This window comes from Lentimicrobiaceae bacterium (assembly GCA_023227965.1).
GTDB lineage: Bacteria > Bacteroidota > Bacteroidia > Bacteroidales > JALOCA01 > JALOCA01.
This window is the reverse complement of record JALOCA010000017.1, coordinates 1-57,671: the sequence shown is the minus strand read 5'-3', so window position 1 is coordinate 57,671 and position 57,671 is coordinate 1. Positions and strand designations below refer to the sequence as shown.

Below are 57,671 nucleotides of genomic sequence, written 5' to 3'. Positions count from 1 at the left end.
AAAATGTTCTTTAAATTTTTTTGTATTCCAAATACAGACTGTCCATGCACTTAGTTGAATGGGTTCTAAATCCTGAGTCATAGGCAATAAGAAATTAGTATCAAAATTAACAGGTTTTCCTTTATAAAAAGCCTGTAATTTTTCCTCTCTGACAGATATCAAACAATCTAAATTATGATATTCATAGTATTCAATGGCTTTATCAATATCTTCTGCCAAAACTAAAGGCGAAACAGGGTTAACCATTACAAGATTCTCTGTTTCAACTTTACACAAAAAATCATAGTTAAATTGATCTTGAACAACATTATCTTGAAGTAATTCAGGTATTCTTTCAAAATAATTTACTCTTAATTCAGTGCAAAGCTTTTTCATTATTTCGCCTTCAGTATTAACATAGACTTCATCAATACATTTTGCTTTTATGCAAGCATCAATTGCATAAGCAACCATAGGTTTCCCGTTTAATAAACGTAAATTTTTTTTTGGTACTCGTTTACTTCCAAGTCTTACAGGTATCTCAGCAGTATATTTATTCATTATTCATGTTTTTTTTTGATTATATGGTTATAAACAAATCTACAATTGAAGTTTTTTGAGTTAATAGAAAAACACAATCTTTCTTTGCACATAATCTTGTTTGTCACATGCATAGTGTTTTATTAGATAACATAATTGACATTAGGTATTAAGAAAATTAATAGTGTACAACTATATCATTTATTCAAATAGATTGTCAATTTCTATTATTTTTTTGAAAATTGCAGAATCGAAAAAGATAACATGAAGAAATAGATTATAAAAAATAATGAAAACAAAAAGTTTAAATAAGTTTAAACAGGTAATTTATTAATGTAAGTTATAAACTCAACTATTCTTTTCCCTTGTACATCATGTGATTTTTCGTTCAATATGAATTGTCTTGCTTTATAAGCGATTTCATCTAAGTTTGACTTATCTTTACAAAGAATATTATTAATAGTTTTTGCAAGTATATCTACACCATCATCTTCATTCAAAGAAAAGCAGTAATTATAATATTCTTCTGGTATTCCAGAAAGTTTATATAATAAAGTTGGAGTTCCTGAAGCTAAATATTCCATTGTTTTCGATGGGAAAGAATACCTTGTATATTCACCTTCAGGTGTTCTCGGATTAACTAAAAGATCCGCTTTCCTTTGAAGAAAAATCACTTCTTTTCTGTCAATATTTCCCTTGAAAATAATTCTATTATCCATTTTTGCAATTTCTTTTATTGCAGATTCTGCGGGGCCGCTTCCACATATTATTAATCGATAATTATTATTCTGCAACATTTTAAAAGCTTCAACTAATTTCATCAAACCAAATCTTTCGGTAATTTTCCCAGAATATAAAATGTCTTTGAATTTCTTATTATCCAAATCTTGTTTAATATAATCATTTTTATTTTCATTAGATGTATCATAAGCACATTCTAAAATTATGGAATTGTTATTATTTGCATAGAATAATTTATCACGCATATATTTACTAACCAAAATATAACCATCTATATATTTTAAGCATTTATAAATCGTCTGCATATTTATTTTATGTAAAATTTTTTTTAGAAAAATAAATTTCCCAAAAATCTCTCTGTTTTGTGGCAAATCACCAACAATAGAAATTATTTTTACATTTGAAAATCTTTTCTTAATATAAGTTAAAGCCTTCAAAAATGACGAATTATAATTTAAATGTAAAAATACAATTTCTTCGTTTGGATTGGCTTTGAGTATTTTTTTAAGTTCTTTTCGTAAATTGATATAAAGACTCCATTGCTTATATATAAATAAATTGCAAATTCCTACATTTACTCCCATATTTTTTCCTTTATAATAAAAGGGTGAATGCTTTAAAAACATTTTTTTATACTGAGTTGGGTAATAGCCTAAAATAGGTACATTAACTAACTCTACATTGTCAATATTGTTAATAAGCCCATTTAAAAGTGTAGTTTCAAAGGCTAAAGTTGCATTTTGAACTTCTGTTTTAATGTTTGATAATATAGCTTCCTTCTGATCTTCCGGAAACAAATTAAAAAGCAAAATAATTTTCATAAATAGATATTAGTTATACTTTTTACAAGTATTTTGATAAAAACACATGCTTTGATTGAAAATTTACTTTAGTAACTGCAAAAACAACATTTACAAATTAGATGAAATTTTATAAATTCATTTACTAATCGCAAATAGTTGACACTGAATAAATATATATCCTCACTTATTCTAACATTAAAATAATTATTAGTTATAATTACAATACAATTTATTATTATTCATCCATACAAATAATTCATTAAACATTTTTTCGTAATCTTGAACCTTTATTAGATTACGATTGTCAATTAGACTTTTGTCAATAATAAGATTTTCCTGTTTATTAATAATAATATTCTTTCCCCAGATTTTCTTTATTAGATTAAGCAAATCATATTTTGATATTTTATATTTAGGAACGAGATGATATATACCTTTAATATCCAATAAAATTGCCTTTTCAATACACTTTGCTAATTCTAAAGTTGTTACACCTGTCCAATATACATTACAATAACCACTGACATTGACTTTCTGTGACATAAACCAATGAAAAAGTTCTTCATTTTTATGGTTAATATTTGGACCAATAAAAGAAGTTCTGATGGTTAAATCAGTGTCATTTATAAGCTCACCTAAAGCTTTTGTCCTTGCATAAAAGGTTTCTCCATCTTTAAAATCATCTTCATTGTAACTCCCTTTTTTACCTGAAAATACACAATCTGTACTAAGTTGTATAACTTTAGCGTTAATTTGCCTTGCAATTTTTGCCAGAAAATGAGGTAAAAAACTATTATAATAAATTGCTTTATCTGGATTAGACTCAGATTCTTCAATAAGCAATCGTAAACAATTAACAATAATATCAGGTTTTTGCTGTTGAATAGTCTCTTCCAATAACTCCTTGTTAAATATATCAATATAATTATCATTATTTGCAAGTGATATGTCACAAATTAATTTTATAATTTGGAATTTACATAAGGAATCCAAGTAATCACTAATGATATGACCTGACATACTTGTAGCGTCTATAATCAGTATTTTCTTTTTTAAAGATTCCATATTATTTTGTTTTTTTCCAGACTGTTCTATTTACATAATCAACATAACTAAACAAAATTCTTATTACTTTCAATGAAAAATTATCTACATCATAATCATTAACTAATTTAAATTTTCTGTTTTTATAACCATGTTGAGAGGTAACAACATTAATTGCTTGAAGAACCAAATCACTCTTTAATCCAGACATTATTAATGTTCCTTCATCCATTCCTTCAGGTCGTTCGTGTGCTTGTCTAATAGTAATAGCAGGAAAGTTTAAAATTGAAGATTCTTCGGTTATTGTTCCGCTATCAGAAATCACACAATATGCATTAATTTGCAATTTAACATAGTCAAAAAAACCCATAGGTTTCATAAATTCGATTCTTTTATCTAAACACTTATTTTTCGATTCTTCCAAGCGTTTCATTGTGCGAGGATGTGTAGAAACTATAATTCTTTTATCATATTTAGTGACTATATCGTTTAAGGAGTTAAGTAAATCTGAGAAATTTTCTTCTGAATCTACATTTTCTTCTCTATGAGTACTTAAAACAAAATAATCTCTTTCTTTTAAATTAAGCTTTGAAAGAATTTCAGATTTTTCAATTTTAGGCATATTGTAAATTAAAATTTCTTTCATTGGAGAACCTGTTTTAATAACAGTTTCAGGTTTAAGCCCTTCATTTAATAAATATTTTCTAGCATGTTCAGTAAGTGGCATATTAATATCGCTCAAGTGATCTACAATTTTTCTGTTAATTTCCTCAGGTACTCTTTGATCAAAACAACGATTTCCTGCTTCAAAATGGAAAATTGGAATTTTTTTTCTTTTAGCAGAAATAACAGCTAAGCAACTATTTGTATCGCCATATAACAATACAGCATCAGGCTTAATACTATCCATAACTTCATCTGATTTTGCAATTATATTACCTATAGTTTCAGCTGTTGTTTTACCAACTGCATCCAGAAAAATATCGGGTTTTCTTATTCCCATTTCATTGAAAAATAATTCATTTAATTCATAAGCGTAATTTTGCCCTGTATGAACTAAAGTATGTTCAGTATATTTTTCAAGTTGATTTATAACTCTGCTTAATTTAATTATTTCAGGACGTGTCCCGACTATAGTCATTACTTTCATTGTTTTTTTATTTTAATTCATTTTTAATATAATCAAGATTCATTAACAATTCTTTCAGTTCACTTATATTTAATCTTTTTGTATTATGAGAATGGTAATCATCAATTATTGAAACGTCTTCTACTCCTTCTAAAAAATATTTATTATAATTTAAATCACGAGTATCTGCAGGAATTTTATAATAATTCTCCAATTCAATAGCTTTTACCATTTCTTCTCTATTTACTAAAGTTTCATATAGTTTTTCACCATGCCTAGTGCCAATAATTTTCACTTCATTTTTGCTGTTAAATATATCTTGTAATGCAATTGCCAAATCGTAAATGGTTGAAGCAGGTGCTTTTTGAACAAATATGTCACCTTGTTCTCCATGTTCAAAAGTGTATAAAACTAAATTAACTGCATCACTCAAAGACATCATAAAACGAGTCATATTTGGGTCTGTAATTGTAATGTTTTTCCCATTTTTTATTTGATCCACAAATAAAGGGATAACACTTCCTCTTGAAGCCATTACATTTCCATATCTTGTAGCACAAATAATTAAGCCGGAACCATTTAGATTTCTACTTTTTGCTATAAGAACTTTTTCTGCTAATGCTTTTGACATGCCCATTGCATTAATTGGGTAAACTGCTTTATCTGTGCTAAGTAATATTAGTTTTTTTGCACCTTCTTGGATTGCCGCATCAATAACATTTTCTGTACCTATAACATTCGTTTTTAATGCTTCCATTGGAAAAAATTCGCATGAAGGCACTTGCTTTAAAGCAGCAGCATGAAAAATATAATCAACTCCTTTCATAACAGTAGATACACTTCTTTTATCTCTAACATCACCAATATAGTACTTAATTTTATCATTATGATGATATTGTTGTCGCATATCATCCTGTTTTTTTTCATCCCGACTAAAGATACGGATTTCTTTGATATCTGAATCCAGGAAGCGTCTTAATACTGCATTACCAAATGATCCGGTTCCCCCTGTGATCAATAAAATTTTATTATTAAATAGACCCATGATTAATTGAAAATTATATAATAAATAAGAAATATTTTTATTGTTTTGATATAAATTTAAATAGTTTTTTAATTGATAATAATATTAATTTGGGAATAAATCGTATTATCCTGGCAGGAATGCAAACTATTGAATAAATGCCTAATAATCGGACTAATATTATTATTATTGAAGTATTCATTCTAAACTTATCAATTTTAAGATAACGATTAACTATTAAGTCATAATCAATATTTTTAGTACGAATATTTCTTGAATTGGATTGAGTATTTATTAGTTGTTTTAATTCAATTTCAAATTGCTCTGGTGTAATCACAAGGCTTCTGATTTTTTCGCCAATTTTTTTACGAAAATCTTTATTATTTACTAATAGATTAATATGTAAAAGAAATTCTTCAATATCCGAAAATGATATTTTCAAAAACCCATTTGGATTTATATCAAAAAAAGAATTTAGAATATTCCCATTGCCATCTGAATCCATAAATGTTACAATAGGTTTCCCATTAATTGCTGCATATTGAGTCATCAGACCTCCTCCAATTGGATAGGTGCCTAAATATATATCGCAATGAGCCACTACCTCATTAATGTCTATTCTATTTCCAAGCAACAATAATCGCTTTTCATAGTGATTTTTTTTAATAAACTTTTTAAATGGTTCTTCATCACCCCAGCCTGCATAAAGAATTATCACTGAAGGATTTTGATCTAAAATTTTTTTAAGAATTATTAAATAAAAACCATTAGCCCCATAAATTTTGTTATAAGAACCTCCGGAAAATATCACTGTCTTATCCGGTGTAACCTCTTTGGGAAAGCCCAAGAACTCTGTTGGTAAAACAATCGGGTAGTATGGTTGAAGTAACAATTTTTCTTTAGCAATTCCCCTTTTCTCAATTGAGATTGTGTATCCAAAATTTCGAAATTCAATGGAAAAATCAGTACAACCTACTCCAAGCCAAAAAGCATGATCTGTTAAATTTATTTGATATTTTTCAATTTGTGGGCAAGCATAAAGAAATGATATAGCAACAGCGTCTGAAGGAGTTAGATGCAATAATGCCTTTTGGGGCTGAAATTCTTTTACTTTTTGATAAATGGATTGTATTTGCTTTGTCTTATCTTGTTTTTTATCAACAATAAAAAGTTCTGTTTTTGGAAAAGATTTTATATCATTGAGAAGAGCTTCAGAGATGTGTGTTGATTTACCCCCTAAAACATACAAACAATTTACATTCCATGAATTTAATGCTCTCAGATATTGATGCGCCAACAATTTGTTGCCTACACCAAAACTATCGTAGAATAAATATTTATTAGGTAATGGCGTAAAATTATTATTATTTGAAATAACGTTATTAGAGAGTATTTTTAACATATTCTCTAAATCAGAATCAGTATAAATAAAATTATAAGTATATGCAAATTCTGATGCTGCCTGAATACGGTTAATAGCTGTATTCCAATTTTTTTTATTTATACTCTTATAAGCTAATGATTTTATTCTATTATAAGAATTTTTTATTTTTTTTAATCTATTTTTATCACCCATTTTCAATAAAATAAATTTATATTTTAAACTTATAATGTATTTCAGAATAATATGTTATAAACTGATATAAAAAAGTACTGAACATCCGTTCGTTGTTAATAATAAGTTTATTAAATACAACTAAACAAAAAAATCAATCTTTTTAAACTAAAATATTTTTAGTATTTTGTTTTTTATTAATATACATTACATATAAAGGTATAATTGACAGAAAAGTATAAAAAGGATTATTTATAAATGGTCTCTGAGAAAAAACAAGAATGGGAATCAAAATATACAGTAACATTTCTTTACTGATTCCAAAGTATTCTTTCGTACGTAATAATAGCAAAATCAGGTAAAAAGATAAAGGAATAATACCAACGGTTACAAATAAAAATTTATAGGTTGCAGCATATACTACCTCTTTATTTCCCCATAATCCCCAGAGAAGATCTTTTGTTTTAAGTGAATTATAAAATGGCTCAAACAAATAATTATCTCTAATACTCAGCCCTAATCCTTCGTCAAATACTAATTTAAGTCGGCTAAAAAATAATTCATTTAAAATTTGACTATTAAATGTTAAAAAATAAATTACTCCAAAAATAATTATTATTAAAATGCGATTTTTGATATTTGTGAGAGATATCATGTAAATAATAGTTGAAAGGTAGAAAAATAACGAAAATGACAAAATGCCAGATAAAAAGATGGGTATGTTATACCATTTTTTTAAATTGTATTTTTGTGTATATAAAAGTACCATTGCTATTGTTCCAATTACACCCGGTTCATCATAAATACCATAAAAACGTGGAATTATACTACCCACTCCTTGCATATAAACAAAGAAGGTGTAACTTACATATTTTTGATCGTGTGAATTCCAGGGAGAAGGATCAATTATTTTGAAAGGAAATTCCAATCCTGCAAATACAACTAAAACATATTGAATCAAAGAAGGAATAATTGTAATAGAAAAAATAATTATATATTTATTAAAAATATTTTCCCCAAATTCTCTGTCAATGAAGAAAAATGGGAAGAAAGATATAAAAATATTTAAATAACCTATAGCATTTAAGTCAACTTTAGATCCCATTCTGAATGCACAAAAGCAACTAAAACACCATAATAAACACGAAAGGAGCAAATTATTACTTTTTGATAAATGAATTTGCCTAAGTGATAAAAAAAAAAGAAAGAGAATAGAAAATTTATAAAAATATTCCCAATCCCAAATAAATACAGGGGTAGATATTACAAAAATTAAAAATGCAAAAATCCATTCCTCCTTTTTTTTTTGAGGATTATAAAATATATTACTATCAGTCAATAAATTGGCTTTATTTGTTTTAGCTGTTAACATCAGAATTTATTAATAATTTCAATTATTTTTTCAAAATCTTGTATAATCATTACTTGACTTATCGGAAGGCTTAATTCTTCATTGTGAATTAATTCCGTGATAGGATACGAAAGTTGATTCCAATCGCTGTAACATTTCTGTTTATGAGGAGGGATAGGGTAATGAATCAAAGTTTGAATGTTGTTTTCCGCCAGGTAACTTTGTAATTTATTCCTTTTTTTGCAAAGGATAGGGAAAATATGAAATACATGTTCGTTCCAGTTTTTAATGTAGGGTAGGGTTATGTGCTGATTTGTGATGTTATCAATATAATACTTAGCTACTTCCCTTCGTACATTGTTGTCTGTATCAAGATGCCGAAGTTTCACATCAAGAACTGCAGCCTGAATTTCATCCAAACGACTGTTTAAACCACAATATTCAAAAACATATTTCTTATGGGAGCCATAGTTTGCCAAAGTTCTTACTACGTCTGCTAATTGATCATCATCAGTAGTTATTGCTCCTGCATCTCCAAATGCACCAAGATTTTTTCCTGGATAAAAACTATGACCTGCAGCATTGCCCAATGAGCCTGTTCTTCTGTCTCCAAACATACATCCATGAGCCTGCGCATTATCTTCAATCAATCTGAGATTGTATTTCTTGCATATTTCTCCAATTTTATTAGTGTAAGCACATTGTCCATACAAATGAACTATCATAATTGCTTTTGTCTTGCTTGTTATTGCCTGCTCAATCTTTGAGTCATCAATTTCATAAGTCTCAATTTTTGGCTCTACCAATATTGGAATCAAACGATTATCTGTAATTGCCAAAATTGAAGCGATATAGGTATTTGCAGGTACGATTACCTCGTCGCCTTCATTCATAAAACCCATTTCCATATAGGCACGGAGGATTAATCGCAGAGCATCCAATCCATTGGCTACGCCTACACAATGTCGGGTGTCTATATAATTGGCATAGTTTGATTCGAAACTACGGTTTGCTTCTCCCTGCAGATACCAACCGGAATCAATTATTTTTTGTACGGCATCATGTATTTCCTTAGAATATTTTGTTGTGATTTTTTGTAAATCAAGAAACTTTATCATAAACTAATATTTCTGTTTTGTAAAATTTTATTTTTAAAAAAACTAATCTGTTTATCTATTTCATCTATAACTTCAGATAAGAAAAAAGGATCGTAATGTCCTGAATATACCAATGTTTTTGAAAAATCGAATTGTTGCAGGATTTTGTTTAATGTTATTATCAGATTTTCTTTAGAAGCACCGGGCAATACAGTTGTTGTTCGAAAACCTTTAATTATTGTATCTCCAATAAATAAATTGTTGTCAATTGTAAAATAAATTGAACCCTTGCTGTGGCCTTCTGCTTTATAAAATTGAATATTACATCCATTCCAGGTTAAATGGTAACAAATATCTTCAAGAACTATATCTGCTTCTGGCATTGATGATCTTTCGTCCCATTGTTCTGTCATTCTTGTAAGATTGAATTTTGATGACTGCATTGCAACCCCACAACTGGACGAGCAAATGATTTTTGCACGGTAATGCTTTTGTATATTTTCAGTCCCAATAATATGGTCAACATGTTCATGAGTAAAAACAATGTAATCAGGGTATAAGCTTTTAATCTTTAAAAATTCAAATAACTCTTTACAGTCTTCTGTTCCAGGATCAACGATAATACACGATTTAGAATTTTCAATTGAAATTACATAACAATTTGATGAAACCGGACGATTTATGATTCTTTCGATTTGTATCATAAAAGTAAAACTATCTTTTTAATGAAAAACCACCATCAATTAAAAGAGAAGTGCCTGTAACCCAAGCGCTAGCATCTGAAAGCAAATAAATAATTCCGTAAGCTATTTCTTCGGGTTTGCCATATCTTTTCAGGGGGTAATCCAAAAGATCTTTCTTAATTTGTTCTTCATCTGACATAACTCCTGAAGCTATCATTTTTGTAAATACTCTTGACAGATTTACGCAATTACATCTTATTTCTTTTGGGGCAAGATCGAGAGCTGCATGTCGCATAAAAGCACTTAAACCACTTTTAGAAGTTCCATACATGCTTAGACCTATGGTAGAAACCTCATTCCCAGATACAGATGATATATAGACGATTGAAGCCGGCCTGTTAAACTTTTTCATTTTAACAAGCTTCTGAGTTAATAAAATTGGGGTTATTGTATTAATTCTCAATGTATCTGTCAATTCCTTTTCGTTAATGAAAGGAGTCATAACAAATTTTGCAGTTCCAGCACAGCTAACGGCTCCATCTAAAGCGGGAACAAAGCTAACTATTTTATCAATTTCTTCGGTTATAGAAATATCAGCAATAATTTGTTGATGTCCACTACCTTCTAATGAATTAAAAGTTTCATTCAACCGTTCATTATTTCTACCGGTAATTATCAACTTAGCTCCTGCTTTTGAGCACTCAATAGCCGCAGTTTGGCCAATGCCAGATGAGGCTCCTGTAACCAGAATAGTTTTATTAAGTAAGGAAAAGGGGTTGTATTCCATATAGAGGTGGATAAATTAATGCAAATAAATAAATATTTGGGAAAATGCCAATTATAAACTTGAAAAATTTAATATAATAATAAATTTTATTTTGAATAATTTAACAGTATAAAAATTTGAATTGAAAAAAGTTAGAAAAAAAATGTTAACAATAAGTCAGTGTGTTAATAATATTTAAGATGAAAATCATAAGAAAATATTGTATTAATTCTTTAAATTTAAATAAAATAATAATTTTAATAGTTTATTCTGTTTTTTTAAGATTTCAGATAATATCATCTGTGTCAATATATACATCTGAATCAGTTTCTCTAAAATATTTATTAATTTTTGCTTCTTTATTCCAATCGAAAATACGAACAATATCAGTTTTAATAAGCTTTGCAGGAACACCCCCAATTATAGAATTTTCCTGTACTATTTTTGTATAATCCTTGTTACTCAAACTTCCTTTTGCAATAGTAATTCTATCAGGAGTAATAGTACCTGGCATAATTAATGAATAAGCACCAATGAAATTAAAATTTCCAATAATTACTTCTTTTTCAATACGATGAATTTGACCAGAACTTAAATCTTTAAAAAAATGGTTGTTTGAGTCGGTTATTGAAGTTTTAGCACCAATCTGGCAGGAATTACCAATAATAATACTATTACTGCAACTTATAGTACTCAAGCTGCCTAAAGTCAAATTTCCCATTTTTAATTCTGCACCTTTAGCAACATAAATTGCAATAGCTTTTCCTATCCAAATTTCTCCATTAACATAAAAGCTACCCTTTAAGATAAATTGAGATGAACCATATAAATTAAACCAAAATATTTCAAATTTTTCACCTATTTTAAGAAGGCCGCGTTTTGCCGGAACAGTTAAAATTATTTTTGCGCCTTTAGCTGTACGAAATTTCAATTTACCATAAACAATAACCGGAAGTTTTATGGCAATTTTAAATTTGAAAAATTTAAAATTTAAATATAAAGTTTTTGTCCAATTTATATGAATAAATTCTAAAAGAAATTTTCTAATTACAAGAATTATTCTAAATTTTTTTTTAATATATTCTCTAAATGTTTTCAATATTATAAATAAATAAAATAAATTTATTTTGATTGCTTAATGAAATCTTTGATTATTGATAAAAAAGAGAAAAAAGCTTCAATTTTTAAAAAATATGATAGTCCTAAATAAGAAGTTACAAAAATAATTATTTGGATAAAAAGAACAATTATATAATTGATGCTTAAATATTTTCCCAAAAACCAAGTTGCAACACCAATAATGATAGAAAGTGCTAACATAGGAAACAAATCTTTCAATTGTTCTAAAAATGTATATTTTGTATACATAGACGCTAACCATACATTAATGTAATAAAGAAACCATGCTCCTAAAACAGTAGCATAAAGCAAACCTTTAATTCCAAAGAATGAACCAATTCCAATTAAAATGAAAATAAGTATAGATGTAATTAAATTCCATTTAAAAAATAAAGCACTTTTACCGGAAGCAGTTACAATACTTGCATTTACATTTAACAGACTATATGCAAAAGCTCCTATACACAATATTTGAAAGTATGGTACTGATTCTAACCATTTTGTGGTAAATAATAATTCAAATAATGAATTTGCAATTACTATTAGTAGAACATAAATTGGAAAGCATATATAAGCTAATGATTTTACGCTTTTTTGTTGTGCAAACTTTAATTTTTCTTTATCATCTTGAATTTTTGAGTAAACTGGGAAAGTTACTTGCTGAATAATACCTGATATACTATTTGTCGGTATTTCTTCTAATTTTCTTGCTTGTACATAAAACCCTAAATCACGCGATAAGAAAAGTTTTCCGATTATAAGAGCTTGAATATTATTACGTAGTGTATAAACAAGACTATTGGCAAAAATGAAACCACCAAAAGCAAATAATTCCTTCATAGATTGTTTGCTAAACACAAATAAAGGATACCATTTGCTAAATCCCCATAATAAAACACTTCTAAAGAAAGCATTTACCAAACCGTTAATTACCAAACTCCATACGCCATATCCTAAGTAAGCAGAAGCAATTCCGCATACTGCACCAATTATTGCAGATACCAAATAAACAATGGATAATAATCTGAAATTTAGCTGTTTGCGTAATTGATTATCTTGTATTATTGAAAAGGAATTGAGAAATAAAATAATACTCAATACTTTTAATAAATTACTCAGGGAAGGAATTTCATAAAATCGGGCAATAGCTGGGGCGCAATAGAAAAGAATTAAGTATAAAATAACAGAAATAGTAAGATTTAGATAAAAAATTGTTGAATAATCTTCCTGAGAGGGATTTTTCTTTTGAATTAGAGCTGCTCCAAAACCCGAATCAACAAAAATACCGGCTATTGCGATAAAAACTGTTAAAATCCCAATGCAACCAAAGTCTTCGGGGGATAGTATTCTTGCAAGAATCAAATTTGCAATGAAGGAAATACCCATTGAACCAAATCGTTGGATACTGCTCCATAACATTCCGGATATTGTTTGTTGTTTTATTGTTTTTTTGGACATTTAAAGTACTACTGTATTTTTTATAACTCTAATAATTCGGGACAAACGATATTGTTTGTTTTAATATATGCACTTGACCAAACAAAGCCGGCTCCTATGGCGCACAATAGAAGTGAAAGAGGTTTCTTACTGATATCTTCTCTGATATTTGTTACCATCAATAAGGGAATAGCTGCACAACTTGTGTTTCCAAACCATTGAATATTAGAGGGTATTTTTTTTTCTTCGAGTTTCAATTTTTTTCCTATTGTTGAATTTATTTTCATATTAGCCTGATGAAATAAATAAAAGTCAACTTCTGAATGAATATTAATATTGTAATGTTCGCAAAGTGATTTAATTGCCTTTGGACATTCTGAAATAGCAAAAGAAAATACTTCCATACCATTCATGATTCCATGTATTGGGGCACGTCTGATGCCATCTTCATTTTCTTTAATAATAAATGATTCGGGTGTAACAAAATGACGAAAACCGCTGTCGGGACTTATAACAAATTCATAACATGAGCCATCTGACAATAAATTGCTGTATATTTTCTCTGCTTTTTTATCGTATTCCCAGGCTGTAGCTGTTCCGGCATCTCCCAGCAAAGGATATCTTGATTTATCTTCGGGTGAAGAGGTAAGTGAATTTGTATCACCGACAAGGAGCAATGCCTTTTTTATTGTTCCTGAAGAAAGAATACTGGAAATTACCGTAAGACCCTGAATAAATCCGGCACATACTGCTGAAATATCGAAAGTAAAACAAGATGTTGGAAGTTTGAGCTTATCCTGAAGAATGCAGGAGGTTGCAGGAGATCTGTAATCTGGTGTATTAGATACAAATATTAGTGCATCAATTTCTGACTTATTCCAGTTAAGCTCTTTAATCAATTTTTCGGCTGCGGTAAAACAAAGATCGGATGTACAAACTCCATCACCTCCGATTCTTCTACTTTCTATCCCTGTTGTTTTAATGAATTTTTCAGCTTCATCATTTTTGAAAATGGGGAGATTTTCAGTTCGAATTGTTTTTGCCGGAACGCAGGCTGCAACACCTCTAAGTGCAACATTCTTTATTTCTAAAAAAGCCATATAATAGTTAAAATCAATAATTAAATAAATTGTATCGGGTTTTTGATCCTTGTCAGACAATCAATGCATATCTTTCCCTGAGCATTTATAAAACGGCATTTAATAGTTCCTACATGTGTTTCTGTATTAACATTCACGACTTTAAATGTCATTATATATTCTTCATTGATATAAATGGGGCGAATAAAAGTGAATTCTCTATAAATGTTTATACTTGCTTCGCCTGGGAATCTTTCACCAATGACTCGTGAAAAAGTTGAAGCAGCATGCATCCCTTGAACAGCTAAACGTTTAAAATAAGAATTTTTGGCATATTCTTCGTCTAAATGAACGGGATTTGGGTCGCCTATCAACTTTACGAAAGCTATTACCTCATCTTTGCTAAAAACAACTTTTTCAGTTGTAGAATCTCCAACTTTCAACATAATTCGCAAATCAGATTATTCCAATATCTTTGCTGGATTACCAATTACAGTCATATCTTTTTTAACGCTTCTCATCACTACACTTCCTGCACCGACAGTAGAATTATCACCGATTTTTATTTTTGGATAAATGGTAGAACCTGTGAAAATTGATACCTGATTTCCGACTTCATTCTTTCCACAAATAATATTACCAACATACAAATGAGAATAGTCTCCTACACTTGAATCATGTCCAATATTACAATGATCTTGAATAATAACATGATTTCCTATTTGAGTATTAACAGATAGCGTTGTAAAAGCTCCGATAAACGCACCTTCACCCAGAACTGATGTTCTGTTTATATTGGCTGTGAAATGTATTAAACTGATAAATTTTCCTCCTTTACCGGAAATTGTTTCAATACTTTTTACCCTATCAACAGGATTAACAAATGAACAAATAAAGAGGTCGTCTTTTTGTACTTGATAATCATCAACCGTTGAAATTACATTGGGATAATTTAATTCATTTTTCATGGAATCAATATTAGGGTCAAGAAATCCTTTTATATTCCATTTTGAATTGTAGTCTGGTGAAAGTAATGCGTATTCGTAAACGATTTTTGCAAAATTGCCAGCTCCGATTATTATTAAATTTTTCATATATAATATTTTAATGTCCACCATTAGTTGTAACCCCACCATCAATTGTAAAAATACTGCCGGTAACCCATTCTGCGGCATCCGATAAAAGATAAATGCAAGCATAAGCTATATCAGAGGGTTTTCCAATTCCGAGGGGATAAATTTTAAAATGTTCTTCAAGTTGTTCATCTGTAATAATACCACTACTCAAAGCTCGAGTTTTTATAAATCCTGGTTGAATGCTATTTACAGTTATTTTTTGAGGAGCTAATTCAAGAGCTAAAACTTTCATAAAAGAGTTGATAGCTCCTTTAGTAGCAGAGTATAAAGAGTTCCCAATTTTTACACTAAAAGAAGATATTGATGAAATAAAAACAATTGAGGCGTTTTTTTTGATTTTTTTGATTTTCAAGAGTTTTTGTACTAATTGAATTGATGAAATTATGTTAGTATTAAAAACTTCAGAAATTGCTGAATTTGTAACGTTTTTAACAGGCATTGTTTTCAAAATACCTGCATTTAATACAAGTCCATCCAAAGGTGGTAATTGTCCGATTAATGAATCAATATCTTCTGATTTTGTTAAATCACTAATTATCTGAGCATTATTTATACCTGACAATTGGCTAAAAGTTGCATTTAACCTTTCGGCATTTCGTCCGGTTATAATAATATCCGCACCCATTTTAGAGCTTTCAATAGCTATGCTTTCTCCTATACCAGAAGAAGCACCGGTAACAAGAATTATTTTACCGTTTAGCGAAAAAGGATTAAACATAATAAAAAAATTATAAATACATAAGTTCAGGGCAAATAATTTTGCCCATATTAATTCTCGCAGAACTAATTGAATATCCGACCCCAATTGTAGTCATTAACAAGTCCAATTTGTTTTCCTGTAGCTTTTTTCCTAAATTTGTTACCATTAACAGAGGAATAGTTGCCCCACTTGTATTACCAAACTCATTAATATTGTAGGGTACTTTTTCTGCGGGAAAATTTAATTTTTTCCGTAATTTCTCACATAGATATTTATTAGCTTGGTGAAGTAGCAAATAATCAATGCTTTCGTCGTCGTAAGGAAATTGTTTTTTAAGTTGGAATACGCTCTTTGGAACATTTGACATTGCATAGGAAAATACTTCAACCCCATCCATTTTTTCATGAAGTCGTGTACGTTTTATTCCATCGCCAAAATCTTCCATTATAAATGATTTTTCATTTACTGGATTTCTGCATCCTCCATCCGGAACAATTACCGAAGCTCTGCCTGAGCCGTCAGTCAAATAATGAAAATCCATAGTATCAGAATCTTCTTGAGAATATTCCAATGCTGTTACTGTGCCGGCATCACCAAGTAAGAGGTACATACTTCTGTCTTCATAACTTGCATATACTGATTGTGTGTTTCCCACCATCAATAAAGCCTTTTTAATGGTGCCACACTGTAATATACTTCCTATGGTGCCTAAACCAAGAAGGAAACCGGAACAGCCAAGTGTTATGTCAAAAGCTAAACAAGATGTTGGCAAACCCATTTTATCTTGTATTACACAGGCAGTAGCAGGCAATTTATAGTCGGTGGTATGTGAAACAAAAATTAGCAATCCAATTTCTGACTTGTCCCAACCGAGATCGGCAATCAATTTTTCAGCTGCTTTTTGACATAAATCAGATGTACAAATTGAACCATCGTGAACTGCACAATGGCGACGTTCAACTCCTGTAGTTTGAATATACTTTTCAATTTCTTCTTTTGGTAAAAGAGTATAGTCTTTGTTTTCTTCTACTCTTTCGGGAACACAAGCAGCCATTCCCTTAATTTTTACATTCTTAACACTTAAAAATGACATAACGTTTGATTTAAAATTAAAAAATAGAGGTCAATGATTATGACCTCTATTTTAATTTGTTACTTTTTTTGAATTAGATTATACAAATCTTCAATGGTACTTACCCCTCTTAGATCTGCACCTGTTACCCTTTTTTCAAATTCTTCATCTATCATAGCAATGACAGAAAGTGCAACTAAGGATCCCCATTCTTCAATTTCCTTGAAAACTGTTGAAGGAGTAAATTCTTCTGCCGGAGTGTCATCAAACTGTCTGGCAAATACTTGTACAAAATCATTTAGTTCCATAATCATTAAGTGTTAAAGTGAATAATTGTTGATTTTACTACTATATGTAGAGATGTTCAAAAGAGAAGTTACTATTTTGTCAGGACACATGCGTGCTACTATTTTCTGGAGTGTATCGTCAGTACCAACTTCGTAGAATTCCTTAACACAATCTGCCTCCATATTTTGGAGCATCAATGTCCACAAAACGGGGTGAGTGATATGTTCAATAAGGTTGTTTTTGATTTCTAAAGGTTCAGTATGAGGCTTTGCATCAACGCATTGATAAATTGGGCATTTGGGTTTACTGAAGTTTGTATTTTTTATTATTTCTCCTAATTCAATTCTTGCTTCTTCCATGTAAGGAGAATGAAATGATCCGCTTATAGCAAGAGGTATTGCCTTTTTTGCACCTTCATTTTTGAATGCTTTACAGGCTGTTCTAATCCCTTTTTTAGAACCGGTTATTACTACTTGTCCTGGTCCGTTATAATTAGCAAAGTAAATAGGTTCACCTGTTTCTTCAGAAATTTCTTTGATACGACGTGTAATGTATTCATCAGTAAAGCCAATTACTGCACCCATAGCAGTATCAAATTTTTCACAAACTTTTTGTGCGATTAAAGCACGATTCAAAACTAAATTAAGACCATCTTCAAAACTAAGAGTTCCATTTACTACAAGTGCAGCAAATTCACCTAAAGAATGTCCTGCGACAACATCCGGAATGATTTCTTTTTGTGTTAAAGCCAGAATAACTTCATATAAAAATACAGATGGCTGTGTGTTTTTTGTTTCCATTAAATCTAATTCATTGCCAAAAAACATTACATCAGAAATTCGCCTTCCAAGTAGTTCGTTAGCATATTCGAACATTTCTTTTGCCTTTAGAAAATGGTCGTATAAGTCTCTACCCATACCTTCTTTTTGGCAACCTTGTCCTGGAAAAATAAATGCTTTCATAATTAACTAAATATTAGTAAAACCTATTAACCTTTCAATTTTGGGTTTATTTTTTTCGAAATCTTGTTTTGTTAGGTTGAATGTGTAATATTCTCCATTTTCTTCGATTCTTGTACCCTTGATTTTCAATCCAATCATTAAATTAAATTTAATAACTTTCTTGTTATCAACATGGCATCCTTCTACCCCAAATTCTATTTCTTTTCCAAGAATATCGAAAGCGATAATTCTTACAATCAGGGCTGAAGCAATAGAACATTCAAAAGCTGCATTTTGCTCAAACACCCAGCTTCCACTTGTAAATCGGTCTTCTTCAATGTGATATATTCTGTTCAAGCCAACTGGTTGGCCTCCTTTGAAAAAAATAAAATAATAATCTTTGCCTTCGGATTCTCTTTGTTTATAATCACGAATCCATTTTTTTTGCAACTCTATATCAGAAGATGTTGAATGTATAAAACGACCTAATTTTGGATTTGTTCTAAGTTTGACAATGAATTCTGCATCATTTTCGTTTACGAATCTTAATTGTAATCCATATTTTTCAAAAGTAAAATCTGAAGGTAAATTCATTTTAATAATTTAATGTAGTTAATAAAGTCATCATGGCTTCGGATATAATCAAAATCCTGATATACTTCGGAAGTAAGTACCAAACAAACTGCACCAGAAGAAAATGATTTTTCAGCAGCCCAAATCCCAGGTGGTATATGTAGACCGAAATATGGACGATTTAATACGATAGTTCTTTTATTTATGCCATCATCTAATTCTATTTCAAAACTACCACTTGCAGCAATTAAAAACTGATGACATATTTTATGGGCATGTGCTCCTCTATCTTCCCCACCTGGAATATCATAAATGTAAAATACTCGTTTAATTTCAAATGGTAAATTTTTTAAATTTTCCGCAATACTAATATTTCCATTTCTATGTATATTTCTTGGTAACTCAACTACAGAACAATCAAAAACATTTACTTTTTTCATGGCTTTTTAAAAGATTTAAATGATTCATAATCCATGATGTAGTCATCTTCTTGATAAAAAGTCGAAGAAAGAACTAAGGCAACAGAGTTGGTACTGAAATTATCCATAAAACGCCAAAGTTTCTGGGGAATATACAATCCGAAATAAGAACGATTTAAATGGAAGCGCTTTTCAGTAATTCCATCATGAATTTCCACGTCAAAACTACCGGAAAGGGCAACCACAATTTCCTGTTGCTCTTTAAAAGCATGACCACCACGGGTTTGTCCACCTGGAACGTCGTAGATCCAATAAACCCGTTTGATTTTAAATGGTATGTGCTTTTCCTGCTCAATAAATGTCAGATTACCACGTGGGTCTTCAAATTTTGGAAGGTTTATAAGTTTAACTTCAGAAATTGACATGCAAAGTAAATTTAATTATGAATAGTGAAGAATTTCACTGTTTGTTTTATGCTGTTATTTATTAGTTCTTTCTGCGATATTGATGCTTGCTGTGAATATTTTGGTTATCTCTAAGTTGTCGGATAATAGGTCGGTAGCCGTTATTGAAGTTATATAATCCGAATCACGCAATAATAAAATCCAATATGTAGCTTCATTGGCTTCAGTCCACAGATTCTTGCAGATTGATCCGCAGATTATTTTGATCAACAAATTATTTTTTTGTCCGCGAATTACACAAATTAAACTAATTTTATAATTATAATTTATTGATTGAAACTAATTTATCCGCGAAAAATAGCGTAATTGGCGGATGATTTTTCAATCTGTTTCCTTCGTATGAGGCTTGTCAACAAAAGCAATCCGGCTACCTTGTTCGATGGTTTTCATTACCACATCTTTCAGGTTCTTTTCAGGGGTTTCTGTTTTAGCCATTGCTTGCTTAAGTTGTATTTCAAGGTCTTTTATCTTGTTTTCCAGCGCTAATATCTGTTGTTCCTTCAATTTCACTTCAGAAGAATAGTCCTTTTGCAAAACCTCTTTTTCAAACTTAAACTGGGAAGTAAGACGGTCGGTAACTTCTTTTTCGCTTTGTTTAATGGCTTTCTGAAGTTTATCCGGAAACTTTTCGACTTTTATCTTTAATTCGGAATACTCTGTCTCTTTTGCAAGAATAGTCTGTTCCCGTTCCTTGTATTCCTTATCAAAAGTTTGCTGTTTTTCAACCAGCGCTTTATCCAAAGCTGATTTTTTTCATTATAGGTATCTTCGTCTTTCTTACGTTTTATCGTAAGGGTATAGGTATATTTCTCCTCTTCGCGTTTACGTTCTTTTGCTGTTTTTTCTTTTTCCTCTTTCAGCGTTAATTCATGAATTGTCTTTTCTTTATCCCAACTTTGACGCTTTTCTGATATTTCCTTGTCGAAAGCTTCCTTTTTTTCGCTTAATTTTTTGTCAAAAGCTTCTTTCTTTTCTTTTTGTGCCTGGAGTAATGCAGCCAACGAATCGGTTTCGGCTACAATTCCGTAAAGGTTTTCCAGAGATTGTTTTTCGTTTGCGGTGGCTTCCTTCAGAGATGATAATTTTTTGTGCTCTTCAACAAGTGATTTTTCAAGCGTATCGAGTGAACGAGGAATATCCAATTTTAGATTGGCAATCCCTTTAAGAATGTTTTCTTCTGATAATGAGGAGGCAACATTTCCGGAGGCTTGCTTTGCTTCTGCATGTTTGGTTTCTTTCGGGCTTTCCTGTTTTTCTTCCTGAATCTTAGCCTAACAAATTTTCGTAAGCATTCAATATCTCCGTTTAGTACTTAGTTAATTTGCTGCCGTTGCCATACTATTTATTTTAATTTTAATTAAAATCTATTCTGTTCCTTGCTCTGAACTCCTCATCCCGCCTAAGCACAGCTTCGCCCTCTCAGTTACAATAATACATGTAACCTATTGGTATTAAATTGTATTGTAATTGCCTTCCAAAGAAAAAAATTACATTTCCCAAAGGAGAAAGGCTTCGGGTTCTTCTTCCCGGAAGTCTTCATATTCCTCAGGTAACATCAGCATATATCGTATTTTGCGGTGGATAAGCTTTTCGGCTTTTTCTACCAGTGTCAATAGATAATTTTTATCAATATCTTCTCCAATCAGTACTATATCAATGATATGGCTATCAATTCCCCTCGAAAAACTACCGGTAAGGTACACTTTTTTTAATCCTCCCAACTTGTTAATGATTTCTTCCGTTACAGTATCAATTCCAACATGCTTAATAATGATACGATGGATATCATTAAAAAGGGGATGCCGGGTATTGGCAAAAAACATTTTTTTATTGCCTGAAAAAGAAGAAGTAAGCAATCCTGCTTTTTCAAACCGGTTTAATTCAATCCGAATAGCATTAGTGGATTCCTGAAAATCGGATTCAAGGTCGCGCAAATAAGAAGATGTGGCACTGTTCAGAAAAAACTTCATCAGCAATTTTATCCTTGTTTTCGATATGATCAGTGCATCTAACATAGAATAGATGAATTAATAACTTATATTATTGATTGAAAGATTGTTAGTAATTTTAGCGTTATTGAGTAATATTATTACTCAAAGGTATAAACTTTTTTTATTACAAACACATCAGTTACGTAAATTTTTTATAATTTTTTTATTAATTTATGTTATTGATTCAATATCTTATCATTATATTTATTTGTTTAAAATGGAAATATACTGTATAGGGATGGTTATCAGAATTGCTTTTCCCAACTGTTCGAGACGGATAAGTACTTTTTTTCTCCCTCTATATTCTATGAGTTCACCTTCAAATCCTGAAAAAGCGCCTGATGTAATCGTAAGCAGGTCTCCTTTTTGGAAATTATTGGAAGTAACTTCAAATTCAGAGAGAGGGTTTTCGTTAATAGATTTAAGGAAAAGGATTTGTTCTTCGCGAATTGGTGCTGGTTTGCCTTCAAAAAAGATGTAACAAACTGCTCCGGGAGTGTTTAAAATATCATAATATTCTTTTTTTCCTGTATTTACAAAAATGTATGAACGTATCAATGGCTCTTCCACCCATTTTTTTCTGTCTTTCCATTGTCTTTTTTCTCTGCGAAGGGGGAGGAACGCTTCATGCCCGCCTTCCGTTAACAGCTTAAAAACTTTTTTTTCCCAACGTGAGCGGGTGTAAAGAGCAAGCCATTGTTTAGAAGAGATAGACATATTTGTATGGTTTATAAAGCTTTTAAAGTGATAAGATTTTTAAATAATAAAAAATTTCACTTTTTGTTTTAAACTATAAATGATTAACCAATAACTTATAATTAAATCACTTAATTCCTAATAGTGGGTGGTATTCACCAATACGCCCTATGGGTTGGGTATTACGAATTTCATAAGCCATCTCGATGCATGGGCGGGCATGTTCCAGTCCGAAACCGTTGCCATTGATTATTTGTTTATACGATTCGGTGTGCAATTCGGTAAAGCCTCCGCTAAACTCAATTTCTTTACCATCCACAGTGATGGAGCGATAGGTACGTTGTCCTTTCTGTTTGATCTCTGCGGGTATATTTTCATAATCCACACTCAAAAACCAACGGACGCGGGCATGTTCCAGATCAATATAACCTCCGGCTTTATCGGGCTGGCTTAGATGGACGATGCTTTGTTTAACCTTGCCAAAGATCCAGATGAGCATGTCGAAAAAATGGATACCAATATTGGTAGCTATGCCACCCGATTTTGCGCTATCGCCTTTCCAGGAAATAAAATACCATTTGCCACGGCTTGTAATATAGCTTAAATCGACATCATAGACTTTATCCTTGGGTCCATTTTCGATTTTTTGCTTTAGTTCAAGCAGGGCTGGATGGAGGCGAAGTTGCAGGATGTTAAAGATTTTTTTGCCCGTTTCCTTTTCTATCTGGTTTAATGCATCCACATTCCATGGATTTAATACTAAGGGCTTTTCGCAAATTGCATGGGCTTCGTTACGTAATGCAAGTCGTATATGGGCATCGTGAAGGTAATTTGGGGAGCAGATACTTACAAAGTCAACTTTACCTTCTCCCTTACGGCGAAGTTTATCCAAATGACGGTCAAAACGTTCGGATTCCGTAAAAAAAGAAGCCTGAGGAAAATAGCTGTCCATTATACCTACGCAGTCGAATTTATCGAGGGCAGCTACCAAATTGTTGCCAGTTTCCTTGATGGCTTTCATGTGCCGGGGCGCGATATAACCGGCAGCACCTATCAATCCGAAACTGTATTGTTTTTCTGTCATTTTTTTATTTTTTTAAGATGGACAAAATTAGTAAATACAGTCTTTGCCCTGTGATTTTATTTGTTTGGCAAAATTAAAAAGAAAAAAAGGTTAATTCTAAGCCGATGTATATTCGTTGGGAAAAAGTGAATATTCGTTCAGTTTTGTCGTGTATTCGCTGAAGAAAGATTAAATTTTTCAGGATGCCGGGCAGTTTTGGTTCTGTAGAATTCTTCAATTTTGTGGAAATCATTTTGAAAATTTCCTGAAGGATAAAGAATTTCGCCCAAACCCCCTGTTTTACTGGCATAATCGAGGTACCCCAATACAATGGGAACCTTGGCATTAGTGGAAATGTGATAAAACCCTTTTTTCCATATAGGGTTATAACCTCTTGTGCCTTCAGGTGTTATTACCAAAATAAGCGAATGATTTTTATTAAATAATTCAGTGGATATTTCTATCAGATGGTTTACTTTTCCTCTTTTTACCGGAATACAACCCGTTTTTTTTAGTAGATAGCCAAAAGGAAAAATGAAAGCTTCTTTTTTAATTAAAATTCGCACCTTGAGTCTGAGGACTGTAAACCCCAAGATTCCAATAAAATAATCAATATTACTGGTATGGGGTGCCATGATGATTACGCACTTTTTTATATTATCAGGAAGTTCCCCTACAATTTTCCATCCCATTAACCATAATAAAAATCTGGAAATATGTTGCATTCTGGATTTAAAATTAATTATATGTTACTTTGATTATAGTTGCGAAACCCACCCGGCATTGAAGCAGATTGCAAAAATAAAAAATACTTACTATGTAAAAAAACTGATATTGTGAAACTTTAAATATGTGATATTCAATTTATTAAAATAAAATAATTGATTATTAATATTTTGACAATGTCTTACCCGAATTTTGAAGAGAGTTACTACCTTTTTCAGGACTTTAATGATGATGTATTTGTTTTTCCTTTTTTCCAGATATAATAAACCGGAACTCCCATGAGTACGATAATTAAACCAGGCCAAGTATAATCGGGCTTATAAATGAGAAGAATAATCATTATAAGAATGGAAATTAAAATATATATTGCGGGAATCACCGGATAGCCGAATGCTTTGTAGGGTCGTTCTGCATGGGGCTTTCTGATTCGGAGCACGAAAATTGCTGTAATGGTGAGAACATAAAAGATAAGAACGGCAAATACTACATAATCAAGCAACTGGCTATATGTTCCTGAAAAACATAGTAATGAAGCCCAAATACCCTGAGTAATCAATCCGGCAGCCGGAACACCTTTTGCATTCAGCTTCCCTACTTTCTTAAAAAACAAACCGTCGCCAGCCATAGCATAATATACCCTTGCTCCTGCCAGTACCTGACCGTTATTACATCCAAAAGTGGAGATTACGATAAAAACAGCCATTATAACAGCCGCATACTGCCCAAAAACACTTTCCATAGATGCAGTGGCAAGCCTGTCGTTGGTTGCAAACTGCATTCCTCTTTCAAAAGCCGTGGTACCTTCTATATTTCCCCGCAAAGGCAAAATGTTCAAATAAACAAGATTAGCTAACAAGTAAATAGCAGTTACGATGAGGGTTCCAAAAAATAGACCTAAAGGCACATTACGTTTAGGATTTATTACTTCACCAGAAGTAAAAGTAAGATTTTCCCAAGTTACCGAAGTAAAGAGTGAACCCACCATGGCAGTGCCGATTGCGACAATAACAGCAAATCCGGTTAAGGATACAAATTGATTTCCGCTATATTGCTGGGCATCCCACAAGATCGAAAAATTGGCTTTTACTGCACCATTGTTAGTGGCAAAAAATAACCCGATGAGGATAAAAAGAAGTAAAACAATGGTTTTTATTCCTGTGAATCCATTTTGAATGTATTTTCCTGTTTTAATTCCCTTTGTATTAATCCATGTGAGCAGGACAATACTTGTAACCGCCAGTAACTGGGCATAATTTATTTTAATACTTCCCATGGATATTAAAATGTTATTTTCGGAAAACCAGGGGACAAGTACCCCGAAAAATTTGGCAAATGCCATAGCTACTGCAGCAATAGTGCCTGTTTGTATTACAAGAAAAAGTGTCCAGCCGTACAGAAATCCAAAAAGAGGGTTGTAGGCTTCGCGAAGATAAACATATTGACCACCTGCCTGGGGCATCAGTGATGCCAGTTCGCCATAGCTGATGGCTGCAAAAATGGTGAGAAAGCCCGTGATTATCCAGGCTACCATTAACCATCCCGGGGAACCCAGGGTACGCGACATATCGGCACTGACAATAAAAATGCCAGAACCTATCATCGAACCGATGACCAATGCCGTAGAATCAAACAGATTCAGACTTTTCTTTAATGCAGGCTGATTTTTCATAGTGTATAGTTCTAAAATGTCATTACAAATTGTTATTATTTAATTTGCTATGATGCCTTCCATAAGTAAAATAAATTATAAAGCCCAATAGCATCCAGATAATTAAACGCATCCAAGTGCCTAAGGGCAGGGCTACCATCTGTAAAAGACAAATCAGCGCACCCAAAGCAGGTATTACCGGAACGAATGGCGTTTTGAACGGACGATGTATGTCCGGTTTTTTGTATCGTAAGAAAATAATTCCCACACAGACAATTACAAAAGCAAGCAATGTACCGATGGAAACCAGTTCGCCTAAAATCCCGATAGGCAAAATACCGGCAAGTACAATGGCTACTGACCCGGTGATGATAGTGCTTACATAAGGCGTTTTGAATTTACGGTGAATATGAGAAAAAACGGGCGGAAGCAAACCGTCTCTTGACATGGAATAAAAAATCCTCGGCTGCCCCATCAGCATCACCAGGATTACCGAACTCAAACCGGCAATAGCGGCAATTTTAATAATCGGACGAAGCCAAAACATGCTATTTCCCATTGCATTTACTCCCACTGCTACTGGGTCGGCAACATTTAATTGTGTATAACTTACCACGCCGGTTAAAACAATAGCAACTAAAATGTATAAAACTGTTGAAACCGATAACGAGCCAAGAATGCCCCATGGCATATCTTTCTGTGGATTTTTAGATTCCTGTGCTGCAGTAGAAACGGCATCAAACCCAATGTAGGCGAAAAAGATAACCCCTGCACCCCTGAATATTCCGCTCCATCCAAAATGCCCCCAGGTCCCGGTATTCTTTGGAATAAACGGATGCCAATTTCCGGCTTTTACAAAAGCAATCCCAAGACAAATAAATAAAATAATTACCGACACTTTTACAATAACCATAATATTATTAAAATTAGCAGATTCGCGAATGCCTATTACCAACAGACATACCAGGGAAAAGATGATAAACATGGCAGGAAGGTTTATAATTGCAGTTGCGTGTGGAAGAGTCTCCAGATTTAATATTGATAAAGTTTCTTTCGGCAACGAGGATAATGTTGTCCAGCCCATATTAGGGATATTATACAATTTTGCCCCTGTAGCTGCCATAAATTCAGGCGGAATGATGATATTAAAATCCTTTAAAAAACTTACCATATACCCCGACCATCCTACCGAAACTGTGGCAGCGGCAAATAAGTATTCCAGAATTAAATCCCAGCCGATTATCCATGCAAAAAACTCGCCCAAGGTAGCATATCCATAAGTATAGGCACTACCTGCAATGGGAATCATAGATGCAAATTCAGCATAACACAAGCCGGCAAAAGCACACGCAAGTCCTGAAATTAAAAAGGAAATAACGATGGCGGGTCCGGCATACTGTGCCGATGCCTGACCGGTAATTACAAAAATTCCGGCACCGATAATAGCTCCAATACCAAGAGTAATCAAATTAAGCCGAGTGAGTGTCCGTTTTAATCCATGACCATTTTCCCGACTTTCTTCCATTAGTTGATTTAATGGCTTTAGTGCAAATATATTTTTTAACATTTTATTCTATATTAAGGATTTAACTGTATTGTTCCTAAAAAGAAATGTGTTAGGCAAATTCATTGAAATAAAATGACTGATTACTGCAATGTAGACGGTATGCTGTAAAGAAGAATTCTCAATAAAACAGTATTCTGCAATTCCAATCGGAGTAATTGTAACCAGAATGATTATTGCCGATTTTATGCTATGCAAACCGAAAAATATCTTCAACGGATATGGGTTTTTAATTTGAAAATTTGCCTCTGCAATTTATAATTTTTTATAATTCCTGCTCACGTTGTAATAAAAAATTACCAATATTGCAATCAAGACATTTTTTCTGCTTGCAAAAGCAAATCTTCAGTTCGAGTAACGCTTGGCTTTGTAATGCCGAATTAATTTTAACTCCCAAGTTTTCAAATTCTTTAGTTATTGAATTCTTTTCGGGGGGTAATTGTTCAAGCATCTGGAAAGCCTTTTCTGCCAGATTTTGGTTACCTGTTGCTTTTCCATACAAAAATAGAAAAGGAATTACTGTATTAATAATTAAAAGGATAATAGCATTTTTCCCAAACGATTTAGTACGGTATGCAGCACATTTATCAAAAATGTAATGCGTATTCCAATAGTCGGAACAATGTACATCAAATAAAGAAATTATTTCATGGATACTTTCTATCGTGGTAATTTTGGAAAAAAGTGCGGAAGACTGATGAACCAGTGCAGCAAACTGTGCTATTCGCAAAGTGGGAAAATTATCGGGACGTATCCGTAAAAAACGCCATAGATGTAACCCAAGTGGCTGCAATGCAAATTTTTCGGAAAGAAAACGGTATTCTTTTTGCAATTGCTTTGGGTAGTTATCATTATAATTTTTTTCAAAAAAACCGGCTTGCCCAAATAGCATCGCTTCAATCTGGAAAAGATTATCTTTGTGTTTGGCAAGGCATTTAACCGGAAGAGATTTTGCTAACATCTCGAAAGGGAGTGTATTCACACCTATTCCGAAATTTTTTGCCAGTGCCTGGTAAAATGTTTCCTCCCAGTTGTTTTTATTTTGCTCAAACGATTGCTGTAGGATCGTAACTTTTTTTTCAAGCCGGGTAGCAGATAATTTTTCAAGCCAATTTGTCAACACAATTGCTTTGGTTTGTGCTATGTGTTTTCCACAGGCTATTTCACTGCGACTCATCATTAAGTCCTGGTAATTTTCGAAAAGAGCAGGTGCTATGCGGTGCTTCACTTCAAGAGTAGGGATACAGTTGCCAAAAGAATTTTTTACACTAATATCATCATTGTAAACAATATGAAGTATGGTGCTCTGATAAGCATTATCATGTTGATGCCCATGTTTCAGCCAATCTGACGATTGCATGTGAATTTCAATATTGCCAGCCCAGGTAGTGTTGCCGATGGTGATTCTTGCGTTAAAAAAATCAGGACCTGCATCGGTATTTAGTTCTCCAGGGTGAATTACTGTAATATACTCGCCGGCAGTGGTGCTGAGTGGAAAGGTAAAAAGCCTGAATTTCCACAGATAATGAAGAAATTCTTCGTTAAATTGCATGACTAAAAAATGGATTACTAAGATACAAATTTTTAACTGACAAAATTTAAAATAGATTTTATGGCAGATAAGGGCAACTTAACTTTTCTTTATAGCATTGTGACGGGAAAAAATATTTTGTTATTTAAGATAAAAAACTATCTTTGCAATACAATAGGGGGTTTATTCCATTATTGATAACTATGAAGAGTATTAATAAGTTAATTGCTGGTATAGAATATAAAGTCAGGGAGTTAACAGAACGTTTGCAAAGTCTTCAGGTTGAAAAGAAAGAATTGAACCAAGCCATTGACAATTTAAAACAAACTATTGAAGAACAAAATAGTAAAATACGAGAATTAGAAGAGAAATTATTTACATTAAAATTAGTTAAAACTTTAAATAAAGGCAAGGAGAACTTAGCCGAAAAGTACAAGATTAATGAACTCGTGCGGGAAATTGATAAATGCATAGGACTTTTAAACAAATGATATAAAAAGAGAATTTTACCCTATGAATGAACTAAGTATATCAGTTACCATTGCTGACCGGCAATACCGGTTAACCGTTAAAAGAGAAGAAGAAGAAACGGTAAGAAAAGCAACTAAACTGATAGACAAAATAATAAATGAGTATGCTGTTAATTACGCTTTTAAAGATAAACAGGATTTGCTTGCAATGGCTTCGTTACATTTTGCTACTGAAGCCGTGAATGGTGAAAGCCAACTGACATTTTACGAAAATCATCTTGAAGCAAAACTAACGGAAATAGACAGGATACTCACTGAAAATATCGTTGTTTAAAAGATTAGTGTTCTTTGAAAATACATTAAAATTTACCCGCATTTAATTCAAACTACGTTTGTAAACTCAACACTACAATCATTAGGGCTAAGCTCATTGATAGGTAGGACAGGCCTCAATCCGATTATTCGGGTTTCACCGAAAGGGGAACAGTGGACGTTCGAAACATCTGGCAGCTCTATACATGTTTAACTGGGGTTTACTAAAACTCCTGAATTAATGCGGGTTTTTTTTGTTAAGGCTCCTTCCTCCATTATTCAATCATAAATATATAAACCTATGGAACAAATAATTTTTATTATTATCGCTTTAATAGCAGGAGCAATTATTAGCTGGTTTGTTACTAATAATTTAATTCGTAATGCTATAGAACAAAAAAGCGCACACATTATACGTGATGCAGAAGAAAAAGCTGAGGTAATTAAAAAGGAAAAAATTTTACAGGCAAAAGAAAATTTTTTGCAGCTTAAAAGTGAACATGAAGAAATAATTAACGAAAAAAACAACAACCTGCTTAAATTTGAAAACAGGATAAAACAAAAAGAAGCCTCCATTTCGCAAAAAATGGAGGAAATTCAACGCAAACAAAAAGAATTAGACACCATTAAAGCCAATCTGAATACACAACTCGAAGTAATAAGTAAAAAACAGGCTGAGCTTGACAAATTTCACAAAAAACAGATTGAACAACTCGAATCTATTGCTAGCCTCACGGCTATTGAGGCTAAAGCACAACTTATAGATAGTCTTAAAGATGATGCAAAAGTAGAGGCGGTAACCCTTATTAAGGATATTATTGATGAAGCCAAAATTACCGCCAACCAGGAGGCTAAAAAAATTGTTGTAGAAACTATTCAGCGTACAGCTACCGAAAATGCTATTGAAAATACTGTTTCCGTTTTCAATATCGAAAATGATGAAATGAAAGGGCGAATTATCGGGAGAGAAGGCAGAAACATCCGTACTTTAGAAGCTCTTACCGGAATAGAAGTTATCATTGACGATTCTCCTGACGCAATTATTATTTCCGGCTTCGATCCGGTACGAAGAGAAATTGCCCGTTTGTCGTTGCACAAACTGGTAACAGATGGTCGTATCCATCCTGCACGAATTGAAGAAGTCGTAGCCAAAACAAAAAAACAGATTGAACAGGAAATTATTGATACAGGAACACGGATTTCCATTGATTTGGGTATTCATGGTTTGCATCACGAACTTACACGTCTTATAGGAAAAATGAAATACCGTTCTTCCTATGGACAAAACCTACTCCAGCATTCAAAAGAAGTGGCTAATCTTTGCGCAACTATGGCAGCTGAACTGGGCTTGAACCCTAAAAAAGCCAAACGAGCAGGATTGCTGCATGATATTGGTAAAGTTCCTGATAATGAACCTGAATTGCCACATGCTATTTTAGGGATGAAAATCGCTGAAAAATTTAAGGAAAAGATTGAAATTTCCAATGCAATCGGAGCGCACCACGATGAAGTGGAAATGATTTCGTTGTATGCTCCTATCGTTCAGGCATGTGATGCTATTTCAGGGGCACGTCCCGGAGCTCGTAGGGAAGTGGTAGATGCTTATATTCAGCGATTAAACCACCTTGAAGAACTTGCTTTATCTTACCCCGGAGTACTTAAAACGTATGCCATCCAGGCAGGACGTGAATTGCGGGTTATGGTAGCTTCCGATAAAATCAACGATAACGAAGCAGCACAGCTATCTTTTGATCTGTCGAAAAAAATTCAGAGTGAAATGACTTACCCGGGACAGATAAAAATTACCGTAATCCGCGAAACAAGAGCTATCAATTTTGCCAAATAACAGGCAATCGAAAATTATCTACCCAGGATTTATTCAACAAAAAACGCAATTTATATGAAGAGTCGCGTTTTTCGTTAGCAGGTGTACCTGTTTTTACTAACCGGGATGGTATAAATTTTCGCTGCATTGCAGTATCCCTGTTTGTTTTTAAACCAATCGTAATGGGTATTTCTATTCAAGTGCCAAATTGTTAAAATATTAGAAGTTAAATTGATAAAAATGTCATTAAAACAGTGTTTTTTTAGCGGACTTTGTTATTTCGTTTTTAAAACAGATTGTTAATACTTTTAAATCCTATCAACTTATCTGCATAACTTCCTGGCTCTCTATAGTATACAAAAATTGTATAATTATTTTCTGTTTCAAAATGATTACCTTCTATTGCAGCAGTTCCTGCTTTTCCATCCGTATCAACAAAAAGATATTGGTAATTATAATAACCCTGTTTGAGAAGTAAATTTCCTTTGTAGGCTTTTTCCTTTGCGTTATATTGCATTTTTGCATTTTCTTGTTATTGCCATTGTGTTAATCCACCGAAAATATATACATTTCCTGATAAGTATGGAACATCTGCTGGTAAAGTAAAAACAACTATGCAATAATCTGCTTCGGTGTCATTATCGTAAGCATCATTGCTTTTAATCAAAAAATTTCCATTAATATCTTTCTGCGATTCATATACTTGAAAGGGTTTTTTCTTGTCGGATGCCAAAGTAATTATGTAAAGGCTATCTTTTTCAATTTTACGAGTTCCCGGGCTTTGGTATCTGAAATCTTTTGTATCAAAATTTCTGAATTCGTTTCCACCCTCAAAAGAGATATCTTCATTAAAAGTATAATCAATGGTGTTGCCAACTACCATTTGGGGTTGAATACCAGAAATTCTGTTGTCAAAACGCTGGTTCTGATAAATATAAATTTTAAGGTTCTGATAGGGGTTTGAAATAAGATAGTTGGAAGTATGTAATGAAAAACTTATTTCCTGATGTGTATTACTGTTTTCGAGCAGCGTTGCCCGTTGTACTTTGGCATCAATGGTAAGTTGTGATTCCACGACATAAAAATGTGCAATGATTATTGGTTTGTCTTTGGTGTCATCAGCATACACAACAATCAAATAGTTTCCCGGCAAAATAAATTGGGTACTCTGTTCTGGAAATTGCAATGAATAATGGCAATAGTCTATTAACGTATTTCTCGAAAAGGTAACCTGGGTGATATCACCTTCGGCGAAACCGCTTATATAGTCGGAAACAGGAAGTTCTGTGGCATCCCATTCGGCATTGCAATAAACAAAATTATATTTATAGTGCTTGTTTTCAATGCCTAACTCATCAAATTTCAGTTCTAACTTGTTGTCGGAGCCTAGCGTAATCAAGGGAAGTGCAAATTGTGTTCCTTCGGGTTGAAGAATAAAAGTTTTGATATTTTCGGAAAAAATATGGTCAGGGGAAAGTGCATTTAAATCAGGCTTGCCGGAAATGTCCTGGCTAAATACTTGTAAGGGTGAAAAAAATAAAAAATAAAAAAACAGGTATAGAAAATATTTTTTTTCCATACCTGTATGGTTTGAGTAATATTGCATTTGTCAAAAATAAACCCGGTTAAACAAGATTGGTGTTTTCGAGTTTGTAATTTTTATTGGAAATACCTACATATCCTTGTTTAAAGAAAATGAAAATGTTGTTTTTATCAAGTTTGAGGTTTGAGAGAATGTTCTTATCATTGGTAACCCTGAATTGGTTAACAAATTCAGAGATTTCGTTGATATGTTTAGGTTCGTTGAATTGGTTAAGGTATTCAAAAACAAGTTTTTTTATGGTACCTGTTTTAACATATCCCCAGCCCTTAAGGGCATAAGTACTTGTTTTACCAATAGCAACAATATCTCCAATGCTCAAAATTGATGACCGAAGAGATTCAATATTGGGAGGAGATTTTATGGTACGACGGTCAAGTTCCTGACGAATTTCAGTAAGGTGCATAGGATGTTTGAAATCTTCCAGAATTTCAATTACGAATTCCGAAAGTTTTTTCATAGTATTTCGGGGAACAACTACAGAACTGTTTTCTTCGAGAGTCAAACCAAACTCATCAGTAGCAATGCGTTTGCACAAGGGCAATAACTTTGCAATAATATCTGCATCCTGTGTTTTTAAAAAGTTGGGGATAAAATCGGCAATATTTAGCAGATAATTGGCAGCATTACGTGTGTGTATCCTGGTTTCGATATCTTTATAAAATTTATTGAAATCGAAAAGTGCAGCAAACTCATTTTTTATCAGGTAGCAGTTTTTATAATGCTTGGAGTTAAAATACAGTTTGTGTGAGTCTTTGTAAATTAAAGAAAAGACAAAACCATAAAAACGTGTTGTGTACTCAAGGTTTTCTACCTGATTTATCGCATCGGAAAAACGGGGAGAAACGATGATATAGTCTTCTTTTTCCTCAAGATTATAATAGAAATGATTTTTAATAAATTTTATATGATCGAAAAGACGCAAAAGACTTGATTCGAGCATTAACGGAATGCGCTGTGATATTTGACGAACGCGTTCACGAGTAATGGAATACTGTGATCCAATTAGTTGTAGGGTTTGCTTTTTCTTTCCTTTGTAAAAGCCTGAATTACTTTCGAATATAAATAATTCCCTTTCATTCAAAATATTATTTGTAAGAATATTGATGAATTTGAAGAAAGGAAGCCGGCTGTCAATAAATTCAACTTTAAGAGATTCCATTACATCGGAAGGAATGTTAAACCTGTCGAAACAGAAAAACTTGAATTTATCAAAGGGAGTTTCTTCGTCAGTCTTTCCCAGCATATCCGGGGTGAGGGTGTAGAGAGCTATGTACTTTTGCGATAGTCCAATAAGTTCTTTGTTGGTTTTTTCGCCGCAGTTACGGATGATTTTGAAATCCCCGTTTTTAAAGTAGAACGCTATAATTTTAAATAACGTTTCGATTCCTTCATCGAGGCACACATTTTTGGTCCTTTCAGACAAGTTCTCCTGTTTTAGGAGTTCCTCAATGTGATAATTAATTTTACTTACTGTTTGTTCCACTGCTGTAAATTTTAAAGATTAACTTTACAAAGTTATAAAAAATTTTAAATTAAAAATAAAAAAATTTTAATCATCAATAAAAATCTGCTGCTTTTTAGCCTTGTCTGCAAAATTCGTAAAGAATGATAGCTGTTGCAATAGATGCATTCAGCGATTCGGCTTTGTCGCTAATATTTTTTCTATTGCCGTAAGGAATTTTAATTTTTTTTGTTATGTATGGCAGAAGAAAATTGGATATACCTCTCGATTCGTTTCCAATTATTATTATTCCATTAAAATCAAGTTTAATAGCAGAAATATTTTCGCCATTAAGGAAACTTCCATAAATATTTATTCCGAAAGGCAGGCTTGCGAAAAATGTGTCGAGTTGCGTGTAATGTATACGCACTCTTGCCACTGAGCCCATAGTTGCCTGCACAACTTTAGGGTTATAAACATCAACACTGTTTTCACTGCAAATAATATCAGATAGTCCAAACCAGTCGGCACTGCGAATGATAGTCCCTAAATTACCTGGGTCTTTTATTTCATCCAGAACGAGGACAGGGCAGTAGGAAAAATCCGTTGGCAAAGGAGCAGGATCAGGTATTTTAACCAAAGCGAGTATTCCAGGCGGGGTAGTTTGCTGGCTTATTCTCTGCATTTCTGCTTCTGATATAGAAACTATTTGTATGTTAAATTGTGAATAAGTATCAAAATATTTTTCGTAAATCAAAGGAGTTAAGTAAATTTTATCAATAAAAAAATTGCTGAAAATTAATTCATTTACAATTTTAATCCCTTCCGCTATAAAATAATTGTGCATGTTTCTGCCTTTATTTGCAGAAAGTGATTTAATATATTTTATCTGGTTGGCTGGAAGCATAAAAAAATCCCGATTAAAAAAACCGGGACTAAAATTATAAAAAATTACTTTTTTTTAAAATTTATTCGGCAAATACTTCAAAATTTATTATTGCGCTTACTTCTTTGTGGAGTATGATTTTTGCAGTATAGTTCCCCAATTCCTTAATAGATTCACCATCAACATGGATTTTTTTACGGTCAATTTCGTAGTTGAACTGTTCCTTTATGGCTTCTGCAATTTGAATAGCATTAACCGAACCAAAAATTTTGCCGGTAGTGGCAGCTTTTGCACCTATTTTTACGGTAATATTGTCAAGAGCTTTGGCTAAGGTAGTTGCTTCTTTTTTAATTTTTTCTTCCTTGAACGATTTTTGTTTAAGGTTTTCGCTATGAATTTTTAAATTAACTTCAGTAGCAAGTATAGCAAAACCTTGGGGAATAAGATAGTTACGACCATATCCATCTTTTACATTAATTATATCATTGGCAAACCCTAAGTTGGGAACGTCTTTTTTTAAGATCACTTTCATGTGTAATTCTCCTTTTTATTTTAATAAGTCAGCAACATAAGGTAATAAAGCGATATGCCTTGCGCGTTTTATGGCTTGTGCCACTTTGCGTTGGTATTTTGTGGATGTACCTGTAATACGGCGGGGCAGAATTTTGCCTTGTTCGTTGATAAATTTCAACAGAAAGTCACCATCTTTGTAATCAATATATTTAATGCCGCTTTTCTTAAAACGACAGTATTTTTTCTTTTTAATATCAACCGCAATCGGGGTTAAATATTTTATTTCGGAATTTGCTTGTGTAGCCATTTTCTGGAAGATTAGAGATTAAATTTCAACTTGTTGTGCGACAGTATTTTTTTCGTTATTGGCTTTAGCCAAACGTTTTTTCTCGTTATAAGCAATGGAGTGTTTATCCAACGCTACTGTTAAAAAACGGATTATACGTTCTTCGCGTTTTAGTGCTAATTCAAAATCGGCTACAATGTTTCCTTCGCCTTTGTACTCTATAAGGTGAAAGAATCCGGTAGTTTTCTTTTGAATCGGGTACGCCAGTTTGCGTAATCCCCAGTTGTCTTCGAAAATAATTTCTGCCCCCTTGTCTTTCAGAATTTTCTGAAATTTATTTACCGTTTCCTTCATCTGTTCTTCAGATAAAACGGGAGTCATAATGAAAACGGTTTCATACTGTTTTAACATGGGTAATGTGTTTAATTAATAGATTAATAGATTATTTAAAATGGAGTGCAAAAGTAGAAACTTTTTTTTAATCTGCAAAATATGTGACAAAGAAAATATAATAGGTTTGAAATTTAGTATCCTGAAAGGAGAGTGCGTGTAGTATATCCATTATTTGTTGTTAAACGTACTATATACACGGAGAGCCCTTGCGGTACATTGATTTCAATGGGGTAGGCATTGTAAATTATTTTTTCCCCGATAATTTTTCCGGTAATATCAAATATCTCGACTTCCCCTTTAGAAAAAACACCGGTAAAACGGATGTGTATTTTCCCATCGGAGTAAAATACAGTTTCTAATGGTTTGTTTGATGGCAAAATATGCATGCTTTCGTCAAAAAAAAGTTGGAAACGCATTTCATTGCTTCCAGCAGTATATGAAAAAGCATAAAGGGAATCTTCCCTCAGATTAATACACGAGTGCGTAACATTATCATACAACCATATAGGAACTTCGGGTGAGAAAGTATTCATGCCATAGGCACTGATAGTATAGTTACCTGATAGCCCAACATATAATCCTACCGGAATAACCGGATTGGATTCTACTGAAGGTAGGGTGTTTATTGAAAGTTGAATACCGTAAGCAGTAGTATAAATTTGAGGCACTTCGGGGTAGCCTCCAAGTAATTTGTATGCATCGTACTGACTGTCGAATCCGGCAGTGGCATCAGGAATGAAATGAATGTAGGTATTATCACTGAAGTTATTAGCATGGGCTGTAAGACACAGTAGTTGAAAATAATCCGTACCTGCTTTGGGATGCCAGCCTGAACCAGCATGGTAATAGCTGTATATAACCGGGCTGTATGTAATTAAAATACTGCTAATTAACAAATACTGGAAATTTTTCATCGGCATGAAAATGGTTTGTTTTCACAAAGGTAATGTATTTGGACTACAAAACAATACATCCTTAATTATTTTGAAAAAGCTTGGTTAGCGGGGTTGTAGAGCAATTCAGTATTTCGTTGCAGATAAACTCAGCGGCTTTGCCATCGCCGAAAACCGGGGGAAAGGTTAAAGTTTTTTGTTCTGTAAAATATTCATAAGCCCTGAGTATTTTTCCCTCATCAGCATTAGCAACTATTGCCACTCCGTTTTTAACTATCTCTTTCCATTCGGTTTCAGGTCGCAGAATGATGCAGGGTTTTTGGAAATAATAGGCTTCTTTTTGCACTCCGCCCGAATCGGTTAAAATTAAACAGGCATTTTTTTCGAGGACAATCATGTCGAGGAAAGATACCGGAGAAACAATATGGATATATGGGTTTTGGGATATTTTGTTGTAAAGTGATTCGTGTAGATTTATGGGCAGTAGTTTGGCGGTACGTGGATGCAGGGGCAGAATTATTTGAATACAGTTTTCTCTGGTAATCTTGTTTATGGCATTGAAAATTGTATTCAGCCTTTCAAGTTGATCGGTGTTGTTGTCGCGATGGATGGTGCAAAGGATAAAATTATCCGGTTGGAGTTGGTATGTTTGTAGAATTGTGGATTTTTTTTCGGCAATACCGGCAAAATACAAACTGTTGTCGTACATCACATCGCCGCAATGATAAATTTTAGGGTTGTCGGCAGAGTAGGGTGGGCGGTTATCCACGGGAAGCCCTTCCTTAATTAAGTTGTTATAACCAGTTTCGGTAGGCGAAAAAAGCAGGGTGGAAACATGATCACAGCAGATGCGGTTGATTTCTTCGGGCATACTTTTATTGAACGAACGCAAACCTGCCTCGACATGAATTACCGGGGTATGGATTTTGGCAGCAGCCAATGCGCCGGCAAGAGTAGAGTTGGTGTCGCCGTATAAAATGCAAAAATCCGGTTTTTCTTTCAGCAAGGCTTCTTCAATGCCTTCCATCATGCGTGCAGTTTGTTTGGCATGGCTCATCGAGCCTACTTCCAGGTTATAATCCGGCTGAGGAATACCCATCTCATTGAAAAATACATCCGACATGTTGGCATCGTAATGTTGTCCTGTGTGCAGGATAATTTCGATGATCCGTTCACTGAAATGGGTGCGGATAGCCCTGCTCAGTGCAGCCGCCTTAATGATTTGTGGTCTTGCGCCTATAACCGTTAAGATTTTTATCATTTAATTACGTTTTTATTCGATCCTGTCAGGTTTTTCTTATTTCTATACATCCCTAAAATATATTTTCATCAGCAAAACTAAGATATTTTTCTTCGCCAAGAATAAGGTGGTCGAGAATGGAAATATCCAGAAGTTGTCCGCCTTCTTTCAGTTTTTTAGTGAGCTTGATGTCGCTTTCACTGGGTTGCAGGTTACCCGAAGGGTGATTATGGCAAACAATCAGCGAGGTTGCATTGTTATCAATGGCAATTTTGAAAATTTTTTTCGGGTCAACTACCGTACCGCTCATTCCGCCTTCGCTGATACATACCGGACGGAGAATTTTGTTGGAACGGTCGAGTAACAGTATCCAGAATTCTTCATAATTGGGATTATTTATCAGACTTTGAAAGATTTCAAAAGCATCGCCACTCGACTGTATAGTTTTACGTTCCAGCACTTCGTCGCTGCTGATGTACTTGGCAAGGGCAAGGGCAGCAACAATACTAATGGCTTTGGCTTCGCCCACTCCTTTGAATTTCATCAACTCTTTTACCGAAAGTTTGCTAAGTGCAGATATGCTGTCGTTTACACTGTTCAGGATACGTTTTGCCAGTTCTACTGCCGATTCGTTCCTGCTACCAGAACGCAACAGTATGGCAATGAATTCTGCTTTGCTGAGTGCCTGTTTGCCTTTTAGTAACATTTTTTCGCGAGGACGGTCGTCCTCTGCCCAACTTTTAATAGGGAGATTAGCTTGGGAATAATCGGTATGCATAGGTTTCGTTTTTGGAAATTTGCCGATATAATTAATACATTTTCGTTCACCGGGCTATTTTACCCTGTTTTATATAATGAATTAAAAATTAGCATTCCGATATGTAGTTTTATTATAGCAATATGATAACTAATGTTGTTTTCGATATCTTTAATATCGTAATTTATGTTGTTATATGGTTTCTTCTTTGTCGGATTGGAAGCGAAATCCGAGGCGTTTCCCCGTTCGTATTTTCATATTATCGAGTACAGCCTGCATTTCGTACAGGGTAACTTCCTTTACCTGTTCGTAGGGAGGTGAAAGTAAATCGAAATTAAGAGTATAAAGCATAGCTTTTTCCACAAGATTGCGGATGCTCCCGTTTTCAATTACAGCCGTGGCAAAGTTGGGATACAAACTGCCTATTTCGCGTTTGCCTTCTATGAAATAGTGTTTTTCTTTATTGATAAACACCCGTCCGATAAGATAACCTACGTCGTTCATCCGGTTGTATTTAAACGAATCGGCGAGAAAATTATATATGTGAATCACGCCGCAATAGGAGCGATGTTTATCGTCTCGGATGTATGGCAGACGCATTACTTCATGCTCGCGTGAAAATTCAAAAATGTTGGTATGCATCATAAAAATAAGTACGTCGCCGGCAAAACGAAACTCAAATTCAAATTCACTTTTGTCTTTGAATTCAAATGGAATATATCTTTCTTCAGAGGTGCGTTGTATGCTGAATTCCTCAGCCATTTGTGCTACCACCGTTTTAAAATCTTTAAAAATGCCAAGGGTAACATCATATACATCCAGTTTCAGGTTGGCTTTAGATTTCAATGTTTCGAAGATGGGATTATTTTCGAGTTGGGTATCCATAAAAGTGTATTTTGGCGTAAAAGTAAAGATTTTTTTAGTGTTATGTTATGAGCCGTGAGTTTTTAAAAATTAATTTTATTATTGGTATTAACAATTTCCCTTCTTTTTCTCATACTACTTCCGGAGTTTTCTTATCGGTACGGTATCAATAATCCGTTAATTTCAGAAATGGTCAGACATGATTGTCCGGAAAACGTCTTCAGACAGATATATACCGATTATTTTTGTTGCATATTAATTTATTTTTTTTATTTGCTATTTTTTTTTGAAAGAAGTGAAATATTTAGCATGCTAAAATACTAAACTTTCAAAATTATAGTTATTTATTAAAATATCAAAACATAATGAAAACATTTTGCACTTATTATCTTCTCCTTTCGTTTTTTGTAATTTCATCTAACGTTTTTGCACAATCTTCCAGGGGGGATACCCCAAAATACGAAATCAGCGGAACTATTATTGACAGTATCAGCGGGCAACCACTTTCTTATGCTAACATAGGCATACTTAAAGAATCAGACAAAACCTTTGTAAAAGGGACTACTACCGACGAAAAAGGATATTTTGAGATAAAGGGTATACTGGCAGGAAATTATTTTGCTAGAATTTCATACGTAGGCTACAACCCGCCCTTACTGCCGGTAAGTGTGAATGGAGTATCTCAAAAAATTTCATTTGGTATTTTCCGGCTAACGCCTTCCACCCAACAGTTGAATGCAGTGGAAATACAGGCACAGAAACCGGTTTATCAGTATAATGCCGAAAAAAAGATTTATAATGTAAACGAAGATATAAGCATACAATCAGGGGTAGCAAATGATGCACTACAAAATGCGCCCGGTGTTTGGGTTGATCTGGAGGGTAATGTTACCCTTCGTGGTGTTTCTAATGTGGAAATCTGGATAAACGACAAACCTTCGCGCTTAAGCACTGACGGGCTGAAAAGTTACCTGCAACAGCTTCCTGCCAATGCATTGGAACGTATTGAGGTTATCACCAATCCTTCAGCCAAATATTCGGCAAGCGGTACCGGCGGTATCATCAATATCATAACTAAGGAAAAGATAAAAAAGACTATTTCCTCAGTCTGGGACTTAACGGGAGTACAAAGCCAGGATATGCTCCCTGGATGTCGTTCCTGTGGTCAAATGAAAAATGGAAAATTAATATGTATGCTACACATAATTACTGGAAAGGGAAAAATGATTCACATAGCGAAAATATTATAAAAAATGGCACTTCACCTTTGTATGAATACCGCAATAAAGGTAAAAGCAATTACGATGGCGCCTGGTCGTATTTATACCTAAACACTGAATATCAGTTGTCGAAGAAAAGTACTATTGAAGTATATACAGGAGGTAGTTTGTATAATGGTAAATATTCCTACAAAAGCACGGCATATAAAAATGATTTTTCAACAAATATATGGGACAGTATTCAATCCCTCAATGATTATGACTACGGCGGTCAAACCAGTTATTATGCCGGATCGTCGTTTAACCATAATTTTAATGACAAAGGACATAAACTAAATATTGATCTGTACGGCTGGGGCTGGGATAGCTCACCCGAAGGTAATTCAAGTCAGATTTATACTGTTGAAACAATGAATAATAAAATGCGGAGAAACTATCCACAAAACTCCTCATCCTCTGTAAATTTAAATAGCGATTATACTTACCCTATCAACGACAGTACTTCGATAGAGGCTGGTATTAATGCCAGTACCTCCCATTCTAAAGATATGAACATGACAGATAGTCTTGATTTTCTTACTAATACATGGCATTTCGATGAACAAATCAGTGATAGGTATAAAGATAACGATAAAAACGTGAATGCTTATGTGTCGTACAACGGGAAATTGTGGGGAGTGGGTTATAAGATAGGTGTAAGGTCGGAGTACAAAGAATACCATTTGAATTCCATAAGCATGAACCGCCAGTTTACCCGCGATTTTTTTAATTTATATCCTTCGTTACACCTGAGCTATTCAACCAAAGGCATGGACAATTTTACATTAAGTTACAGCCGTCGGGTTGAGTATCCCGATTACCAGTTAAATCCTTATATTGACTATTCTGATGTGGAATGGATTTATGGAGGGAACCCCAACCTGAAGTCATCGTACACCAATTCATTTGAAGCAGGTTATGCCAAATATTTTAAAAAGGGAGGTTCGTTCAGTGTATCACTTTACCATCGTTACACCGATAAAGATATTACCTATTATACTACCAGCGTTTATGATACTGTGCTTAACCGGAATACATTATATTCTACCTATGCCAATTCCGGAACCAATGCCTTTACAGGTGGCGAAATCACTGCCAATTACCAGCCTGCGAAGTTTATCAGCCTGATGGCAAATGCTAATCTTTATAATTTAAAGATATCGGCACACATGAAAACTTCTGATACATCATCGTATGATATTGATCGCGATAATTTTTCCTGGGATGGAAAGTTGAGTTGCAACCTTACCATTGTTAAAACCGTCAAATGGCAGATAACGGGGATTTACCGTTCTGAAAATAAATCTTTGGTTGGTTCAAGCGACCCTGTATATTACATTAATACCAGTATCCGCTCCGATTTTTTTAACCGCAAACTATCGGTAAACGTGGGAGTACAGGATATTTTCGACTGGCAAAAAACCAAGGGAACTACCAGCACGCCCACTTATTCCGGAAGCAGTAGTAACAAACAGGTTACGCGTTATCTTACAGCCGGTATAACCCTTCGCCTGGGTAAAATAGAAATGGAAAAAGAAATGAAAACAGGGCAGGATAAAAGCGGGAAACAGTAAGAATCCTCGAAAAATTTTATAATACCGCCAATGCTGCATCGTAGTCGGGTTCGTTCACGATTTCAGGAACCTGTTGCGTATAGAGAACCTTTGCATTTTCGTCAAGCACTATTACAACACGTGAATGCAGATGTGCCAGTGGACCATCTGCAATTTCCAGTCCGTAATCTTTTCCAAACTTGCCGGTGGCAAAATCGGAAAGGGTGATTACATTTTCGATGCCTTCGGCACCACAGAAACGTGCCTGGGCAAAAGGCAGATCGCGTGAGATGCACAGCACTTTAGTGTTGATTAGTCCTGCTGCTTTTTTATTGAAGTTTCTTACCGAAGCAGCACAGGTTCCTGTATCGAGGCTTGGAAAAACATTTAGCACGAGTTTTGTTTTCAGAAAGTCCTTCAAAGAAGCTTTGGAAAGGTCATTTTTTATTAGTTCAAAGCCGGGTGCAATGGTTCCGGTTTTAGGTAATTCGCCCGAAGTATGTATCGGGTTTCCTTGTAAGGTAATTGTAGCCATTTTTATTTTTTAAGGATTATTGAAACATTTTTATCTGTACAAATAACAATATCCATAAAGAAAATGTTTAGCTGAGTCTGACTTTTCCCAGGAGTTATTTTGTCCACCCGGTAAGTATTGTTCCATTAATAATCCCTGTTTTTATATCCAAAACACTTTGTTTGATACTATCGGGTAGCATTGTTTCATAATTATGATATGGAGCCACATTCACACCCTCATTGGCAAGATCAAACGAAAAAACTTGTCCGCCATGGAACTGCCCGTTATGGATGCTGGTAATTTCCGAAAGAATCGCTACATCGAGCCGCTTCATGCAGGAAGTAAGAAGGTAAGGTCCCACCAGTGGAATGGAATAAAACTGGTCGGTATCCACCCCTATTCCTGTCTTGGAAGCTTCTTTTACTTTATACAAGGCTCCGTTTCCGGTTTTCCCGGCACATGCAAATATCACTTCTGCTCCCCGCTGAATCAGGCTATCGGCTATACGGGCACCCTGCAAGGTATCGTTAAAATTGGTAGCATTGGCACCGGAAACTGTTACTGACTGGTTATATTTTGTATTAAAAAATTCAACCCCTTTGGCAAAACTTACGGTAAACTGTTGTATTTCGGGAATGTTTGGACCTGCAACATAACCTACTGCCGGATTGGATTGATTTTTTTGCCACGCCTGATAAGCTGCCAGAAACCCACAGGGAAAGGATGCCTGATCTACTTTATACGTAATACAAGTTATATTATCAGGAATAGTTTCGAACGAATAATCAAGGATGATGAATTTTATTTTGGGAAACGCTTCTGCCGCCTCCAGGGTGGACTGCGAAGCATTGTATCCAAGGGTAATAATCACATCGAATTTATTATCGGTAAAATATTTGATGTTACTCGCAATTTGTGCTTCGTCGTAGCTTTCTTTTACTTCCCACCGGATGGATTCGGCATTGTTAGCAGCCATCAATCCTACAAATGCCTGATCGTTAAATCCACCGTCGTTTAATCCGCCCAGACCGGTTACCAATCCTACTTTCAAGGATGAAGAGTCATCTTTTTTACAGGATGACAACCCAACAGAAAACATTAATACCAATACAAACAATAATAAAGATTTCGTTTTCATACTCATGTGATTTATGCTATTTATATGATGTAAATTATACTTAATTAGTAAAACTTTAGCGCGTAAATATAGATGAAAAAATCAATTTGTATTACCGATATTTTATTGAGTGTAAACATTTATCTTTGCTGTAGTGTTTTTACGTTAGCGGAACCATTTTCAACGAATTAGCTACTCAGCCTTATGCAACTAAAAAAACAAATACCCATCCTGCCGGGGATGAAGATGCAGGAAATTATCTTCCAAAACCACTATATTCTATTGATGTTCGAACATTTTGATATAAATCTAATGGTTTATGGTTTATGATAAAACCATTAAGGAATTATGTGATGAAAACCAAATCAGCACAGAGGTGTTTCTTGCTTTCGCCAACCTGTATAACGGTATAAAATATATTCCGGAACATGACTACGATGATTTACAAACAATCATTCGCTACCTTAAGAACTGCCATGTTTATTATCTTAAAGAAAAATGCCCTAAGATTGAACATTATATCCGCCTGATGTGCGAGCAGAACAACCAGCCGGAAACCCAGATGGTGAAAAGCTTTTTTAAAGATTATTTAAACGAAATAACAGAACATCTAAACTATGAAGACGAAATCGTTTTCCCGTATATCATTGATCTGTATCAAAAAATAAAGGGGCAGGCTACCGCCGGCACCGACAATAACTACTCGGTAACGGAGTATAAAGAACATCACAACGATATAGAGGAAAAACTGAACGACATCAAAAACATACTTATCCGCTACCTTCCGCAAAAGGAAGACCCGGTAATCAGGCGGAAACTCCTTTTTAGTCTGTTTGAAATGGAATCCGACCTGAATGTACATTCGCATATCAAAGACAGCATTTTGATACCGTTGGTGGAAAAAAGAGGATGTAAAAAACCACCGGACTCCTTACCAAAACCACCCGGCTGAGGCAGAAAAACATTTTCCGCTCAACGAGGGGAGTTCGTGGCCACTTTCCTATCTACCGTTACTTTCCTTGTCAGCGAGTTCTGAACTTGTAAATTGCTCTGAAACCCGCATGATGTATACACTGTGTTAGCTGTCGTGTTTTTTTATTTTGTCCATATATTGCTATCATCTACTGTTCATTCGTTATGTTAGACCCGCTGTCATCTTAAAAATAGACTTTTTTACGGTATCTGATAGAGAATCCATGTAATGAGATTCTGTCATAAAGATAATCTCTTTAGATAAATCAGGATGATTTTTTACAGTTTTGACTATCAACTTAAAAGCATTATATCGAACAGAGGGCTGTTTTCCTATCTTTTCCCAGATATTTACACAAATGTCAAATAACTTTCCTTCGTAATCGTCATTTAATTCCATTCGTTGTAGAATTATCAATAATTCTCTCAACTGGTTATCGCATTTTGTTGGTAATGTATCAATTATTTTTTCTGCGTATCTATGTATCCGTCGGTCATTTTTATCCATGCAACTCCACAATAACCATGCGGCTCTCCATGAATAGGGTTGTTTATCTGCAATGGCTAATTTTATGAGCTCATCAAAATCTTCAGGATGAGACTTCATGTAGGAAATCATGTCCGCTTTGTATGAATGAGTCAAGATATGTTCCAACTTAGTCTTCATCAATGTTTTTAATCATTATATCATCAATAATCTTGCTATTTTTTAAATCAATATTGAGTCGTCATTGCCAATTTCCCCTGCTGAGCGGAATTTCAAATTCCGCTCGGAACGTTAGAAAATTTATAATTTTCTGTTTTCATTTGTTTTATAACGTTTTTTTCTTTTTTATTCTACGGAATTATAAATTCAGCATTATTGCGAGCAGAATCCCGATAACCATCGGGGCAGTTCAGCCGGGCAAATCCATTCACTTTTTGAAAATAAAATATACTGCAAGAATTAAAAAACAAAAACCAATTAAATGATTGATTCTAAATGGTTCATTCTTGAAAAAAATAATCATGAATGCTGTAAATACTGTCAGAGTAATTACTTCCTGAATGACTTTTAATTGCCAAAGATTAAAAGGTCCATCATTTTCGTTGAACCCAATCCTGTTTGCTGGAACTTGAAAGGAATATTCAAAAAGTGCAATCCCCCAACTAATCAAAATTATACTAACCAAACCTAAGTTATTAAACCAACTCATTTGTTTAAATTTTAGGTGTCCATACCAAGCAAATGTCATAAAGGTGTTTGATAAAACCAGAAGTACAACAGTCAAGATTGCTTTTTTCATTGAATAATATGTCTATTTTTATTTGTCAAGGTTCGCTTTTCTCTGCTCGTATTTTCTTTACAAGGGTTGCACATAACGAGTAAATATACGCATTGCGGTTATTTTTACTTTATCTCTTGTTTTTTTGCCCACAAATATAATAAATTTAAAATATCCAAATTATTTGAATACTTTTTTGCAATTATTAACCAGAACAATAAAAATTAGCTAATTTGCAAATTAACAAATTAGCTAATTAAATTGCCTAACAGAATCCCGATGACTATCGGGACCGCTCAGCCGGGAGGCTCTCCCCGTCAGTTCAGCTGGCGGGGCAGTCTACTCGATTACCACCTGATGTTCTTTGTTGTTATTTTTAATATTACTTTCTTTGTCAAATATTACTTTTCCCATATTACACTAATTATTGTTTTATTCTGTTTTGTAGGAATGCAATATTCAAAAAAATCAGTATCCTCATCGTACTTATTTAAATTACACCAAGTTGATTTTGATATAAGTTGAGCCTTTTCTTTTCCACAATAAATAAATTCATAGTCTGTATTAATATATTCCATTGCAACTGAATCATCAGGGGGAGCCAACTTAGTAATATCCTTTATCCAATAATTCCAATTAGAAGTTTTATCCCAATATTTAACTGTTCCATTATAGATAAAAACAACAAGTAATGGATGAATGTCAAGATGTAAGCATCTAAATACAGTCGAAGTTATGCTAGTTTTGAATCTTTCAGATAAATATTTAATTAAGTCTGGAGAAAAGGACTTGCCAAGAGTTTCATTTCGGAAAATTTGTTCAGGCATAAGCAATTCAGATGCAAAATCATTAGCTTCCCATTCCTGCAAGCCTTTTTTTAACTGGGTTTCTGTGCTAACAAACCAGTTTAATGTGTTTGAGTTTTCATTGTGTACTTCAATCTTTTCATGCATTAGAAAATGACCAACTTCATGGGCAATGGTAAAACGTTTTTTGGATTCATAAGGAATTTGAGAATTTACTTTTATTAACGTCTTTGTTTTACCTCTAACAATCTTGCCATCTGAATTTTGTAATTCTTCTTCAACAAGGGTTGCTCCCAAACCAGAAACAAATAATTTCATTGATAAATGAGTAATCTCATCAAATCCAATATCAGATAGTAGTCTTTTTGCCATTAAGCTACCTTTAGAGTTCTTCATCATTTTCAAGTTTCTCAAGAATATCTAATAAATTATGGTCCTTGATTAATTCTTTTATATCGTCAGAGGTCAGTTTTTCTAAATTTCTGTGACCAAAAGCCAGTTGATTTGAGTCAACAAGATTTCTCAAATAACTTATTGGCTTCTCAATGTTCTTATTAATTGCGTCTTGAAAATATTTAGCCACTTTCTCTAACAAAATCTCATCTTTCTGTGAATTTAATTGTCCCCTTAAAGAAAAAGTAATCTGTTTAAAACTCTTATCTGCAATATTGTTAATGACTTCAATGTCATACCCATAACTTTCTAAAAAAGAATCAATAGTCGAACTATCTCCACTTTTTAAGGCAGATATCATGTAGTCATCCATTTTATTTATTAATTCATTTTTCATCGTTATAGTTCTTTAAATTGTTCACGTAATACAGGAATCTTTCTATCTAATTTCTTTTTTATATTGGTTGCTTCTTGTTCTGTGATTCCAAATTCTTTTGCAATATCTGCTCTTTTCATTTTATGAATAATATAAGGTTCAAACAGGAGAATTTCATCATCTGATGCACCTAGTTTAGTTAAAAAATCAAGCGAGTATTGAAGAAGTTCATCATAATGGTTATCCTCCATAAGTACATCATTTTGTTTTTCTATGTCAGAATTCGTTTGAATTGTTTTGCTATATTCTTTTTCAATTGTATTAAAGATTTGACTATCAAGAGCACTGAATATTTGGTCTTTAAAATCTGGGAATTCCGTCTTGTTCCAATTTCTTCCACCATCATTTCGAACGAAGGAAAGCATTAATTCCGATATTATATCTTCGACCATTATTCCTCTTAAACCTCTGTTCAAATCATACTTGATATTAAATTTTGTATTTATTTTATATATCGAGTATTTAATCAATATTTTATTGAATTCAGGAGTAAAAACTTCTTGAACAGCTTTTCGCAGTTCATTAGTTGTTGCTAATATTTTGTCTTTATCATCCATCTATTTATAAATGCTATTTTTTTTATTTTTTTTTCCATGCAATGGAAATTTGTTTTCTTTTTTCAGCATATACTAATATAAAACTTTAAAAATTAGTGATTATGTCGTATCAACAAAAAAAATACGAGGTTTGGGAAAAAGTCCAAATAGTAAATGGGAAAGACCACGTTTTGTCCAAACTTGGTAATGTAATTTACAAACTTTTTACGGATAAAATTCTTTTGGGGGTAAGCTTTCAGCCCTTTAAGATGAAAGCATAGTATTAATTTTAAAAATTCGAGCTTATGAGTAAAACTTCTACTCGTGTTAGAGATGCAGGAAGCGGAAAGTTTGTCCCTTCTAAAGAAGCTGCTAAAAGACCGAAGACAACTGTAACTGAAAAAGTTAAAGTTGGTCCGGTGAAAAAACGCAGTTAGTAGTATTAATGTTTTTATTAACTTTTTAAAAAGTAAATTTATGTACAAAACAGGTGAAAAGCCCGGAAAGGGTTTGTACAAATGCGTAAAGTGTGGCGAAGTAATCAGATTGGATGATAATTCTGATGTATTGCCTCCATGCCCGAAATGCCACGGAACTAAGTGGACTAAAGTTGGGTAAAAAAGTGGGCTGTTTCTTAATTGAAGCAGTCCATTTTTCATAGTATTCTTATTTCTTTTAACTAATTTATGTTTCATGTAGGTTTTCTTATTAAACTTGCCCCTAACGAGTAAACATCCGCATTGAGTTTATTTTTACTTTATCTCTTACTTTTTGCCCACAAATATATTAAATTTAAAATATCCAAATTATTTGAATACTTTTTTGCAATTATTTAATTGAACAATAATAATTAGCTAATTTGCAAATTAACTAATTAGCTAATTAAATTGCCTAACGGAATCCCAGTGACTATCGGAACTGCTCAGCGAGGGATGTCAAATGATTTGTATAAAAATCTATGCTTTTATCACATGCAATAATCAATTTATCATATCCATTCATCGCTGTCTGATTTTTTTAATATTTCCGCCAACGCTTGGCCGCTATACACTATGCGATTGCTCAATAAATCGCGGAAGCGATTAAGGCTTATGAGCATAGGGTTTAGCGATTTGTTATGGGCAGGTTTTCTTTTATTTGTTTTATGGTGTTAATAATCATCTTAACCCATAGATATATTAAAATAGGCAAAACAATTATTATTAGATGGTTATACTCATAAGCACTTACGAAATTAAATTGAATTGCAGATATTATTGCTCGAGCTATTCCACAACCATAACATTCAACTCCAAAAATATTTTTAATCAAACATATTGAATGTTGCTTATTCAACCAGTAAAGAGGAACGAGATATAATAAGAAAGGGAAGATAGTTAACCCTAATAGTTTCGAATAAATAAGAAAGCATGATTTTTCAACTTGCTTTCTTATTATATTAAAATCCAATCTATAAAAAAGATGTTTTTTGAACAAATATTTTAAAATTATATTTTTTTGTGCGTTCTTTTGCTGAAATAATATCTATTAGCCACCAAATACCGCAACCATAACAAGTTAGTATTTTTACAATTCCAAGTCCCATATCATCTAACCAGAATCTTTCCCACCCTAATAGAATTGCAATAATTAAAATTATTGATGGTTTTTGAAATTCTGTACATTGAATTAGATAAAATTTATCATCATCCATTTTTTCAAGTCTTTCCTTAATAACCATAATATCTTGTGGATTAAAATTCTCGGCATTCATGCCGATAAACATGTCTACTTTTGACTTTTCCATATATTTATTTTAAAAAATTACCCTACTCTCAGGCTTTTCGGTAACGCCCCTTTTTTTAGTGGTATCAGGTCTCCACTTTATATTTATAGTTAGTTAATTCTGTCAAGACGATTCGAACTTTTTTTTCTTTGGAGGTCTTTGTGCCTATTCGTATTGTCATTTTCTACTTGTCCACAACGAGTAAACATCCGCATTGCGGTTATTTTTACTTTATCTCTTACTTTTTGCCCACAAATATATTAAATTTAAAATATCCAAATTATTTGAATACTTTTTTGCAATTATTTAATTGAACAATAATAATTAGCTAATTGGCAAATTAACTAATTAGCTAATTAAATAGACAGGCTGCATTGTTTGGAATGTTATTATAAATTACGCTTTATTCCTGGCGGAATTGCAAATTCCCGCTCTGCAGGGAGCTCAGATGTTAGTATTTCAAGATTTAATTCTTTGTCTTCGTCATTGCACATTTTAATGAAATCCTTCTCCGACAAAATTTTTATTTGATTTCCTTTTTCAATTAATTCTTCTGCTTTTCTATGTTTCGAACTTTTCTCATAGCCAGCTAATTTTGTTGAATCTTGGGTTCCAACAACTAATATTGTGGTTTTTTGAGTAACTGAATCTAAAATATTGCACCCAATTTTTGCAGCAATTACTGCAGCTTCTTTTCTTGGTAGTGATAAAGCACCTGTAAATACCAAATTTTCTCCGAAAAGAGAACCTTCAGAATTACCGTCCCGTTTAACGGATGCTGAATAATTAGATTTTGAAGTCTTTCGATTTATTTCTGTTCCAATTCTTTGGAACCAATCTTCAATTGATATTTCTTTAATTAAACATGCATTTGCAACTACTAAACCTGCTGCAATTGCATCTTGAAGTGCATCGTGATGTTCGAATTTAATTTCTAAAAAGTCAGCAATGTTTTTTAGTCCATAACCTTTATAGGCAAATTGTTCCCATGTTCTCCTTGTTATTTTAGCAGAATCCAACCATTTTGTTTTTATTGGCGGCAGTTGATATTCTTCACAAACTCTGTTTAATGCAACTCTATCAAATGGCATGTGATGAACAGTAATTTTTTCTTCCAGCCGATTTTTAATTTCCTCGTAGATTTTATCAAAAGTCGGGGAGTTTTTAACATCAGATTCTTTTATGCCATGAATGGAAATATTAAATGGGTCGAAATATGATTCTGGATTTATTAATGTGCTCCATTTATCAATGACTTTTCCATTTTTAAATTCCGCAATTCCTATTTGACAGATACTTGAATAATCTGCATTTGCGGTTTCAACATCTATTGCTAAATATTTCATGTTGTTTGGTTTTTATACCATTCGCTAACGATCTGCGGGTATGAAGCGTGCCGGAATGCGTGGCTACGTCTGTATCCCACGATACAAAACTTGATGTGGGATGAAACGCTCGAAAACCCACTAAAACCGACATGTTTTATGACCCGTTGTTACCTGCTGAGCTTTATTTTAATTCGTTTTCTTGTATTTTATCTATCATTAATTTCAGAATTATCAAAAAGTTACTAATGTCATTATTATCTGTAGGTTTATCTACAATCCATTTTAGATTAGATTTTGCCGATATAAATTTATTGGTTTTCTCTAATTCCGACCTAAACAACTCGATAATTGAATCTGAATTATTTACTTTTTTCCTTATCTCCTCAAATCCAGTATAAATACTTTGTTTAAATACTGATTGCGGCGGATAACCAAAACATAATCCAACAAATCCATCATTTATAGTAACGTTTATCGAAAATCCTTTTGAACCCCAACGAATCAATAATCCATTAGCTCTTGCAAAATCAAATAATTGCTGAAAAACAGGTTTACCAAAAGAATCCAATGAATCAAAAAATCTCTTTTCATCTACTTTGGGTAATTGAGCTGTTGATTTTATTGAATCAGAACGAATAAAGGTATCTTCTCCAACTACAAAATCAATAGCAATCATCTTTTCTGAAGCATGATTTAAGAAATACTTAAACACCATGCAGTATATATCAATTCCTTTTTTTCTTAAATATTCGGCAGACTGTTTAATCGAAGGACTTATGTCCTGTGCGACAATCATTAATTTTGATGCTTTATTAAACGCAACATTATCGGAATCTATGGAATCAAAATATTCTTGATGATATGTTTCTAAAGATGATTCCTCGCCGATATAGTTTTGATAAATCAGATTCAATTGTTCATAATCCAGATTATCAATGAATGAGGCATATTCTAATAATTGAGATACCGTTTCTCGTGGTGTCTTACCACGTTTTAATTCAATCACAACAGTATTACCAAATCTATCAAGACCAAGTAAATCAATCCAAGTGCCTAAATTTGTCAATACTTGACGACCAATTATAAGAATTTTGCCATCATCAAAAAAGCATTCTGGATTATTCTCTAATAAAATCTCAAGGTCAGATTCTTTATTATCAATCCCGAAAGAATGCTCTTTATATTGAATCAATTTTCCTTCTTTATCAACTGTAAATAGTTTCATTATCTATAAGTTGTGTGCATTTTTTAGCCTTGCAGGTAACGAGTAAACATCCGCATTGTGGTTATTTTTACTTTATCTCTTACTTTTTGCCCACAAATATATTAAATTTAAAATATCCAAATTATTTGAATACTTTTTTGCAATTATTTAATTGAACAATAATAATTAGCTAATTAGCAAATTAACTAATTAGCTAATTAAATTGCCTAACTGAATCCCAATGACTATCGGAACTGCTAAGCAAGGAATATTCGGCAGTTGCTTTAACTTTAGAAATGCAATTAGTACTTAGAGTGGACTAAAGTTACGAGTGTCTAAAGTACTTAATCAAACAATGAAACGTTTAGCAAGCGATTGGAAAGCAAACCAAAACTTCAGGCACTCCAAACTTTAGGCATTTTAGGCACTTATTTACTTTCAGGAGTCGCCGTTATATATACCCGGTGCATTACCCTGTCGAAAAGCAAGGCATCGTACCACATATAATAAAACCGTTGGGCATTAAACCAGTCTATGCCATCCACAAGGTCGTCGTGCCGGTCGTAAGGGTCGGCAAAAATGATCACATCATCCATTGGGTCTTCGGTATTACGCGTATCATAACCCACGGCAAGCACCCAATGTCCGCCCCAGTCGCTCCATTCCAAAAGGGTAGGGGTGTTGTTTGCCAGATTTTGCCTTATCATTTCCAGGGTTCCATTTTCGCCCCAATTTACAATAAAACCATTATTGCCGAGCCATGTTGCCAAATTTTCGGGTGTAGTTCCGGTGGAAGTGCTGGTATGCATCTCCGAAGCAATGCTCATCTCGTCTCCTTCCCTATGATAATAATGCAAAAGCGTAAGCGCAGAAGCGGGACCACAGGTATATTCCGTTGTTTGCTGATAAGCGTTCAGATTGAGCAAAACAAAACCCGGACGATTGGTGTTTTCATAAATATCAGTAATATAATAATCAGAAGCGCCTGCCTGGTTATCCTCATCATTGTCGTCCTTTTTACATGCTGAGATGAAAAGAGGAAGACAAAATACTGCAAAAAGAAATAATTTATTCATGGTAGTTTTATTTTGAAATGAAATAAAAAGAGGATGCAAGATACAAATTTATTATAGAAAATAGAATGGTCATTATTCGATTAGTTAGTCATGCCCGGATACGAATTCAGATTAATTTATGGGTATAATCTTTGATTAGTTGTATAAAATATCAATTATCAGATACTTATGATGGGTAAAAACGATATTTAATTTTCAATTAGTCATTTTTACTGCGAAAAAACGATGCTTAGATTTTCAATTAGTCATTTTTACTGCACAAAAATAATGCTTAGATTTTCAACTGATCATTTTTACGGCGAAAAAATGATGCTCCGATTTCCAACCAATTATTTTTACTGCGAAAGAATAATTATAAAATTTTAACTGACCATTTTTCCTGCGAAAGAACGATATGTTAAATTTAATATTTTTATTTTTTGGGGTTCAAAAACTAAAAAATATTTTATACCTTATCATTTACAGATAATATCCTGATAATAATTATTTTATTTTCATTTTGCATGAAGAAAATGTTACTATTGATTCTGGTTTTAACTAATAGTAATACAATAGATTATAAAATATTTAACATTTTTTAACATTTTTTTTGTAAATTTACTTGTTTTTCTTAACTTTGCTCTTTCTAAATCACTTAAACAATTAACCAATGTAAAACAAACTTAAAAAAGGAGGTTCATTATGCCTTTTCTTTATCATCCCAACAGCGATGGCGACCGGAGCAATGTATTAACCAACATGCACGGGCTTATCTTTACCCCGGAGGGCGAACCAAAAGAAGACGCCAAAAAGATTTTTTTAAAGGGGACCATGGAACATCTCAAACTTTTTGCACCAAGATTTAATACGGCTTATAACAATCGTAACCTTGCCATTTCGGAGCGCAGCAAGGCAACAATGCAAAAAGACATTAAAAAGGAGATAGTAAAAAAACTGATTTCTCATTATTTCCAAAACCTTAACAATGGTATCGAACGTGGTTTGTTCAAATCCTCCGATCGCAACCTTTACGGACTCGATGCCGGAGGAAATGATGTGCCTGTAATCATTTCCGTAAATAGTATCCTGCATTGGGGAGCGCTTATTATTGATGGCGAAGCTGCCCGTATGGCACAAGGTGGAGTTTCGATGGCAATGCCCTCGGCTGATGAAGTAAAAACAGCTTTAGACGATTTTAAAGCCGTGCTAAAGCAACAATCGGATAAGAAAATAGGATTGACTGCTGAGCAGGAAGAAATTCAGAAGCTCCGCGATGAAGCCGATGAGCTGATTGTCGATTTGTGGGACGAAGTAGAATTTTATTTTCGTAAAAGTGAACCGGCAGCCCATCGCCTACAATGTAGCCAATGGGGAGTAATTTATAAAAACCGGTATGGCGATAATACGAGTGGCAACGAAAATCCTCCACCGACAAACCCGGGGTAATTTTGGATTTGAGATTTAAGATTTGAGATTGTAGACTGCAAATTGCAGATTTAGGATTTAATAGTAAAATTATTTTTGATAAATTCTTAAAATTTTAATAAGGCAAAAGCCTGATAAATAAAAATAAAATCAATAACAAATGAAAAAGTATTTTACCATTTTATTAATGATGTTTTCGATAACAACATTTGCACAATTTCCGGCGCCTACTAATTTTGAATATTCGTTAAATTATATAATGATTGACCAGGGAGGATATTGTGAAGGCAATTGGGTTGCCGGACCAACCTATTGTTCCAATTTTTCGTGGGCTGCACCTAATACAACCACCACCAATGCAACTTTGGATCATTACAACATTTATTACTATAATTATTGGACACATGACACCACAATCATTGCATCAACATCCGAATTGTATTATGAATTAGAATTTGGACCAATAGGCGAAATGTGGATCACGGCAGTTTACACAAATCCCGAAGGAGAATCCGGTCCATCAAATATTGTTATTAATGATGGTTTGCCCATTTCTATTTCTGAATATAAATCAGCAACAAAAATTACCATTCAATATGATCAAACCACTCAGGAGATAACTATTACTAACGGAGAAAAGATTGGCAAGATAAATCTATACGACAGTGAGGGGAAAACAATGACATCAACAACACCAGTAAACAATAAAATTTGTATCGAAAATCTGCCATCGGGACTTTATATTGTTGAATTAATTACAAAAGATTCAAAAGTAATACGGCAGAAAATTATTAAACAATAAATTTGCAGTATAAACAGTAATTGTTTTGGGAAAGTTTATGGCTGAAAACAGAAGATGCCTTTTTGCAACAATGTTTTTTAGCATGTCGAACATTAAAGAGCGGAATTTGCAATTCTGCTCGGAAAGTTAAAAATTTGTAATTTTCTGTTTCCATTTATATTATTTGGCTTTTGGCTCTTAGCTTTTGGCGGAATTACAAATTCCGCATTGTTGCGAGCGGAATCCCGATGACTATCTGTACCGTTCAGCCGGGGTAAAAAATACATTTAATGAATGACCTCGGGGCTAGCCCCGGGATCATTCATTTTTTATGGTTATGACACAAAATATCATCGTTTTTATCCTGCTTTCGGTTACTATTGCATACGTTATTTATTCTTTTGTGAAAAAAGGCGTAATGGACAAAAATGATGCTGTTTTGAACGCGAAATGCTCTAATGGACATTTTTGATGCTGTTTATTTTCATGATTTTTATTCACCTTGTGTTTAATTTAATAGTTTTGTTTATCAAGTAAGCGGAAGCAGGCTCTGCTGAGGAGCAACCTGTCAGGAATAACTTGATTGACTGGAATGGTCATAAAGGCTGGCAAATGTC

63 protein-coding genes (1 of these 63 running past the window's edge) are annotated in these 57,671 nt (G+C 33.4%); 10 read left to right on the top strand and 53 right to left on the bottom strand.

Features of this window, described 5'->3' with window-relative positions:
- From M0R21_07480 to M0R21_07330, 31 genes are all read right to left on the bottom strand, one after another.
- Positions 1-540, bottom strand: the 5' portion of a protein-coding gene (locus tag M0R21_07480) for a hypothetical protein (GenBank protein ID MCK9617664.1). It extends 162 nt beyond the left edge of the window; 540 of the gene's 702 nt are visible here — the first part of the coding sequence; the start codon lies at positions 538-540; its stop codon lies off the left edge, out of view.
- A gap of 293 nt (positions 541-833) precedes the next feature.
- The gene (locus M0R21_07475; GenBank protein ID MCK9617663.1) at positions 834-2,081 is read right to left on the bottom strand and encodes a glycosyltransferase; all 1,248 of its coding nucleotides are present in this window, start codon (positions 2,079-2,081) and stop codon (positions 834-836) included.
- Between the two features lie 189 nt (positions 2,082-2,270).
- Entirely contained in the window at positions 2,271-3,128 is an 858-nt protein-coding gene (locus M0R21_07470; protein MCK9617662.1) for a sugar nucleotide-binding protein, read from the bottom strand.
- Between the two features lies 1 nt (position 3,129).
- Positions 3,130-4,257, bottom strand: coding sequence for a UDP-N-acetylglucosamine 2-epimerase (non-hydrolyzing) (wecB, locus tag M0R21_07465; GenBank protein MCK9617661.1), 1,128 nt, complete (start codon positions 4,255-4,257; stop codon positions 3,130-3,132).
- A gap of 7 nt (positions 4,258-4,264) precedes the next feature.
- Positions 4,265-5,281 (bottom strand): polysaccharide biosynthesis protein, encoded by a 1,017-nt coding sequence (locus M0R21_07460; protein MCK9617660.1) that lies wholly within the window; start codon positions 5,279-5,281, stop codon positions 4,265-4,267.
- A gap of 37 nt (positions 5,282-5,318) precedes the next feature.
- Positions 5,319-6,836 (bottom strand): glycosyltransferase family 4 protein, encoded by a 1,518-nt coding sequence (locus M0R21_07455; protein MCK9617659.1) that lies wholly within the window; start codon positions 6,834-6,836, stop codon positions 5,319-5,321.
- Positions 6,837-6,978: 142 nt separating this feature from the next.
- The gene (locus M0R21_07450) at positions 6,979-8,187 is read right to left on the bottom strand and encodes a hypothetical protein (protein MCK9617658.1); all 1,209 of its coding nucleotides are present in this window, start codon (positions 8,185-8,187) and stop codon (positions 6,979-6,981) included.
- Positions 8,187-9,284 (bottom strand): DegT/DnrJ/EryC1/StrS family aminotransferase, encoded by a 1,098-nt coding sequence (locus tag M0R21_07445; GenBank protein MCK9617657.1) that lies wholly within the window; start codon positions 9,282-9,284, stop codon positions 8,187-8,189. Before M0R21_07445 ends, M0R21_07450 begins: the two co-directional genes overlap by 1 nt.
- Positions 9,281-9,967, bottom strand: coding sequence for an MBL fold metallo-hydrolase (locus M0R21_07440; protein ID MCK9617656.1), 687 nt, complete (start codon positions 9,965-9,967; stop codon positions 9,281-9,283). Before M0R21_07440 ends, M0R21_07445 begins: the two co-directional genes overlap by 4 nt.
- 10 nt (positions 9,968-9,977) lie before the next feature.
- Positions 9,978-10,733, bottom strand: a complete 756-nt coding sequence (locus M0R21_07435) for an SDR family oxidoreductase (GenBank protein ID MCK9617655.1) — start codon at positions 10,731-10,733, stop codon at positions 9,978-9,980.
- A 265-nt stretch (positions 10,734-10,998) separates the two neighbouring features.
- Positions 10,999-11,811: a hypothetical protein gene (locus tag M0R21_07430; protein MCK9617654.1), complete on the bottom strand. Its 813-nt coding sequence runs from the start codon at positions 11,809-11,811 to the stop codon at positions 10,999-11,001.
- A gap of 23 nt (positions 11,812-11,834) precedes the next feature.
- Positions 11,835-13,289 carry a lipopolysaccharide biosynthesis protein gene (locus tag M0R21_07425; protein ID MCK9617653.1) on the bottom strand — a complete coding sequence of 485 codons (1,455 nt, stop codon included), beginning with the start codon at positions 13,287-13,289 and terminating at the stop codon, positions 11,835-11,837.
- A gap of 20 nt (positions 13,290-13,309) precedes the next feature.
- Positions 13,310-14,368 carry a ketoacyl-ACP synthase III gene (locus M0R21_07420; protein ID MCK9617652.1) on the bottom strand — a complete coding sequence of 353 codons (1,059 nt, stop codon included), beginning with the start codon at positions 14,366-14,368 and terminating at the stop codon, positions 13,310-13,312.
- A 20-nt stretch (positions 14,369-14,388) separates the two neighbouring features.
- Positions 14,389-14,793, bottom strand: a complete 405-nt coding sequence (locus tag M0R21_07415; GenBank protein MCK9617651.1) for a MaoC family dehydratase N-terminal domain-containing protein — start codon at positions 14,791-14,793, stop codon at positions 14,389-14,391.
- 15 nt (positions 14,794-14,808) lie between these two features.
- On the bottom strand, positions 14,809-15,441 hold the full coding sequence (locus tag M0R21_07410; protein MCK9617650.1) for a NeuD/PglB/VioB family sugar acetyltransferase: 633 nt from the start codon (positions 15,439-15,441) through the stop codon (positions 14,809-14,811).
- A gap of 10 nt (positions 15,442-15,451) precedes the next feature.
- Positions 15,452-16,201 (bottom strand): SDR family oxidoreductase, encoded by a 750-nt coding sequence (locus tag M0R21_07405; protein ID MCK9617649.1) that lies wholly within the window; start codon positions 16,199-16,201, stop codon positions 15,452-15,454.
- Positions 16,202-16,211: 10 nt separating this feature from the next.
- Positions 16,212-17,276 (bottom strand): ketoacyl-ACP synthase III, encoded by a 1,065-nt coding sequence (locus M0R21_07400; protein ID MCK9617648.1) that lies wholly within the window; start codon positions 17,274-17,276, stop codon positions 16,212-16,214.
- A gap of 59 nt (positions 17,277-17,335) precedes the next feature.
- Positions 17,336-17,563 carry a phosphopantetheine-binding protein gene (locus M0R21_07395; GenBank protein MCK9617647.1) on the bottom strand — a complete coding sequence of 76 codons (228 nt, stop codon included), beginning with the start codon at positions 17,561-17,563 and terminating at the stop codon, positions 17,336-17,338.
- Between the two features lie 12 nt (positions 17,564-17,575).
- The gene (gene fabD / locus M0R21_07390; protein ID MCK9617646.1) at positions 17,576-18,505 is read right to left on the bottom strand and encodes an ACP S-malonyltransferase; all 930 of its coding nucleotides are present in this window, start codon (positions 18,503-18,505) and stop codon (positions 17,576-17,578) included.
- Positions 18,506-18,511: 6 nt separating this feature from the next.
- Positions 18,512-19,078, bottom strand: coding sequence for a GNAT family N-acetyltransferase (locus M0R21_07385; GenBank protein MCK9617645.1), 567 nt, complete (start codon positions 19,076-19,078; stop codon positions 18,512-18,514).
- The gene (locus M0R21_07380) at positions 19,075-19,497 is read right to left on the bottom strand and encodes an FdtA/QdtA family cupin domain-containing protein (protein MCK9617644.1); all 423 of its coding nucleotides are present in this window, start codon (positions 19,495-19,497) and stop codon (positions 19,075-19,077) included. The genes M0R21_07385 and M0R21_07380 overlap by 4 nt, the downstream gene beginning before the upstream one ends.
- Positions 19,494-19,901, bottom strand: a complete 408-nt coding sequence (locus tag M0R21_07375; GenBank protein MCK9617643.1) for an FdtA/QdtA family cupin domain-containing protein — start codon at positions 19,899-19,901, stop codon at positions 19,494-19,496. The genes M0R21_07380 and M0R21_07375 overlap by 4 nt, the downstream gene beginning before the upstream one ends.
- 360 nt (positions 19,902-20,261) lie before the next feature.
- The gene (locus M0R21_07370; GenBank protein MCK9617642.1) at positions 20,262-20,681 is read right to left on the bottom strand and encodes a hypothetical protein; all 420 of its coding nucleotides are present in this window, start codon (positions 20,679-20,681) and stop codon (positions 20,262-20,264) included.
- On the bottom strand, positions 20,582-21,082 hold the full coding sequence (locus M0R21_07365) for a hypothetical protein (protein ID MCK9617641.1): 501 nt from the start codon (positions 21,080-21,082) through the stop codon (positions 20,582-20,584). The genes M0R21_07370 and M0R21_07365 overlap by 100 nt, the downstream gene beginning before the upstream one ends.
- A gap of 345 nt (positions 21,083-21,427) precedes the next feature.
- Complete coding sequence (locus M0R21_07360) at positions 21,428-21,910, bottom strand: ArsR family transcriptional regulator (protein ID MCK9617640.1); 483 nt, start codon at positions 21,908-21,910, stop codon at positions 21,428-21,430.
- A gap of 225 nt (positions 21,911-22,135) precedes the next feature.
- A complete protein-coding gene (locus M0R21_07355; protein MCK9617639.1) occupies positions 22,136-22,648 on the bottom strand; it encodes a UpxY family transcription antiterminator in 513 nt (170 codons plus the stop codon).
- 106 nt (positions 22,649-22,754) lie between these two features.
- Entirely contained in the window at positions 22,755-23,711 is a 957-nt protein-coding gene (locus M0R21_07350) for a Gfo/Idh/MocA family oxidoreductase (GenBank protein MCK9617638.1), read from the bottom strand.
- A 137-nt stretch (positions 23,712-23,848) separates the two neighbouring features.
- Entirely contained in the window at positions 23,849-24,325 is a 477-nt protein-coding gene (locus M0R21_07345) for a 1-acyl-sn-glycerol-3-phosphate acyltransferase (protein ID MCK9617637.1), read from the bottom strand.
- Between the two features lie 305 nt (positions 24,326-24,630).
- Entirely contained in the window at positions 24,631-26,085 is a 1,455-nt protein-coding gene (locus M0R21_07340; GenBank protein ID MCK9617636.1) for an amino acid permease, read from the bottom strand.
- Between the two features lie 22 nt (positions 26,086-26,107).
- The gene (locus M0R21_07335; GenBank protein ID MCK9617635.1) at positions 26,108-27,631 is read right to left on the bottom strand and encodes an amino acid permease; all 1,524 of its coding nucleotides are present in this window, start codon (positions 27,629-27,631) and stop codon (positions 26,108-26,110) included.
- A gap of 262 nt (positions 27,632-27,893) precedes the next feature.
- Positions 27,894-29,180, bottom strand: a complete 1,287-nt coding sequence (locus M0R21_07330; GenBank protein MCK9617634.1) for a DUF2851 family protein — start codon at positions 29,178-29,180, stop codon at positions 27,894-27,896.
- A gap of 182 nt (positions 29,181-29,362) precedes the next feature.
- Between M0R21_07330 and M0R21_07325 the strand changes: the two genes are divergently transcribed.
- The 3 genes from M0R21_07325 to rny all read left to right on the top strand — a co-directional run bounded on the left by M0R21_07325 (position 29,363) and on the right by rny (position 31,787).
- Complete coding sequence (locus tag M0R21_07325) at positions 29,363-29,650, top strand: hypothetical protein (GenBank protein MCK9617633.1); 288 nt, start codon at positions 29,363-29,365, stop codon at positions 29,648-29,650.
- Positions 29,651-29,672: 22 nt separating this feature from the next.
- Complete coding sequence (locus tag M0R21_07320) at positions 29,673-29,963, top strand: cell division protein ZapA (GenBank protein ID MCK9617632.1); 291 nt, start codon at positions 29,673-29,675, stop codon at positions 29,961-29,963.
- A 279-nt stretch (positions 29,964-30,242) separates the two neighbouring features.
- Complete coding sequence (rny, locus tag M0R21_07315; protein MCK9617631.1) at positions 30,243-31,787, top strand: ribonuclease Y; 1,545 nt, start codon at positions 30,243-30,245, stop codon at positions 31,785-31,787.
- 265 nt (positions 31,788-32,052) lie between these two features.
- Here the strand turns inward: rny and M0R21_07310 are convergent, their stop codons facing one another.
- The 11 genes from M0R21_07310 to M0R21_07260 form a co-directional block, all read right to left on the bottom strand.
- Positions 32,053-32,283, bottom strand: coding sequence for a hypothetical protein (locus tag M0R21_07310; GenBank protein MCK9617630.1), 231 nt, complete (start codon positions 32,281-32,283; stop codon positions 32,053-32,055).
- A 15-nt stretch (positions 32,284-32,298) separates the two neighbouring features.
- A complete protein-coding gene (locus M0R21_07305) occupies positions 32,299-33,345 on the bottom strand; it encodes a DUF5103 domain-containing protein (protein ID MCK9617629.1) in 1,047 nt (348 codons plus the stop codon).
- A 46-nt stretch (positions 33,346-33,391) separates the two neighbouring features.
- Positions 33,392-34,792 (bottom strand): hypothetical protein, encoded by a 1,401-nt coding sequence (locus M0R21_07300; GenBank protein MCK9617628.1) that lies wholly within the window; start codon positions 34,790-34,792, stop codon positions 33,392-33,394.
- A gap of 154 nt (positions 34,793-34,946) precedes the next feature.
- Entirely contained in the window at positions 34,947-35,717 is a 771-nt protein-coding gene (locus M0R21_07295; GenBank protein ID MCK9617627.1) for an RNA methyltransferase, read from the bottom strand.
- A 61-nt stretch (positions 35,718-35,778) separates the two neighbouring features.
- Entirely contained in the window at positions 35,779-36,228 is a 450-nt protein-coding gene (gene rplI, locus M0R21_07290) for a 50S ribosomal protein L9 (protein ID MCK9617626.1), read from the bottom strand.
- A gap of 15 nt (positions 36,229-36,243) precedes the next feature.
- Complete coding sequence (rpsR, locus tag M0R21_07285; protein ID MCK9617625.1) at positions 36,244-36,516, bottom strand: 30S ribosomal protein S18; 273 nt, start codon at positions 36,514-36,516, stop codon at positions 36,244-36,246.
- Positions 36,517-36,534: 18 nt separating this feature from the next.
- Positions 36,535-36,906: a 30S ribosomal protein S6 gene (gene rpsF / locus M0R21_07280; protein ID MCK9617624.1), complete on the bottom strand. Its 372-nt coding sequence runs from the start codon at positions 36,904-36,906 to the stop codon at positions 36,535-36,537.
- Positions 36,907-37,019: 113 nt separating this feature from the next.
- Complete coding sequence (locus M0R21_07275) at positions 37,020-37,802, bottom strand: T9SS type A sorting domain-containing protein (GenBank protein ID MCK9617623.1); 783 nt, start codon at positions 37,800-37,802, stop codon at positions 37,020-37,022.
- A 61-nt stretch (positions 37,803-37,863) separates the two neighbouring features.
- Entirely contained in the window at positions 37,864-39,042 is a 1,179-nt protein-coding gene (wecB, locus tag M0R21_07270; protein ID MCK9617622.1) for a UDP-N-acetylglucosamine 2-epimerase (non-hydrolyzing), read from the bottom strand.
- 52 nt (positions 39,043-39,094) lie between these two features.
- Positions 39,095-39,799: a DNA repair protein RadC gene (radC, locus tag M0R21_07265; GenBank protein ID MCK9617621.1), complete on the bottom strand. Its 705-nt coding sequence runs from the start codon at positions 39,797-39,799 to the stop codon at positions 39,095-39,097.
- 171 nt (positions 39,800-39,970) lie between these two features.
- Positions 39,971-40,663 carry a hypothetical protein gene (locus M0R21_07260; protein MCK9617620.1) on the bottom strand — a complete coding sequence of 231 codons (693 nt, stop codon included), beginning with the start codon at positions 40,661-40,663 and terminating at the stop codon, positions 39,971-39,973.
- 344 nt (positions 40,664-41,007) lie between these two features.
- Here M0R21_07260 and M0R21_07255 point away from each other — a divergent pair, with 344 nt between their 5' ends.
- Together M0R21_07255 and M0R21_07250 are read left to right on the top strand one after the other, a co-directional pair.
- Complete coding sequence (locus M0R21_07255; GenBank protein ID MCK9617619.1) at positions 41,008-41,892, top strand: TonB-dependent receptor; 885 nt, start codon at positions 41,008-41,010, stop codon at positions 41,890-41,892.
- Entirely contained in the window at positions 41,832-43,475 is a 1,644-nt protein-coding gene (locus M0R21_07250) for an outer membrane beta-barrel family protein (GenBank protein MCK9617618.1), read from the top strand. The genes M0R21_07255 and M0R21_07250 overlap by 61 nt, the downstream gene beginning before the upstream one ends.
- A 16-nt stretch (positions 43,476-43,491) precedes the next feature.
- On the opposite strand, the gene tpx is transcribed toward M0R21_07250, so the two are convergent.
- Positions 43,492-43,989 carry a thiol peroxidase gene (tpx, locus tag M0R21_07245; protein ID MCK9617617.1) on the bottom strand — a complete coding sequence of 166 codons (498 nt, stop codon included), beginning with the start codon at positions 43,987-43,989 and terminating at the stop codon, positions 43,492-43,494.
- A 94-nt stretch (positions 43,990-44,083) separates the two neighbouring features.
- Positions 44,084-45,109, bottom strand: coding sequence for a BMP family ABC transporter substrate-binding protein (locus tag M0R21_07240; GenBank protein MCK9617616.1), 1,026 nt, complete (start codon positions 45,107-45,109; stop codon positions 44,084-44,086).
- A gap of 298 nt (positions 45,110-45,407) precedes the next feature.
- Here M0R21_07240 and M0R21_07235 point away from each other — a divergent pair, with 298 nt between their 5' ends.
- Positions 45,408-46,040, top strand: a complete 633-nt coding sequence (locus M0R21_07235; protein MCK9617615.1) for a hypothetical protein — start codon at positions 45,408-45,410, stop codon at positions 46,038-46,040.
- Between the two features lie 183 nt (positions 46,041-46,223).
- Here M0R21_07235 and M0R21_07230 read toward each other — a convergent pair whose 3' ends face one another.
- The 5 genes from M0R21_07230 to M0R21_07210 all read right to left on the bottom strand — a co-directional run bounded on the left by M0R21_07230 (position 46,224) and on the right by M0R21_07210 (position 49,517).
- Complete coding sequence (locus M0R21_07230; GenBank protein ID MCK9617614.1) at positions 46,224-46,730, bottom strand: hypothetical protein; 507 nt, start codon at positions 46,728-46,730, stop codon at positions 46,224-46,226.
- Between the two features lie 244 nt (positions 46,731-46,974).
- Positions 46,975-47,346, bottom strand: coding sequence for a DMT family protein (locus tag M0R21_07225; GenBank protein ID MCK9617613.1), 372 nt, complete (start codon positions 47,344-47,346; stop codon positions 46,975-46,977).
- A gap of 380 nt (positions 47,347-47,726) precedes the next feature.
- Entirely contained in the window at positions 47,727-48,527 is an 801-nt protein-coding gene (locus tag M0R21_07220; protein MCK9617612.1) for an ImmA/IrrE family metallo-endopeptidase, read from the bottom strand.
- Positions 48,514-48,921, bottom strand: a complete 408-nt coding sequence (locus M0R21_07215; protein MCK9617611.1) for a hypothetical protein — start codon at positions 48,919-48,921, stop codon at positions 48,514-48,516. The genes M0R21_07220 and M0R21_07215 overlap by 14 nt, the downstream gene beginning before the upstream one ends.
- Before the next feature lie 2 nt (positions 48,922-48,923).
- Positions 48,924-49,517, bottom strand: a complete 594-nt coding sequence (locus tag M0R21_07210; GenBank protein ID MCK9617610.1) for a hypothetical protein — start codon at positions 49,515-49,517, stop codon at positions 48,924-48,926.
- Between the two features lie 101 nt (positions 49,518-49,618).
- On the opposite strand from M0R21_07210, the gene M0R21_07205 reads away from it, so the two are divergent.
- The gene (locus M0R21_07205) at positions 49,619-49,777 is read left to right on the top strand and encodes a hypothetical protein (protein ID MCK9617609.1); all 159 of its coding nucleotides are present in this window, start codon (positions 49,619-49,621) and stop codon (positions 49,775-49,777) included.
- Between the two features lie 196 nt (positions 49,778-49,973).
- Complete coding sequence (locus M0R21_07200; protein ID MCK9617608.1) at positions 49,974-50,114, top strand: zinc ribbon-containing protein; 141 nt, start codon at positions 49,974-49,976, stop codon at positions 50,112-50,114.
- A gap of 832 nt (positions 50,115-50,946) precedes the next feature.
- On the opposite strand, the gene M0R21_07195 is transcribed toward M0R21_07200, so the two are convergent.
- The 4 genes from M0R21_07195 to M0R21_07180 form a co-directional block, all read right to left on the bottom strand.
- Positions 50,947-51,282: a TM2 domain-containing protein gene (locus tag M0R21_07195; GenBank protein MCK9617607.1), complete on the bottom strand. Its 336-nt coding sequence runs from the start codon at positions 51,280-51,282 to the stop codon at positions 50,947-50,949.
- 368 nt (positions 51,283-51,650) lie between these two features.
- Entirely contained in the window at positions 51,651-52,607 is a 957-nt protein-coding gene (locus M0R21_07190) for an exonuclease domain-containing protein (protein ID MCK9617606.1), read from the bottom strand.
- Between the two features lie 163 nt (positions 52,608-52,770).
- The gene (locus M0R21_07185) at positions 52,771-53,814 is read right to left on the bottom strand and encodes an endonuclease NucS (protein ID MCK9617605.1); all 1,044 of its coding nucleotides are present in this window, start codon (positions 53,812-53,814) and stop codon (positions 52,771-52,773) included.
- A 407-nt stretch (positions 53,815-54,221) separates the two neighbouring features.
- Entirely contained in the window at positions 54,222-54,869 is a 648-nt protein-coding gene (locus M0R21_07180; protein MCK9617604.1) for a C39 family peptidase, read from the bottom strand.
- A gap of 681 nt (positions 54,870-55,550) precedes the next feature.
- On the opposite strand from M0R21_07180, the gene M0R21_07175 reads away from it, so the two are divergent.
- The gene (locus M0R21_07175; GenBank protein ID MCK9617603.1) at positions 55,551-56,294 is read left to right on the top strand and encodes a hypothetical protein; all 744 of its coding nucleotides are present in this window, start codon (positions 55,551-55,553) and stop codon (positions 56,292-56,294) included.
- Between the two features lie 139 nt (positions 56,295-56,433).
- Complete coding sequence (locus tag M0R21_07170; GenBank protein ID MCK9617602.1) at positions 56,434-57,075, top strand: T9SS type A sorting domain-containing protein; 642 nt, start codon at positions 56,434-56,436, stop codon at positions 57,073-57,075.
- Positions 57,076-57,671: the final 596 nt, after the last annotated feature.

Bases quoted from the DNA above. Each gene is read 5' to 3' on its own strand.
- M0R21_07175 (MCK9617603.1), top strand. From the start codon at position 55,551: ATGCCTTTTCTTTATCATCCCAACAGCGATGGCGACCGGAGCAATGTA.
- M0R21_07450 (MCK9617658.1), bottom strand. From the start codon at position 8,187: ATGTTAACAGCTAAAACAAATAAAGCCAATTTATTGACTGATAGTAAT.
- M0R21_07440 (MCK9617656.1), bottom strand. From the start codon at position 9,967: ATGATACAAATCGAAAGAATCATAAATCGTCCGGTTTCATCAAATTGT.
- M0R21_07225 (MCK9617613.1), bottom strand. From the start codon at position 47,346: ATGAAAAAAGCAATCTTGACTGTTGTACTTCTGGTTTTATCAAACACC.
- M0R21_07310 (MCK9617630.1), bottom strand. From the start codon at position 32,283: ATGCAATATAACGCAAAGGAAAAAGCCTACAAAGGAAATTTACTTCTC.
- M0R21_07405 (MCK9617649.1), bottom strand. From the start codon at position 16,201: ATGTTTAATCCTTTTTCGCTAAACGGTAAAATAATTCTTGTTACCGGT.
- M0R21_07425 (MCK9617653.1), bottom strand. From the start codon at position 13,289: ATGTCCAAAAAAACAATAAAACAACAAACAATATCCGGAATGTTATGG.
- M0R21_07470 (MCK9617662.1), bottom strand. From the start codon at position 3,128: ATGGAATCTTTAAAAAAGAAAATACTGATTATAGACGCTACAAGTATG.
- M0R21_07170 (MCK9617602.1), top strand. From the start codon at position 56,434: ATGAAAAAGTATTTTACCATTTTATTAATGATGTTTTCGATAACAACA.
- radC (MCK9617621.1), bottom strand. From the start codon at position 39,799: ATGCATACCGATTATTCCCAAGCTAATCTCCCTATTAAAAGTTGGGCA.
- M0R21_07380 (MCK9617644.1), bottom strand. From the start codon at position 19,497: ATGAAAAAAGTAAATGTTTTTGATTGTTCTGTAGTTGAGTTACCAAGA.
- M0R21_07275 (MCK9617623.1), bottom strand. From the start codon at position 37,802: ATGAAAAATTTCCAGTATTTGTTAATTAGCAGTATTTTAATTACATAC.
- rpsR (MCK9617625.1), bottom strand. From the start codon at position 36,516: ATGGCTACACAAGCAAATTCCGAAATAAAATATTTAACCCCGATTGCG.
- M0R21_07195 (MCK9617607.1), bottom strand. From the start codon at position 51,282: ATGGAAAAGTCAAAAGTAGACATGTTTATCGGCATGAATGCCGAGAAT.
- M0R21_07395 (MCK9617647.1), bottom strand. From the start codon at position 17,563: ATGGAACTAAATGATTTTGTACAAGTATTTGCCAGACAGTTTGATGAC.
- M0R21_07360 (MCK9617640.1), bottom strand. From the start codon at position 21,910: ATGAAGTTTTTTCTGAACAGTGCCACATCTTCTTATTTGCGCGACCTT.
- tpx (MCK9617617.1), bottom strand. From the start codon at position 43,989: ATGGCTACAATTACCTTACAAGGAAACCCGATACATACTTCGGGCGAA.
- fabD (MCK9617646.1), bottom strand. From the start codon at position 18,505: ATGAAAGCATTTATTTTTCCAGGACAAGGTTGCCAAAAAGAAGGTATG.
- M0R21_07255 (MCK9617619.1), top strand. From the start codon at position 41,008: ATGAAAACATTTTGCACTTATTATCTTCTCCTTTCGTTTTTTGTAATT.
- M0R21_07305 (MCK9617629.1), bottom strand. From the start codon at position 33,345: ATGGAAAAAAAATATTTTCTATACCTGTTTTTTTATTTTTTATTTTTT.
- M0R21_07435 (MCK9617655.1), bottom strand. From the start codon at position 10,733: ATGGAATACAACCCCTTTTCCTTACTTAATAAAACTATTCTGGTTACA.
- M0R21_07345 (MCK9617637.1), bottom strand. From the start codon at position 24,325: ATGGCACCCCATACCAGTAATATTGATTATTTTATTGGAATCTTGGGG.
- M0R21_07475 (MCK9617663.1), bottom strand. From the start codon at position 2,081: ATGAAAATTATTTTGCTTTTTAATTTGTTTCCGGAAGATCAGAAGGAA.
- M0R21_07260 (MCK9617620.1), bottom strand. From the start codon at position 40,663: ATGGATACCCAACTCGAAAATAATCCCATCTTCGAAACATTGAAATCT.
- M0R21_07455 (MCK9617659.1), bottom strand. From the start codon at position 6,836: ATGGGTGATAAAAATAGATTAAAAAAAATAAAAAATTCTTATAATAGA.
- M0R21_07235 (MCK9617615.1), top strand. From the start codon at position 45,408: ATGGTTTATGATAAAACCATTAAGGAATTATGTGATGAAAACCAAATC.
- M0R21_07215 (MCK9617611.1), bottom strand. From the start codon at position 48,921: ATGAAAAATGAATTAATAAATAAAATGGATGACTACATGATATCTGCC.
- M0R21_07330 (MCK9617634.1), bottom strand. From the start codon at position 29,180: ATGCAATTTAACGAAGAATTTCTTCATTATCTGTGGAAATTCAGGCTT.
- M0R21_07335 (MCK9617635.1), bottom strand. From the start codon at position 27,631: ATGTTAAAAAATATATTTGCACTAAAGCCATTAAATCAACTAATGGAA.
- M0R21_07220 (MCK9617612.1), bottom strand. From the start codon at position 48,527: ATGAAGAACTCTAAAGGTAGCTTAATGGCAAAAAGACTACTATCTGAT.
- M0R21_07410 (MCK9617650.1), bottom strand. From the start codon at position 15,441: ATGAAAAATTTAATAATAATCGGAGCTGGCAATTTTGCAAAAATCGTT.
- rpsF (MCK9617624.1), bottom strand. From the start codon at position 36,906: ATGTTAAAACAGTATGAAACCGTTTTCATTATGACTCCCGTTTTATCT.
- wecB (MCK9617622.1), bottom strand. From the start codon at position 39,042: ATGATAAAAATCTTAACGGTTATAGGCGCAAGACCACAAATCATTAAG.
- M0R21_07350 (MCK9617638.1), bottom strand. From the start codon at position 23,711: ATGACAGAAAAACAATACAGTTTCGGATTGATAGGTGCTGCCGGTTAT.
- M0R21_07340 (MCK9617636.1), bottom strand. From the start codon at position 26,085: ATGAAAAATCAGCCTGCATTAAAGAAAAGTCTGAATCTGTTTGATTCT.
- M0R21_07325 (MCK9617633.1), top strand. From the start codon at position 29,363: ATGAAGAGTATTAATAAGTTAATTGCTGGTATAGAATATAAAGTCAGG.
- M0R21_07250 (MCK9617618.1), top strand. From the start codon at position 41,832: ATGTATGCTACACATAATTACTGGAAAGGGAAAAATGATTCACATAGC.
- wecB (MCK9617661.1), bottom strand. From the start codon at position 4,257: ATGAAAGTAATGACTATAGTCGGGACACGTCCTGAAATAATTAAATTA.
- rny (MCK9617631.1), top strand. From the start codon at position 30,243: ATGGAACAAATAATTTTTATTATTATCGCTTTAATAGCAGGAGCAATT.
- M0R21_07375 (MCK9617643.1), bottom strand. From the start codon at position 19,901: ATGTCAATTTCTGAAGTTAAACTTATAAACCTTCCAAAATTTGAAGAC.
- M0R21_07415 (MCK9617651.1), bottom strand. From the start codon at position 14,793: ATGTTGAAAGTTGGAGATTCTACAACTGAAAAAGTTGTTTTTAGCAAA.
- M0R21_07185 (MCK9617605.1), bottom strand. From the start codon at position 53,814: ATGAAACTATTTACAGTTGATAAAGAAGGAAAATTGATTCAATATAAA.
- M0R21_07400 (MCK9617648.1), bottom strand. From the start codon at position 17,276: ATGTCATTTTTAAGTGTTAAGAATGTAAAAATTAAGGGAATGGCTGCT.
- M0R21_07385 (MCK9617645.1), bottom strand. From the start codon at position 19,078: ATGAATTTACCTTCAGATTTTACTTTTGAAAAATATGGATTACAATTA.
- M0R21_07180 (MCK9617604.1), bottom strand. From the start codon at position 54,869: ATGAATAAATTATTTCTTTTTGCAGTATTTTGTCTTCCTCTTTTCATC.
- rplI (MCK9617626.1), bottom strand. From the start codon at position 36,228: ATGAAAGTGATCTTAAAAAAAGACGTTCCCAACTTAGGGTTTGCCAAT.
- M0R21_07240 (MCK9617616.1), bottom strand. From the start codon at position 45,109: ATGAAAACGAAATCTTTATTATTGTTTGTATTGGTATTAATGTTTTCT.
- M0R21_07295 (MCK9617627.1), bottom strand. From the start codon at position 35,717: ATGCTTCCAGCCAACCAGATAAAATATATTAAATCACTTTCTGCAAAT.
- M0R21_07460 (MCK9617660.1), bottom strand. From the start codon at position 5,281: ATGGGTCTATTTAATAATAAAATTTTATTGATCACAGGGGGAACCGGA.
- M0R21_07320 (MCK9617632.1), top strand. From the start codon at position 29,673: ATGAATGAACTAAGTATATCAGTTACCATTGCTGACCGGCAATACCGG.
- M0R21_07190 (MCK9617606.1), bottom strand. From the start codon at position 52,607: ATGAAATATTTAGCAATAGATGTTGAAACCGCAAATGCAGATTATTCA.
- M0R21_07420 (MCK9617652.1), bottom strand. From the start codon at position 14,368: ATGGCTTTTTTAGAAATAAAGAATGTTGCACTTAGAGGTGTTGCAGCC.
- M0R21_07205 (MCK9617609.1), top strand. From the start codon at position 49,619: ATGTCGTATCAACAAAAAAAATACGAGGTTTGGGAAAAAGTCCAAATA.
- M0R21_07355 (MCK9617639.1), bottom strand. From the start codon at position 22,648: ATGTCTATCTCTTCTAAACAATGGCTTGCTCTTTACACCCGCTCACGT.
- M0R21_07445 (MCK9617657.1), bottom strand. From the start codon at position 9,284: ATGATAAAGTTTCTTGATTTACAAAAAATCACAACAAAATATTCTAAG.
- M0R21_07210 (MCK9617610.1), bottom strand. From the start codon at position 49,517: ATGGATGATAAAGACAAAATATTAGCAACAACTAATGAACTGCGAAAA.
- M0R21_07200 (MCK9617608.1), top strand. From the start codon at position 49,974: ATGTACAAAACAGGTGAAAAGCCCGGAAAGGGTTTGTACAAATGCGTA.